The following is a 57,671-nucleotide window of genomic DNA, read 5'->3' as shown; positions in this document are numbered from 1 at the left end:
ATGATTTAATTCATAACTATAAAATTAAGCTAAACGACTTACAAGGATCTTTAAGAAGAGAAAAATTCACTATTACTGTTGGAGATGAATTGCCAGCAGGAATCTTGAAATTAGCTAAAATTTACATTGCTAAGAAACGTAAGTTGAAAGTAGGGGATAAAATGGCAGGACGTCACGGTAACAAAGGTATTGTTGCACGTATTGTTCGTCATGAAGATATGCCTTTCCTTGAAGACGGAACACCAGTAGATATTGTATTGAATCCACTTGGGGTACCTTCTCGTATGAACATTGGTCAGATTTATGAAACTGTTTTAGGTTGGGCTGGACAAAATTTAGGTAGAAAATTTGCTACTCCAATTTTTGATGGTGCTACTTTAGATCAAATTAATGAATTGACTGACGAAGCGGGAATACCAAGATTCGGTCATACTTATTTATATGATGGAGGAACCGGAGAGCGTTTCCACCAAAGAGCAACAGTGGGTGTAATTTACATGTTGAAATTAGGACACATGGTAGATGATAAGATGCACGCACGTTCTATAGGTCCTTACTCTTTAATTACTCAACAACCACTTGGAGGTAAAGCTCAATTTGGAGGGCAACGTTTTGGAGAGATGGAGGTTTGGGCACTTGAGGCTTATGGAGCATCAAGTACACTTAGAGAAATCTTGACTGTTAAATCTGATGATGTTATTGGTAGAGCTAAAACTTACGAGGCAATCGTAAAAGGTGAATCAATGCCAGAACCAGGATTACCTGAATCATTCAATGTATTGATGCATGAATTGAAAGGTCTTGGATTAGATATTAGATTAGAAGAATAAATAAAGTTTCAGTCGCAGTCTCAGCATTCAGTTCAATACTGAAAACTGAGACTGTAGCTGTTTACGAATATTAAAGTTTTTAGGATTTATACCCGTAACCCGTTCCGATTTTTTATTTAAACCTGATAGGTTTTATAATTAGCACTTCAAATTAAGTTGGAGTTTAGAGAAGTAACCCGAGGTAGTAGCTGAATGATTAACTCTTTTCATTAAGAGTAGATTATAAATCGAAAATCAATTTTTAATTGCAAATAAATCAATAGTAAAAACTATGATGAATAATAGAAATAATAATAATAAAGATAAAAATCCAGTAAAAAGATTTAATAAAATCTCTATTGGATTGGCTTCACCAGAATCTATCTTGAAAGAATCAAGAGGAGAGGTTTTAAAGCCAGAAACAATTAACTACAGAACGCACAAGCCAGAACGTGACGGACTTTTCTGCGAAAGAATCTTCGGACCTGTTAAGGATTTTGAGTGTGCTTGTGGTAAATACAAAAGAATTCGTTACAAAGGGATCATCTGTGACCGTTGTGGTGTTGAAGTTACTGAGAAAAAAGTACGTCGTGATAGAGTAGGACACATCAACCTTGTTGTGCCAATTGCTCACATTTGGTATTTCCGTTCTCTTCCTAATAAAATTGGTTATATCCTTGGACTTCCTTCTAAGAAATTAGATATGATTATTTACTACGAAAGATACGTAGTAATCCAAGCAGGTATTGCTAAAAATGCAGAAGGAGAATCTTTACAAAGATTAGACTTTTTAACTGAAGAAGAATATTTAAATATTTTAGACTCTCTTCCTCAGGATAACCAATATTTAGATGATTTTGATCCAAATAAATTTGTTGCCAAAATGGGAGCAGAGTGTATTATGGATTTATTGGCACGTATAGACTTAGATGAGTTATCTTACCAACTAAGACACAGTGCTAATAATGAAACGTCTAAACAACGTAAAACAGAAGCATTAAAAAGATTACAAGTAGTTGAGTCTTTCCGTGAGTCTAACTTAAACCGTGAAAATCGTCCAGAATGGATGATCATGAAAGTGGTTCCAGTTATTCCACCAGAATTACGTCCGCTTGTGCCACTTGATGGAGGTCGTTTTGCAACTTCAGATTTAAATGATTTATACCGTCGTGTAATTATACGTAACAACCGTTTGAAAAGATTAATGGAGATTAAAGCTCCAGAAGTTATCTTAAGAAACGAAAAACGTATGTTACAAGAATCTGTAGATTCATTATTTGATAATACACGTAAAGCTTCTGCTGTTAAAACAGAATCAAACAGACCATTAAAATCATTATCAGATTCATTAAAAGGTAAACAAGGGCGTTTCCGTCAAAACCTTTTAGGAAAACGTGTGGATTATTCTGCTCGTTCGGTAATTGTTGTTGGACCGGAATTAAAATTATTCGAATGTGGTATCCCTAAAGATATGGCATCTGAATTATACAAGCCTTTTGTTATCCGTAAATTGATAGAAAGAGGTATTGTTAAAACGGTAAAATCTGCTAAGAAAATTATAGACAAAAAAGAGCCAGTAGTTTGGGATATCCTTGAAAATGTAATTAAAGGTCACCCAATATTACTGAATCGTGCTCCTACTTTGCACAGATTAGGTATACAAGCATTCCAACCAAAATTAATTGAAGGAAAAGCAATCCAATTGCACCCTCTAGTTTGTACGGCATTTAATGCCGATTTTGATGGGGATCAAATGGCGGTACACTTACCATTAGGACCAGAGGCTATTTTGGAAGCTCAATTGTTAATGTTGGCTTCACACAATATCTTGAACCCTGCTAACGGTGCGCCAATTACTGTACCTTCTCAGGATATGGTCTTGGGTCTATATTATATGACCAAAGAACGTCTTACTACTCCAGAACTTACAATTTTAGGTGAAGGCTTAACTTTTTACTCTGCAGAAGAAGTAAATATTGCATTAAACGAAGGAAGATTAGAATTGAATGCTTCAGTGAAAATTAGAGCAAAAGATTTTAATGAAGCTGGAGAATTAGTGTACCAAATCATTAAAACTACCGCTGGTCGTGTATTGTTTAATGAAGTAGTACCTGAAGCTGCAGGATATATCAATGATGTATTGACTAAGAAAAACCTTAGAGATATTATTGGACACGTTTTAAGTGCTACCAATGTACCTACTACAGCTGCCTTCTTGGACAATATGAAAGATATGGGTTATAAATTTGCCTTTAGAGGAGGTTTATCATTCTCTCTTGGTGATATTAGAATTCCAGAACAAAAAACGAAGTTGATTGCAGATGCTAGAGAGCAAGTTGAAGGTATCTCAACAAACTATAACATGGGTCTTATTACCAATAACGAACGTTACAACCAAGTTATTGATGTTTGGACTTCTGCAAATGCTCAACTTACAGAGTTAGCAATGAAAAATATTAGAGAAGATCAACAAGGATTCAACTCTGTATATATGATGCTTGACTCTGGAGCAAGGGGATCTAAAGAACAGATTCGTCAGTTAACTGGTATGCGTGGTTTGATGGCTAAGCCTAAAAAATCTACTGCTGGTGGTGGTGAGATTATTGAAAACCCAATTCTTTCTAACTTTAAGGAAGGACTTTCGATCCTTGAGTACTTTATCTCTACTCACGGTGCTCGTAAAGGTCTTGCGGATACGGCTCTTAAAACTGCCGATGCTGGTTACTTAACAAGAAGATTACATGACGTTTCTCAAGATGTTATTGTTAACATTGAGGATTGTGGTACTCTTAGAGGTGTTGAAGTTTCTGCATTGAAAAAGAATGAGGAGATTGTTGAATCGTTAGGAGAAAGAATATTAGGACGTGTTGCATTGCAAGATGTAATTAATCCTTTAACAAGTGATTATTTAGTAAGATCTGGTGAGCAAATCACAGAGGTTATAATGAAAGCGATTGAGGCTTCTCCTGTTGAGAAAGTTGAAGTTCGTTCTCCATTAACTTGTGAGGCTGTTAAAGGAATCTGTGCTAAATGTTACGGTAGAAACTTAGCTACTGGTAAAATGACTCAAAGAGGAGAAGCAGTTGGAGTAATTGCAGCTCAATCTATTGGAGAACCAGGAACACAGTTAACATTGCGTACTTTCCACGTTGGAGGGGTTGCGGGTGGTATCTCTGAAGAATCTAGCATCGTTACAAGATTTGATGGTAAACTAGAAATTGAAGATTTAAAAACTGTTAAAGGTGAGGATAACGAAGGTAATGCAGTTGATATTGTAGTATCTCGTTCTACTGAATTAAAATTAATTGACGAAAGAACAGGTATCTTATTAAGTACAAATAATATTCCTTACGGTTCTAGTATCTTTGTAAAGGATGGACAATCGGTTGTTAAAGGAGATGTTATCTGTAAATGGGATCCATATAATGGGGTTATCGTTTCTGAGTTTACTGGTAAAATTGCTTACGAAGATTTAGAGCAAGGACAATCGTTCATGGTTGAAATTGATGAGCAAACTGGTTTCCAAGAAAAAGTAATTTCTGAATCAAGAGCTAAAAAATTAATTCCAACTTTATTAGTTTACGGTAAAGAAGGTGAATTGATTCGTTCTTATAACTTACCAGTTGGAGCCCACTTAATGGTTGAAAACGGTGAGAAAATTAAAGCAGGTAAAGTATTGGTGAAAATTCCACGTCGTTCTTCTAAATCAGGAGATATTACCGGAGGTTTACCAAGAATTACAGAGTTGTTAGAAGCTCGTAATCCTTCGAACCCAGCTGTAGTTTCTGAAATTGATGGAGTTGTTTCTTTTGGAAAAATCAAAAGAGGTAACCGTGAGATCGTTATCGAATCTAAATTTGGTGATGTTAGAAAATACTTGGTTAAATTATCAAGCCAAATTCTAGTTCAAGAGAATGACTTCGTTAGAGCAGGTGTACCATTGTCAGACGGTGCTATTACTCCAGACGATATTTTAAGAATTCAAGGTCCAGCAGCTGTTCAACAGTACTTGGTTAATGAAATTCAAGAGGTATACCGTTTACAAGGGGTGAAAATCAATGACAAACACTTCGAGGTTGTTATTCGTCAAATGATGCGTAAAGTAAGAGTACAAGATCCAGGTGATACTTTATTCTTAGAAGATCAATTGATTCATACTAAAGATTTTATCGTTCAAAACGATAAATTATACGGAATGAAAGTAGTTGAAGATGCTGGAGATTCTAGCGTATTAAAAGCGGGTCAGATTATTTCTCCTCGTGAATTACGTGATGAAAATTCATTATTGAAACGTACAGATAAAAATCTAGTAGTAGCTAGAGATGTAATTACTGCAACTGCAACGCCAGTTTTACAAGGTATTACAAGAGCTTCGCTACAAACTAAATCATTCATTTCGGCAGCTTCTTTCCAAGAAACAACGAAAGTACTTAACGAAGCTGCAGTAGCTGGTAAAGTAGATTATTTAGAAGGATTAAAAGAAAATGTAATTGTTGGACATAGAATTCCTGCAGGAACTGGTATGAGAGAATACGATAATACTATTGTAGGATCTAAAGACGATTACAATGAAATGATGGCTAATAAAGAAGAATATATTTATTAATTTAGGAAACTATGAGTAATTCGAACCAACAACAAGAGCAAATTAATATAGAATTAGATGAGAAAATCGCTGAAGGAATTTATTCTAACTTAGCAATTATTAATCATTCTTCTTCAGAGTTTGTTTTAGATTTTGTAAGTATTATGCCAGGTATTCCTAAAGCCAAGGTAAAGTCAAGAATTGTCTTGACACCACAACATGCTAAACGATTACTAAAAGCAATTGGAGAAAATATTCATCGTTTTGAAGTCGCTCATGGCGAAATCAAAGAAACTGAACAAGCTCCAATACCGCTTAACTTCGGTCCAGCAGGACAAGCATAATTAAATTAAAAAGCTCCAGAAATGGAGCTTTTTTTATGCAAAAAACCTTCTGTTTTCTTATAAAATAAAATACTTGTTGAACCTGTTTGTAGCGTAGCTTTCTTTGATTGCTACTGAAAAGTTTGCTACTTCTTTTTGCTGTGACGTTGTACGTACTTCCACATCTCTGGTAAATCGTACTGTAATATTCATAATTTCTATTTTTTGCGTTATTGATTTTGTTCTGATTTATAATTTGATTTATGCCTGTTTGATTATCTTTGGCAATTCCTGCACAGAAATAATTAGGAAAATTTTCGAAAAGTTCAAGGTTTTCTTTGGTTGTTTGATCGTTTTCGTCAATTATGATATAAGAAAAGTGCATTTGGAATTATTGAATTTAATTCCCGCAATTTATAGAAGCTATTTTTTTCGTTGGGTCGGAAAACTGCCTCATTTGTTAAAGGTTATTGTCGCTGTATCTGTATTTTATTTCTTCTTTATACTTTTGATGTAGAATTATCTTATATTCATTTAGTAAAAGAAATCAAGTGCACGTGTAAACCTTCAAAACTTCTTAAGTGAACATGAAAATCAACTTTTTATTTTTATTTATATTTCCATTTCTTTCTTGCTACAGTCAAGAATTGAATAAAATTTCTTTAGTAATCAACAATTCTGTTGAATATAATTTAAATACTAAAAATGAATACAAAAAAATTATAAATACAATTAAAGAATTTATGCAGACAAAAAATTCTTTGATTAAAAATAATCCAAATTGGATTAAAAATGACAATTTATTTTTTTCATACCCTTTTCTAGATTTGATTAACATTGAAAATTTAAATGATAGTTTTCAATATCAACCAACGTTATTAGCTATTACGCAAACTACAAAAAAAGATCAATTCATTGCAAAAATAGGTTGGTTTAAATTTGATGAAAACAAAGAAATCTCCTTACATATAATTTATAACGTTTTAGTGACGAAAATAGACAATAACTATTTACTTAAAAATATACTAGAGTACAACACAAATGATTGGAATGAAATTAAAGTTGGAAATATTAAATATTTGATTAACCCTTATCATAAATTTGAGCAAATAAAAGCCGAAGAATTTAATGAAATCAATGATGATCTTGCTGTTTATTTTGAATTTAGTAAAATTTCATTCACATATTTTTTATGTTCTTCAAATAAAGAATTAATGCAATCATTGGGGTATGATTTTGAAGACACCATGTATTTTTCAAATCAAAATGGGGCAGTTACTTATCCAAATGATAATTTAATTTTTTCAGGAAATAAATCCGAAATTAATAAGCATGAGTTAGTTCATCTATATACGTATCAAAAATTTAGAAATAAAAACAATATTATTGATGAGGGAATTGCAACTCTTTTAGGTGGCTCAAAAGGATTAGATTACAAGACTCATCTAACAAAACTTAAGACTTATTTAAAAAATAATCCTATCGATTTGCATGAAGAGCTTTTTAATAATAATTATGTTTTAGATGAAAGCACTTCATTAAGATATACTTTAGGTGCATTTTTATGTGAATTATCATTAAAAAAAGGTGGAAAAAAGTTGTTGTTTAAATTGCTTAATTCTGGTAGTTCGAATGATGAACTAATCAGTTTTTTAAAAACCACTTTTGATATTAAAGAAAAAAAATTAAATGAATTTATCTTTTATGAATTATATAAGTAATTTTTTAACCTTGTCCTTATTAAAAAAAGCGATGAAATTAAAAATTTAACTTCTGAGAAAGTCATTCCTTTCTTGTTAAGATAGATTACTAGTTATTCATCTTTTAAAAACAATTTTCTCAAAATCTTGATTGTTTTTCTTAAAGACTTTTAGCAGAGAGTCTTCCATGCCACCGACGCCTAAAAACGAAAGTTTTACTTTTTGTACAGTTGCAAAGCCTTCATCTTTTAGCATCTCATCATAAATCTTATTGATGCGTTCACGGATTTTATCCAATTTCTGGTTGGTGCTTAATGCTAGGCAGCTCTTACCCAATACACGCCCATGTTTTAGGGGGTCCGTCGATGGTAATCCGTCCCATAACAGGTACGTTACCGTTCTTTTTTGATTCATTTTTCTTCAAGTAAAGCAATAACTTAAAGATGGATTTTTTCAGTCTCTCCATAACTCAATTGTTTAATGTTTAAAATTAACTATCAATGAGTTACAAGGAACTTTGAAAAAAAATGTAAAAAAAATGAATTATAGCTTTTTATCACATTCAATACCAAGCTAAACTGGTAATGATTTAGTAACCTAACCTTGTCTTTTTAATACCAAAACCTATCGTACACCGACCTCCAATTTTGTACTATCATTTTATAAACCTCCGTATAATAACGGTTTTATCTGTTTTGCTTACTTTTTCCTTTTTACGAATCTTTTTATGCGAAAAATTTTCTATTTTCTTATAACATAAAGGGCTTGTTAAATTTGGTAAATGGAAAAATACACTTTATCCGATTTTTGACTCACTTTGCCGATTTAATTTTATTTTTAGAAGGTCTTTTTATAATTTGCAACTTCCTAAAAAAGGAATACCCATTTGAGGTTGTTTTTGTTAATTCACATATTCAAAAAAAGCGCTACTTTATATAAGTAGCGCTTTTTTTATAGGACATTTTTTTTTTTAAAATAATAGCTCAAGCTTTGTTTTGTGCATTAACATAATTTAACCACAATCTTGTTTTTTGAGAAATGAACAATTACATCTATATCGCTACACTTAGTGAATTTATTTCAAGAATCCTTTAAATGGAAAAATAAAATATGCAAATAATTGAAAGACGCTATATTTCTTTTTTATTGCGCGAATTTTCACTAAATTTGAGATAAGTGTTATTTTAATTATGTGCCAAAATAATGCTAGTTTTTCGTGTTTTTTATAATATCGAATCTATATTTTACTTCAAATAATTGCGCCCAATGGGTTAATCATAATAATTTAAGAAAATGGATACTTCGAAATTTTTTGACTTAAAAGGAAAAACCGCCATAATTACTGGTGGGGCAAATGGAATAGGAAAAGCTTGTTGTGAGATACTTGCTGCTTATGGAGCAAATGTGGTTGTTTCAGATTATAATCTGGAAGATGCCAAAAATACTTCAAAAGAAATAAATGATAATGGTGGTAAGGCTATTGCAATACATTGTGATGTTACAAAGGATGAAGCTTTAGTTAATCTTGTTGACCAAACTGTAAAAGAATTTGGAAGTATTGAAATCTTGGTTAATAATGTTGGAGGTGGAGGAGCAGGGAGAGAAAGCCCATACGATATTACTGTAGATCAATTTAAAAAGGTATACGATATGAATGTGTTTAGTATGTGGAGATTATGCCAATTAGTAGCACCAGAGATGAAAAAGGCTGGTTACGGAAGTATTATAAATATGTCTTCGATGGCTTCTATAAATACTAGTCCGGCTATTAGTGCTTATGCTTCTTCTAAAGCAGCGATTAACCATATGACCAGAAATCTAGCTTATGATTTTGGTCCTGATAATATTAGATTAAATGCTATTGGACCTGGCGCAACAAGAACGCGTGCATTGAGTACAGTTTTAACACCTGAAGTTGAAAAAGCAATGCTTAAACATACTCCGATTGGTAGATTGGGAGAAGCTATTGATATTGCAGGAGCGGTACTTTATTTTGCATCACCAATATCTAGTTGGACTAGTGGGCAAGTTATTTTTATTAATGGTGGTGGTGAACAAACCTTAGATATGTAGATTAAATAACAAATTATTTATATTTCCTTTCTTAGAATTAATTCTGAGATATGCTTAAATTTGTTCAATCAGATAAACTTTTTGACTATGCCAGTAATTGAACAATCGCATTATGATTTCCCTTCTATCATGAATAGAAATAGGCATTTTTCTACTATTTATGCTGCAATGTTTAAACGATTTCCTATTCCTGATTATAAGAGGGTCAAACAGGAATTGGTCGATGGAGATTTTATTAATATTGATTTCATTATCAATAGTTCCGATAAGGCTATTATTTTATGTCACGGACTTGAAGGCGATTCACGCAGGACTTATAATAATAGTTGTGCAGATTATTTTCAGAAGAAAGGGTTTTCTGTATTTGCATGGAATAACCGAACTTGTGGAGGAGAAATGAATCGTTTGCCAAGACTTTATCATCATGGTGCTGTTGATGATTTGGATGCTGTCGTTCAACATGTTTTACTAAGAGGATTTACTGAGGTTTATCTAATTGGATTTTCTATGGGAGGTGTTCAGCTCTTAAATTATTTTGGATGGTCAGAAATTGATAAGCGTGTTAAAGCTGGAGTTTCTATTTCTGTTCCAACTCATATTGCAACAAGTGCAGCGGTTCTTAAGCAAGGCTTCAATAAAGTATATTTAAAGAATTTTACCATAGATATTGTAAAAAAGCTGAGATATAAAGCAGCACAGTTTCCTGATTTTATAAACAAAGATCAGATTGATAAAATCACTTCTTTTGATGAAGTGGATCATTATTTTACTGCTCCCTTACATGGTTTTGCAAGTCGTGAGGAGTATTATCAACGTGTTTCTCCTGAATTTTCTTTACAAAAGATAACAACACCGATTTTGATTATTAATGCTTTGGATGATCCTTTCTTAAGTAAAAGATGTTATCCTAAAACGATTGTACAAGATAGTAGTTATGTTTATCTTGAAACTCCAAAATATGGTGGGCATTGTGCATTTCCTCTCAGAAATTCCACCTATTCTTATGCAGAGAAAAGAGCTTACGAATTTTTTAATTCTAGTTTTGATTTTCAAAATCGTTTGTAGTAGGTCTTACTTTTCTACCGCTGTTAAAATACCTTTTATTCAGATTGAAATTTATTTGAAATTTCAGAAATTTGTTTGTTTAGAATAGCCTTTGTAAAAGCTAAATTTGCCTTGGAAGAATCAGCAACTATATAAATAAAATAACTATTATTCTGAGAAATTTTTAGAAACTGATATTGATTAGTCAATGTTATAGTAATATCATCTATGCTCTGATTCGATTTTAGAAAATCATTAGCATTTAGTTGCGCTCTTATCATCTCTAATGCAAATTTTGAAGCGCCTTCGATGTTAAAGTTCTTGCTGTTTTTTTTTGAATAATAAATATTTCCACTTTTGATATCGATAACACTTAAAGCTACAAATCCAGGCATCTCCTTAGAAACATTCTCTCCAAATAATTTTAAAAAATCTGACATCATAAAAATTTAAGAAGCAAATTTAATTTTTTTCTTAATCATATACTACAAGAACCCTGTTTAATTCTTCTAAGTAATTATTTATTAATGTCTAAAAAAAAGATTCAATAAAAACTTAGATAATAAAATAAATTTACTGGATTAAATTGCATCTCTATTTTGCTAATAATGCTCTTAGTTAGGAAGTTAAATGTTGATTAATTAGATAAAAATATAACTGTATTGATCTATAAATTGCATTAATCTGATACTAGAAATAAAAATTAACTTTTACTAACGGATTATATATTAAACAATTAAAGAATGTAATTTGTTAAATTCTTACATTTTGTGTTTGAAGAAATAAATATGGGTTTTTTTTGCGTACTTTTGCAGCCCATAAACACCAGTGATTTCGGTAGAATACCGTATCTAAGATTAGCTATTCATTGAACAAAAAAACTTTATTTTTCACAATAAAATGTAAGATATTTTTTGTGTCAATAAAATGCTACAATAATAATACAGGATTTTAAAAAGCCCTCATAATTAATAAAATTCAATCAATGAAAAATCTAAAATTTTATTTTACACTAGTTCTTTTATTTCTTATTACCCCAATACTTTTTTCACAAGAAAATATTTTTGCTGGAATTGAAATTGGAAGTAAAGGAATAAAAATGTCAGTTATTGATGTTCACAATATCAAAAAAGGTAATATAGACGTTAAATCTTATTGGACGGAAAATGTTTCTATAGCAAAAGGGATTTCTATAGATGGAAACATGACTGAGGAAAATATAGATAGAGCTGTTATAATTATTAGTAATAATTATAATAAATTCAAGAATGAGATGAAAATCTCTGATGATAATATCTTTATAGTAGGTTCTTCTGGGGTTGCTATGGCGCAAAATACTCAAGTTCTTATTGATAAAGTAAAAGCAGCTACTGGAAAAGAAGTTGAGTTTATAGAAGCTCATATGGAGGGGAAAATGCTTTTAAAAGGTTGTATTCCTCCAGTTGATTATAAAAATTCAATAATCTTAGATATTGGAGGAGGAAATACAAAAGGAGGTTATGTTGATGTGGTTAACAATGATACTTTTGTTTTTTTTCCGTTAAGTCTAAACTATGGAAGTGTAACTCTTACAGAAACCATAATTAAAAAAACGAATAGTGACGATTTAGGAGAATATAATTCACGCTCATTTACATTTTTGCCTGTACTTAGAGAACAAGTAAATGCAATGTATAAATCAAAACCTCAGGCTTTAAACAAAGAAAAAATCTATATGTCTGGTGGAGCTGTTTGGGCTTTTTACACGTTGTATAAAGGCGTGACAAAAGAAGCATTTAATCAGTTTAAGTTAGAAGATGTTATTAACTACGATGCAATCTTAAAAAATAATTTTAAAAAGTTTGAAGATCTTGCAAAAACAGATCCAGAAATTGCAAAAGTATTAAAAACATATTCGCAAAAATATTTGATCTCTGGTAGTAATATTTTATTGGTTTGTTTAGAAGCTGTACCCGAGGTTGATAAGAAAAAACTATATTTTGCTAAAGAAGGTCAAATTGCATGGTTGGTATCTTACATTACAGATCGTTCTAAAAAAGTAAAGAAAATTTATTAAAACACGCATACACACAACTATTTATATTCGGCGAATTTTATTTAACAACCTATTATTCGTCAAAACCTAATTACTAAAAAAATAAATTTAAATTTTATGGATAAAAAATGTCCAACGCCAATTGATCAATCTGTTATATGGGATGTAACTCAAACTATTGTAAGTAAAGCTGATTTATACGGGAATATAGAATATGTAAATGATACTTTTTCTGAAGTTTCAGGATATGATGAATCGGAATTGGTAGGTAAGGCACATAACATTATCCGCCACCCAGATATGCCTAAAGTGATTTTTAAAGTCTTATGGGATCATATATCTAAAGGGAAAAAATTTCACGGTATCATAAAAAACTTAGCTAAATCTGGAAAGTATTACTGGGTAATTACAGATTTTGATTATATAGTAAGTGATGATGCAAAAATTTTAAAATATATCGCTCGTCGTAAAGCTATTTCTCCTGGAGTAATAGAAAAGGTGGAAGATTTATATAGAAAATTATCCAAAATTGAACAAGTAAGCGGTGTAGAAGGAAGCGAGAAATATTTAATCGGTTATCTTGAAGATCATAATCTTGATTATGTAGAATTGATTACAAAATTAATGATGGATGATTTGAATGAGCAAGTTGTAGTAGAATCTTCTACTGAAGAAATTGAAGAAACTAAAAAGAGCTTTTTTAGCAGGTTCTTTGGAAACTAATGCTTCTTTAAGTACTCAAAACAATACCTCTCAACTAAATATTTTTGAAAATGCTTAACCGTTATTTAGGGAATTTTAAGAATTTCCCAAAAGAAATATGGATTCTTGCCCTAATTACTTTAGTGAATAGAATCGGAGCAGTTGTTGTTCCTTTTTTGTCTAAATATTTTAAAGATGAATTAAATCTGAGCTATTCACAAATAGGTTGGGTTATGGTTTGTTTTGGTATTGGATCTTTATTTGGAACTTTCTTTAGCGGGAAATTATCAGATATTTTTGGAGCTTACAAGATTATGGTTTTTAGCTTGTTTTCTAGTGGTGTTATTCTTATTTCATTGCAATTTGTGAAAACTTTTGAGTTATTGTGCTTTTCAATTTTCCTTTTAACTGCTGTTGCTGATATGTATAGGCCTGCAATGATGGTTAGTCTTAATGATTATGTGAGTAGTGAATCAAGAGTACGTGCGCTATCATTATTAAGAATGGCAACCAATGTTGGACTTGTAGTAGGGCCTGTTTTAGGAGGATTATTAATTATAAATTCAGAATATAATACCCTGTTTATCGTAGATGGTTTGACATCGATTATTTCTGTATGCCTTTTTGTTGTTTTTGTTAAAGAGAAAAAACTACTCTATAAGCTTGAAATGAGTGCTGTAGGTCAGGACAAATTTGCACCCCTAAAAGATTTTCCTTTTGTAATGAATTGGATTATTGCTTTAATAACAGGATATCTCTATTTTCAGGTTTTTTCAATTGTACCTATTTATCATAAAGAAGCATATGATTTAACTGAATTTGATAGTGGAATGTTCTTAGGGTTCAGCGGGGTTGTGTTTATTTTATTTGAATTGGCTTTGGTGAATTTTGTCCAAAAAAATAAGATTACTGACTTAGTTGCGATTATGATAGGATTGCTACTAATAGGGAGTTCTTATCTTTTATTGTTTTTAGTTCATCAGCCTTGGGTATTTTGGATTTTTATGTTTTTGATGTCTTTCGGTAACATGTTGACATTTGCTTTTGCAAGTAGTTTTGTTATGAACAGAAGCCATAAAAACTTAGAAGGTGTATTTATGTCAACTTTTCAAATGAGTTATGGTTTTGCCCATGTTTTTAGCTCTAAAACAGGCTTGACTATTGTTCAAAATTTTGATTATAATACAAATTGGGTGTTTAATTATTCACTTGCATTTGGTACTGCTTTTTGTACTTATTTAATATTTTTAGTAGTTAAAAAAGAACAAAAAAAGGTAAAAGAAGATATTCTAGTTTCTTTCTTTAAGAAGTAAACATTTTATATATAAAAATAAATTATGGAGTTTAATTATCGAATTAACTCATCTAAAAAGTCTTGAATTATTTCAGGACTTTTTTTGTGAATTTAAATAGCTGAATTTTAAAATGACTGTTGAAAAAATCAAGTTTTTTTTAGAATTCCCACTGTATTTTTAGTCTGAATTAACTCTGATTTAATAGGGTTATTTGCTTTCGGGTACATATAAATACGTTTGAGGTTAAAAAATAGATTCTTCAGTAATTTTAAGACGAGTTTGAGCTGTTAATTGAGTAACTTTAGCTTTTAATCTATACATTTATGACTTCACCTCTTACTATTATAGCTACAACTAATTTTTCGGCTATAGCAAATAATGCAGTTACTTATGCAGCGGGACTTTCAAAAGCTACAGGAGCAAAGCTTGTTTTGTTTAATTCTTTTTCTTTGGGTCTGCATAGTTCTAATAGTCTTATTACAGCTGAATCTATGAAAAGACAAATAGAGAAAGCAACAGAAAAACTGGAGAATTTAGGAAAAGAAATTTCCGAACGTTACAATATTACGGTAAGTTGTTATTGCATATATTCCCTTTTAGAAGATCAACTTTCATCGATAATTAAAGAGACCAAAGCAGAATTAGTTGTAATGGGTATGGCAGAACGATCATTTGAACAGGATTTACTAGGCAACTCAACAACATCAGTAATTAAGAATTTAGATATTCCTGTATTGGCAGTACCTAAGAACGCTCAATTTCATAACGTAAATAAAATTCTATATGCTTGTGATACCCTAAATTTTTCTTTAATAAAAAGGTTTAGCTGGTTAAGAGATATCGTTAGAAAACTTGAAGCAGAAATAGAATTCTTTAGTGTAGATGAAAAAATAAACAATCTTAAGCAAGAACAAGGGCAACAATTACTAAATTCGTCCCTTGAAGAAGAGTTTAAAGAAGTTAAATATATTTATAAGACAGTTAAGTCGAATGCTGTAATTAATGAGATCCAAAAAGAGATCAAGAATTTTAAAGCAGACATTTTAGTAATGGTGCCACAACAATATGGTTTTTGGGATTCTTTAGTGCATAAAAGCAAAACTAGAATTATGGCTACAGGACAAGACATACCATTATTATCGTTTCCTAATTTCGGATGATATTTTAATATAATTAAGATTCATTAACTCCTCTTTTTAAAGGAAATAAAAACATAATCAAATAAAAATGAACGCAACAATTACAGCTATAGGCGGTTTTGTACCGAATTCTATACTTAGTAATGAGATAATTTCTGGTATGGTTGACACAACCGCAGAATGGATTGAAAAAAGAACTGGAATAAAAGAGCGTAGATTAGCTAATAGTGAAAACCAAGCGACTTCAGACCTTGCTTGTGGTGCAATTGAAAATTTATTGCAAAATTATAATGTAGACAGAAAAGAGATTGATTGTTTATTGTTGGCAACAGCAACTCCTGATCATCTTTTAACACCTACTGCCAGTAAGGTTTGTGAAATTAGCGGATTAAGCAATGCATTCGGATTAGATCTTAATGCGGCCTGTAGTGGGTTTTTATATGCCCTCGAAATGGCTACAGCCATAATAGAAAGTGGTCGTTATAAAAAAATTATTGTGGTTGGAGCCGATAAAATGAGCTCAATCGTAGATTACGAGGACCGCAATACTTGTATTCTTTTTGGAGATGGTGCTGGTGCAGTACTTTTAGAAAAAACAGAATCAGAATATGGTGTCATGAAAAGTATTTTGCGTACAGACGGAAGCGGAACTTCTGCATTACTTGTACCTGCAGGAGGTTCTAAGTTATCTGCTACAGATGAAACCATTTTACAGAGAAATCATTATATAAAACAAGAAGGAGCATTTGTATTTAAAAAAGCTGTTGAATCTATGAGTAGCGTTTCTCAAGATGTTCTTATCGCTAATAATTTAAGCGTAGAGGATATAGATTGGGTTGTGCCACATCAAGCTAATTTAAGAATTATTAATGCCGTAAGTGAAAGTTTAAAAATAGGAATAGAAAAGGTTAAAGTCAATATTGAAAAATATGGCAATACTACATCAGCAACTATTCCTTTATGTCTTTGGGATTTTGCCGCTGATTTTAAAGCAGGTCAAAACATATTAATAACCACTTTTGGAGCAGGTTTCTCATGGGGAGCAACTTGTATAAAATGGGGAGTTATGCGTGAATATCAGCCTGTAATTTAAAAACCAATAAAGGATTAAAGATTCTTTGATAAGCTAATAAAGAAACCAATTACTTTATTAGCTTATCGAATAACAGTTCTTATATTAGATTATGTACTCAAATCAACAAAACAAAACTAAGCGAAATTTTTTTTTCTATAAGTATTATAGAGTCATTGTAATACCAGTAGTTTTTCTTGTTTATTTATCATCTTATTTTGTTCTAAATCCTTATCGAAATATTGAAGAAGATTCTTTATTGACTGTAGGTTGGACTCTAGATATATTCTTGATTTTAGTATATTGTGCTATTCTAACTGAATTAAGTCTATTTGTTGGAAGAAGTTTGAATAATTGGATTAGCTGGGATCAAAAGCCCATTTTTAGAGCTATTGTGCAATTCTTGTTTCTTATAGTAGGTAACATTCTAATAAATTATTTGTTCTCCTTTTTATGGGAGTTTTTTTACCCATGGACACTATTAAAAGAGAGTGAGCTTTTAATAATATGGCAGTCTAATTTGATGGCAGCAATATTGTCGCTTTTCATTAGTTTTATTCATACCAGTATTTTTTTGCTTAATAGATGGCGTGTAACTTCTGATGAGGCTGCGGAATTAAAAGTTAGAGCGTCACAACTTCAAGAAGCTGTAACTCGATCAGAATTAGAGTCTTTAAAATTGCAATTAGATCCGCATTTTACCTTTAATAATTTTAGTACCCTTACAGAATTAATTCACGAAGACCCGCAGTCGGCCGCGTCATTTTTGGAGAATATTACAAAGGTTTACCGCTATATGATTTCTAATCTTAATAAAGATACCATTACGGTGGAAGAGGAAATTAAATTTTTAAATGCATATTTTTATCTTTTAAAAACGCGACTCGGAGAAAAGGTAGAATTGAAGTTACTAATTAATTCAAATTGTATGACGCTTCATTTACCTCCTCTAACATTGCAATTGTTAGTTGAAAATGCAGTTAAACATAATATAGCAACGTTGTCTAACCCACTTATTATTTCTATTTATTCGGATGTTGGAGACATCGTTGTAAGGAATAATTTGCAACCTACATCAGGTAAGAGTTTTTTTTCAACTGGTGTTGGAAATAAAAATATTGAATTTAGATATAAAATATTATCTGATCGAATGCCTGTTTTTTGTGAATCTAATGGTTACTATTGTGTACGCCTACCTTTAATATAACGATATGAAAATTTTAATTGTAGAAGATGAGAGCATCAATGCCAATCGTCTTAAGAGATTATTAGAAGAATTGGAGCCAGATTGTGAAATTTTGGATATTATTGATACAGTCCAAGGTACCATTTCTTGGTTAAATACTAATGAAATGCCTGATTTAATTACAATGGATATTCGTTTGGCAGATGGTATAAGTTTTTCAATTTTTGAAGAAGTTAAGATTACTTGCCCGATTATATTCACTACTGCTTATGATGAATACGCAGTTAGGGCTTTTAAGGTAAATAGTATTGATTATTTAATGAAACCTATTGATAAAAGTGAACTTGAGGATGCTCTAAATAAATTTAAGAACCTTTCAAACGCCAAGAATAACAGTGAGGATCTTGCAGGTATTTTAAAAAGATTTATCAGCAAACCTTCGTTTCGATTGCGTTTTTTAGTGACTTATCGCGATGGATATAAAAGTGTAGATGTTGCCGATATTGATTTTATATATTCGGAATTTAAAACGTCACACCTTTTTCTTAAAAATGGCACTATTATAGCCATTCCCCAAACAATGGAAGAACTCGAAGAAGAACTTAATCCAGATATTTTCTTCAGAGCAAATAGACAGTTTTTTATACAGGTTGAAAGTATAAAATCGATCTCTAATTACTTCAATGCCAAACTTAGAATACAACTTAATGGCGATTCAGAACGAGAAGTTATAATCAGCAGAGAAAAAGCTCCTTTTTTCAAGCAATGGATGGATCGTTAATACGTCGAAAAATAAATCGGTTAAGAGATTATATGAAACCGTGAAGGATTTATTTAGGTGTATTTTTAGTTGCTATTTTTTATTTCAAGAATTTACGGAATCAATTATGCTTTAGTTGTGAGTTGATTAATGCTTCTTGAGTTGGAAAATAAGCAACTTTTATTTTTTACATATTAGTTTTTTTGTTTGGTTAGCTACGTTTTCGGTTCGGTATTGAAAAATTACGGTTGAGTAATTTTCTACTAAAGAATAGCTGTTTTAAGATGTTATTTTGTCATCAAATTTGATGAATTCATTAAAATGAAATAAAATGACAAAACAGTTTTTACAGAATAATAAAACGCTTAACAGAATAATAATTTTATTTATTATCATTACTATCTCTTCATGTGGCAAGAGTGGATCTGAAAATCAAGGGTTAGGAGCACCTAAACCAGAAGTAGACTTTTTTTCTGCTAAGTCTATAACAGGAGAAGTAGAAAAAAAATATCCAGGAATTATTGAAGGTTCTGTTAATGTAGATATAAAGCCTCAAGTATCAGGATATCTTGAAGCTATTTATGTTAAAGAAGGTCAGTATGTAACTAAAGGCCAATCTCTTTTTAAAATTAAAGGGGATGTTTTTTTGGAAGAAGTTAATAATACTCGTGCAGCTTACAAGAGTGCATTAGCTAATCTAGCCAACGCTAAATTGGAAATTGAAAAGATTAAACCATTAGTTGAAGCAAAAGTGTATTCGGACATGCAATTAAAAACAGCCAACGCTAATTATGAGGCAGCAGTAGCACAAGTAGCACAAGCAAAAGCAACTTTGGGATCTTCGCAAATTAATGCAGATTTTTCATTGATTAAAGCTCCAGTAAGCGGCTATATTAGTCGTATTCCTAATCGAGTTGGTAACCTAGTTACTCCATCTGATGCTGTTCCGCTAACAATTCTTTCAGAGATTAATACTGTTTTTGTTTATTTCTCTTTAAGTGAATCGGATTATCTCTCTTTCTCAAAAGACACAAATTTGAATCAATCTGTAAGTCTGATTTTGGCTGATGATAGTTTATATGAACAGCAAGGAAAACTTGAAATTGCCAGCGGTAACATAGACCGTTCTACAGGAACAATTGCATTAAAAGCTATTTTTCAAAACCCAAAAAAACAATTGCGATCAGGAGGTTCTGCAAGAGTGGTATTGAAGAGCAGTTTGCCATCAGTAATTAGCGTTCCAATGGCTAGTGTAAAAGATATTCAGGATAAGTTTTTTGTTTATGTTTTAAAAGACGGTAATAAAGTAACAATGACTCCTATTGAAATTGCTGGTAGTACTGGTGCAAATTATTTTGTAAAAGCGGGTGTAAAATCTGGAGACAAGATTGCATTAAATTCTATCGATGCCCTTTATGATAGTATGGAAGTAGTTCCTAAAGTAACAGCAAAGGAAGCAAACAATAAATAATTTTTCGTTTTAATATAAAATAACATTTTCATGTTAAAAAAAATAATAGACAGGCCAGTATTGGCTACGGTTATTTCCATTGTATTGGTAATATTGGGGATCATTGGTCTTGCAAAATTATCAGTAACAAGATTCCCAGATATTTCACCACCAACAGTAATGGTAAGTGGTTCTTATCCTGGAGGAAATAGTGAAACAGTAATTCGTTCTGTGGTAACGCCACTAGAAGAACAAATAAATGGAGTTGAAAATATGCAGTATATAAAATCTACTGCAAGTAATGATGGAACATTTTCTATCAGCGTTATTTTTAAACAAGGTGTAGATCCAGATCAGGCTGCGGTAAATGTGCAAAATAGGGTTCAGCAAGCAACACCAAAATTACCACAAGAAGTGGTTAGAATGGGACTTACTACCTCTAAGCAACAAAACAGTATGATTGTTATTTTCAATCTTTACACAGATGATAATAATAAATATGATGAATTGTTCCTGCAAAATTATGCAAATATCAACTTGGTACCACAAATGAAACGTGTACCAGGAGTAGGGCAAGTTCAGATTTTTGGGATAAAAGATTACTCGATGAGAGTTTGGCTTGATCCACGAAAAATGGCTAATGCAGGTTTAGTTCCATCAGATATAACTCAGGCAATTGCAAATCAGAGTTTAGAATCTGCTCCAGGAAAATTAGGAGAAGAATCTAAGTCGGCTTTAGAATATGTTATTAGATATAAGGGTAAAAAAAATAAGCCAGAGCAATATGAAAATATTGTAGTTAAAACAGATGGTAATAATATTTTAAGACTTCGAGATGTGGCCAGAGTTGAATTTGGTGCTATCTCTTATAGTGGAGACAATATGTCGAGCGGAAAAAATGCTGTTACAATGGCAATATTGCAAACATCTGGTTCGAATGCAAATGATATTGAAATCGGGGTTAATAAAGAAGTAGAAAGACTATCTAAATCTTTTCCTCCTGGAATTAAATATGTTAATGTAATGAGTACCAAAGATAAGCTTGATGAAGCTACAGGACAAGTAAAATCTACTTTGTTAGAAGCTTTTATTTTAGTTTTCATAGTAGTATTTATTTTCCTTCAGGATATTCGTTCTACCATTATTCCTGCAATTGCAGTTCCGGTAGCTATTATAGGAACGTTTTTCTTTTTGTTGGTGTTTGGATTTACGATTAACATTCTAACGCTTTTTGCCTTAGTTTTAGCTATTGGTATTGTAGTAGATGATGCCATTGTAGTAGTAGAAGCGGTGCATAGTAAGATGGAGGAAGATTCAGAACTTTCTTCTAAAGAAGCTACACATAGCGCTATGGCAGAGATTACAGGAGCGGTTGTTTCAATTACGCTAGTAATGTCAGCGGTTTTTATTCCGATTGGTTTTATGACAGGATCGTCTGGAATTTTCTATAAACAATTTGCTTATACACTTGCTATAGCCATTATTATATCGGCTGTAAATGCTCTTACGCTGACTCCAGCGTTATGTGCGCTACTTTTAAAGAATAATCATAATGGTAAACATGAAAATGATTCTCCTAAAAGAGGTTTTAAAGAACGTTTTTTTATTGGATTTAACTCCGGTTTTGAAAACTTAACGGGGAAATACATCAAAGGAGTTCGTTTTCTTATTGGAAGAAAATGGTTAGCTGGTGGACTAGTTGTGGGAATAAGTGCTATTGCAATTATTATGATGGTTTCAACTCCAAAAAGTTTTGTGCCAATGGAAGATGATGGATTTATGCTTTACAGTTTATCGATGCCTCCTGGAACAGCATTGGATCGTACTACAGAAGTAGTTAAAAAGATTGAAAAAGAGCTTTCAACTGTAGAAGCAATAGATAATAATACCAGTATTACAGGTTTTAATATTCTTAGTAATAGTTCAAGCCCAGCTTATGGATTAGGATTTATAAAATTAAAGCCTAAGAAAGAACGTGGAGCGATTAAAGATATTGATGAAATCCTTAATACTATCAGTAGCAAGTTATCTGTTATAAAAGAAGGCTCAATTATGGTTCTTAGAACGCCTCCAGTAGAAGGATTTGGAGTAACAAGTGGTGCTGAGATAGTACTTCAGGACAGAACTGCCCGTACTCCAGCTTCATTAAAAGCAATGACCGATAAGGTAATTGGAGATATTATGAAACAACCAGGAGTTCAATATGCCTACACTACATTTAGAGCAGATTACCCACAGTTTGAACTTGAAGTTGATGAAGACAAAGCCATCCAAATGGGAGTTAATATGCGTGAGCTCTTAAATAATATCCAAACTTATTTTGCAGGAGACCAGTCTGCAGATTTTACAAGATTTGGAAAATTTTATAGAGTTAATGTAAAAGCCGATGGAATTTTTAGAACAGATCAGGAGGCTTTTAATGAAATATTTGTTAGAAATGCCAAAATGGAAATGGTACCCGTAAAATCACTTGTTAAGTTACATAAAGTATATGGGCCAGAAACAGTAGATCGTTACAACCTGTATAATTCGGTTAATATTACGGCTGTAGCATTACCAGGATTTAGTAATGGAGAAATCATGGGTAATCTAGAGACAGTTCTTGATAAACTTCCATCTGATTATAGTTATGAATGGACAGGATTGAGTCTTGAAGAGAAAGAAGGAGGTAGCCAAACTATTGCTATTTTTGGATTATGTCTACTGTTTGTATTCTTTTTATTGGCAGCACAGTATGAAAGTTATTTATTACCTCTTGCAGTATTACTGTCTATTCCAACAGGTATTTTGGGAGCCTTTCTTGGAGTTAAAGCCGTAGGTCTTGATAATAATATATATGTACAGGTTGGTTTAATCATGCTAGTTGGGCTTTTAGCTAAAAACGCTATTCTTATTGTAGAATTTGCATTGCAAAGACGTTATGCGGGTCTTTCTATTAAAGACGCGGCGATAGAAGGAGCAAGATCGAGATTAAGACCAATTATTATGACATCACTAGCCTTTATTGCGGGTATGATTCCATTAATGTTTGCCTCAGGAGGAACAGCAGTAGGAAACAGATCTATAAGTGTAAGTGCTGCTATAGGAATGTTTAGTGGAGTTGTCTTGGGAGTTTTTGTAATTCCGTTACTTTTTATAGTATTTCAATATTTACAAGAAAAAATTTCAGGTCAAAAGGGCATAACTAAAACGACAAAAGAATAATGAGAGTACTATATAATATTGGTTTTTGTTTATTTGCAGGTGTTTTACTAACATCTTGTGCAATTGATAAAAAATATACTCGTACAGATTTAAATGTACCCGAAAAATACCGTCAAGAGATTGCTTTAACAGGAGATACTATTTTGCATTCCTGGAAAAACTATTATAAAGATCCCTTGCTAGTTGATTTGATAGAAAAAGCATTGGTTAAAAATAATGATGTGCTTATTGCAATGAAAAGTATGGAACAACTTGACCTTACTTATAAGCAAGCAAAATTATTATTATTACCTACGCTGGATTTTGAAGCAAATGGAAGTCGTAGTTATCAGTCTAAAAATTCACTAAATGGCTCTTTGAGTGCGCAGTTTACTAATAAGAATTATATAGATGATTATAGTGCAAATCTTCGTTTGTCTTGGGAAGCCGACATATGGGGAAAAGCAGCAATGCAAAAAAGAGATGCCAAAGCGAGTTATTTTGCTCAGAAAGAGAATCTGTCTGCTTTAAAGACTCGCGTAATTGTTCAGGTAGCTCAATCCTATTATAATCTTTTAGGGCTAGATGAACAACTTAAAATTGCGCAGAAAAATATTGATTTAAGCAATAGTACATTAAGTATGATGCAATTGCAGTATAATTCGGGTGCGATTAGTTCTTTGGCGCTTTATCAAACTGAGGCTCAGAAAAAAACGGCAGAATTATTACTTCCTTTAGCAAAAGCTAATATAGCTGTTCAAGAAAATGCATTGCAAATTTTATGTGGAGAATTTCCAAATAACATTTTGCGATCAGGAAATCTTGACGATGCAGGTTTTAGTGAAGTATTGCCTGTTGGGATTCCTGCATCACTTTTGAGTAGAAGACCTGATGTTAAAGCGGCTGAATATGCTGTTATGTCTGCCTATGCTAAGACAGGATTGGCAAAAGCGACAATGTTCCCTACGCTAAGTTTGAGTCCAACAATAGGTGTTAATTCTTTTGAATTTGATAGTTGGTTTAATTTTCCAGGCTCAGTTACCAAGAATATAGCAGCTAATTTGGTACAACCGATCTTTAATAAAAGAGCTTTAAGAACAGCGTATGAAATTGCCATTTTAGAACAAGAAAAAGCAGTTGTTCAATTTAAGCAGTCATTTATTGTAGCTGTTGGAGAAGTTTCTGATGCAATGGCTCAGTCAAAATATGCCGATGAACGTATAGAACTCGCTACAGAAAAAGCAGTTTCTTTAAATAAAGCAATTTCAGATGCAACATTACTATATAAAAGCGGAATGGTAAGTTATCTGGATGTTATAGTTGCCCAAAATAGTGCTTTGCAGAATGATCTAGATGTTGTCTCAATAAAATTAGAAAAATTAAATGCCACAATAAACTTATATCGAGCAATAGGAGGTGGAGTGCAATAAAATTAATTGTACACCAATTCTGTAGCCAGAATTTTATAAGTTTAAAAACAACAAGAGGCTGTCCTAGGACAGCCTCTTGTTGTTTATGTGTTTAATTGAACTCTAATGGGGATTACTATTAAAAAAACAGTTGATTTCATTGCAATCAAAATTCGTTCTTTTAAGATTTATGTCTGATTTGATAGATATTAAAGCCTCCAATAGCAAATGTTATTTTTCGAACATTTCTCTTCTATGATTTAGACCCCAATCAACCAGAATCGAAATAACAGGTTTAACTTCCTTTCCATATTCAGTAATAGAGTATTGTACCGTAACAGGTTTAGTATCCATTATTTTTCTGTCCACAATTTTGTTTACTTCTAAAATCTTTAATTCTTTTGACAGCATTTTTGCAGATATGCCGACTATATCTTTTTCAATTTTTTTAAATGTATTTATATCTTTCTCTCTTAAAAATAGATAATGTACAATAAGTAGTCTCCATTTACCTCCCAGTATTTCAAGAGCATCTGTCATAGACTTAATATCACCGGTACATCCTTCAGGATCTGTTTTTGGTTTTTTAATCATTATAGTAATAACTTCTAGGTTACTAGTTACTCGCAGTTCACTCATAGTAAAGTTAGTAAATTATTTAATTAATTTTATGTCAGAGAAATTTAAACAATCCATCATTATGAAAGAGACTATATTGATAACGGGGGCAAATAGTTTTATTGCGAAGCATTTAGTTCCCATGTTGAATGAGAAATATAGCGTAAAATTATTGACAAGAGATCCTAAAGCCGCTAATGAGTATCAATGGGATTTGGACAATTGGACGATAGACGAAGGAGCCTTAGATGATGTTAGTCATATTGTACATCTTGCTGGTGCAAAATTAAATGACGGTCAGCCAATGACTGAAGAGAAAAGAAAGCGAGTATATGATTCTAGAATAGGGGCAGCAAATTTTTTAAGAGAAAAATTAAAAGAAAGAAAACAGAAATTGAGCTCTTTTGTTTCAGCTTCAGCAATTGGTTATTATGGATTTACAGATCAGAAAATAGAAATAGATGAAAATGGAGATAAAGGGATGGGTTTTGCCGCGACTTTGAGTGATGATTGGGAAAAAGCAGCGGATCAATTTAAAACAGATGGAATAGCAAAATATGTCTCTAAAATTAGAGTATCATTAGTTTTAGGCAAAGAGGGAGGGATTTTTCCAGTTTTTGCCAATATTGTAAAAAACAATCCAGATGTTGCAATAGCAGATGATTATGAATCATTTCCATGGAATCACGTAGAAGATATGGCAGGTATTTTTGCATTTGCAGTGGAGCATAATCTAGATGGAGTATTTAATTCAGTTGCTCCAGAACCAGTCTCTAAACAAGATGTTTTTAAGGTTATTGCTAATGAGGTTTTTGACACAAACTATGTATTAAAACCTTTTGAAGGGCAACATTTAATTGCTCATAAAATAATTGAGGCTGGGTACGCATTCCGATATCCAAATATTAAAGAAGCAGTAATAAATATTCTTGGCTCAACAATATAAGTTAGAAATTAAGATCAAATTTTAAAAAAGGGAAATCATGAAATATAGAGAAATAGAAAAAATACTAACTCCACAAAATTTTACTTGGGTAGGAGATGCTTTTTATACCACTTCATTTGTGGGAAAAGAAATTCCAAGAATCAGAATGTCACCATTTTTTGCCGTTGGATATAATGCTGATATAGATTTTGAAGCAAGAGAAATTCCAAGAGGAGTCGGTGCCCATCCGCATAAAGGATTCGAAACCGTAACAATTGCTTACAAAGGAAAAATTGAGCATAAAGACAGTAAAGGTAATCACGGTGTAATTGGAGAAGGTGATGTTCAATGGATGACAGCAGGATCAGGAATTTTACATCAGGAGTACCATGAACAAGAATTTGCAAGAAAAGGAGGTACCTTTCAAATGGTTCAAATGTGGGTTAATCTTCCAGCAAAAGACAAAGAAACTAATCCACAATATCAGGATCTGTTATTTGATAAAATGACAAAAGTTCCTGTGGGTAATGATGGTAGTTTTGTAAACGTAATCGCAGGTGATTATTTGGGACACAAAGGTAAAGCAACAACTTTTTCACCTATGAACTTGTATAATGCATATTTAAACAAAGGAGCAAAAGCTGATTTTAGTTTTTCTAAAAATTGGAATACAGCAATTCTAGTTATAGAAGGAGGTGTAAAAGTTAATAATGAAACTGAATTGAAGAAAGATAGTTTTGCAATGTTTGAAAACGATACGAGTGATAGTTTTAGTTTAGAAGGAATAAGTGATAATACTATCGTGCTTATAATGAGTGGGAAACCATTAAACGAACCAATTGCTCACTACGGACCATTTGTTATGAATACTCAAGAACAAATAACAAAAGCGATAGAAGATTTTCAAGCAGGCAAATTTGGAACTTTATAATGAGCACAAATAGAAAGTGCTGTCTTTTGGGACAGCACTAATTTTATTGTAGAAAACGGTATATCTAAGAGAAAGCGTTAGTCTCTCTAAATCGTTTTGCTCTTTGTAATTTTTTCTTTCTTTTTAGGGAACTCTTCAGGAGCAGGTTCACGATAAATTCCAGATGATATACTTTTTAAGAATGCTTCAAGATCTTGTAATTCTTGTTCAGTCAAATTTAATTTTTTCAATAAAGGCGAAGTCACAGGGAATAACTTGTCATTAACCTGATCTCCTTTAGGTTTTATATTAGGCATTCCAGCATTATATAAATTCAAAACCCCTCTTAACTGAGGAAATAATCCATTGTGCATATAAGGTCCCGTATGCGTAATTTCTCTTAATGAAGGTGTTCTAAATTTCCCAACATCTTCAGGATCTTTAGTTACATAATATCTACCTAAATCTTCGTATTTTCGTTTGTAATACGTCAAGCCAACATTATGAAATTGATTGTCTGAGAAATAAGAAGAATTATGGCAATTAAGGCATCTAGCTTTTGTTCTAAATAAATGCAAACCGTTAACTTCTTTATCAGAAAGTTGTGTGCTATCTCCTTCAATAAATTTATCAAAACGACTTTTTCGACTTACAATTGTACGTTCAAAAGTAGCAATAGCCTTCAGGATTTTTTCCTCTGTTACTTTTTCATCTCCATAAGCACTTTTAAAAAACTTTTTATATCCTTCTAATTTTTGAATATTCTTTACAGCAATATCCATGTGGTTGTTCATTTCTTTAACATCGGCTATAGGAAATTTAGCTTGCTCTTCTAAAGTTGCAGCACGACCATCCCAGAAAAAAATCTTAGAAAAAGCAACATTTATAATTGGCTTAGAATTTCGTGTACCCGGTGCTCTATCATGTCCATTAGAAACACGTTTTCCATCTCCCCAACCCAATTCAGGATCGTGGCACGAAGCGCAAGAAATTTGTTGTGAACCAGACAATCTTGGGTCAAAAAAAAGTATTTTACCTAATTCTCTTTTTTCAAGCGAATAAGGATTATCCTCAGGAAATACCACATTCGGAAGTACTCCTAAATCTTCAAAACCAACAACTGTGCTGTCAATAGTAGGCTTAGGCCACTTGCTGTGATCGCCACTGCTATATAGTTTTTTTAATTCTGCTATAGAATAATAGGTGTCATTATCAGTATTGTAATTTCTTACAGATACTAATGTTATACTAAGTAATAAAAGGAGTATTAGAACTGATTTTTTTTTCATTTTTGGGTAATATTGACTTTCAAATCAAAAGGAATGCAAAATTATAAATTATTATTTTTTGATTATCATAAAATTTAATAATTTATCGAAATTCCACCATTGAAATAAGTGCTTGCTTTCGTATTTAAATTGGCATAGTATTCTAAATATTTATTGTCTAATGCCGTTAATGTTTTATAATTTATAAAAAGTTGAAGTGTTTTTTTCTTAGGTAATTTGATATAATAATTAGCTACAATATTCGATTGTAATTTTGAAGTACTATCATAAGCATGATCCGGTATAATCACATTATCTGCAAAAGAAGTATTTGAAGAAGTCGGTATAAATACCAGACCTTCATTTAAAGCTACATAATAATTTACACCAAATTCGAGATTCAATTTGTTCTTCTCATTAACAAAAAGATCTCTGTTGAATACCGCCTGAATCTCTAAAGTGTTTAATTTTTTATTTGTGTTTCCTAATAAATCAATGTATTTATGTTTCGCATAAGCACCAATTAGCTCAAAATTATAAAGTACACGATCGTTTTCCTTTTTAATAATGCCGCTGCTAAGTTGCAAACGATCTAAATTCATTCTGTAGTTTTGTCCATTTTCTGCTACCGAAAAATTATCTCCTTGACCAGCACTATATTCTAGTTGTAGCTTATAATCTTTAAACTCTCCGTCGTGATAATAATTCAATTTTGCAGTATTCGAATAATAACGATAGCGGTACTGTCTTAAATCTTTTTGGATGTAAATATTACTATTAGCATCTTTTCTGTATAAATCCTCCATAGCTTTATTAAATCGATAAGTCACACCCAAGCTATTTCTATCATTCTGAAATTGATATCCTAAACCAAAATTTTTATCAATCGTATTGTAGATGTATTTATTATAAGACGAATTAAAAACGACACGACCATATCCTGAAGAAAAAGTCGTGAATGTCTCTGGATAGGCAGGTGCATTTTGAGTATCATCAACATAATCGATGTCACCAGTCTCTGTTTTTTTTGACATTCCTACAGAACCAAACACGCGATGATCCTTATAAACATAACCACCATGTAATTCTCCTCCGTATTTACTTAGTGCGATTTGAGGACGCGGATCAATTTTTCTATAATTTTTGCTATTGATGTAAAAAACAGTTGCCCCCAACAAGATATTATTCTCTAATTGATAGGATGCACCTCCATTTAAATTATAATTTTGAATCTCCCAGTTTCCTTTCTTTGGAGCGAAATAATAATTAGGAGAAAGTACATTTTGATTTTCGGTACGTTCTGTTGTAAGGTTATATCCTAAACCATCTTCATGTATTTGATTGTATATAAAATTTCCAAAAAGACGTAATCGCGGTTTTATATTGAAAATCCCATGAGTAGAAAAAGCATATTTAGTAGATTTTTCAGCAGTTTGTACACGTTTAAAAGGCGTTAACTTTTGCTCAAAATCAATTTGAGTTTGAGTAAAATCACTTAAATCTTGAGTTGTAAAAAAGAGGGGAGTTTCATATAATCGAACCTCAATATCGTTATAGAAAGAGTTTTGTCTGACCAATAAACTATCAGTAAGTTGCGCTTGTGCAGCACAACTCAGTAGTAGTAAAAAAAATAGTATTGCTTTTTTTGAAATCATTTTTAAGATTCTAACTTGTTTGAAAAATAAAACTAACACGTTGTCATTTTATTCCTTTCTTGATAATTTAGTTTGTAAAACCTCTAGGATTTGCCATAGGCAATTTCACAAAATCATTAGCCGAATTATTACTGTCTTCTAAAATTCTACGCCCGTTAACAATGCTTTTAGTCTTTCTAATAACAGATTGCGAGTTAAATGCAGCATCACAATTAGTAAAAGAAGCATCTATTTCAGAAGGTAACATTTTTGGTCTTTGAGAACTAGGATTGAAATTCTGTAAATCAACACCATCAATAATATCTTTTGTCGGTATTTGGACAAAGAATTTAGTTTTACTATCTATTACAGCTATAGATGGATCAGAGTAATCCGGAAATTTATTTAAATCGTCAGTACGGAAAATAATAAAACTATCTCTACCAGGATTATCTATTAAAAAATCCTGATTACCGCTATCGTATCCAGCACGACCCCAATAACCAATCTCCATATCTTTAACTGCAGGGTTTTGAATATCATAACGAAAAACATCTTTACCTTTTGATAAAAGATAATCACCTAAATACACTTCAAAATCAGCACCGCTTAAATCAATAGTCAAATCTGGGTTTTTAACACTCACAGGAATACCAGTATTATCTACTAAAGGTGATTTGTGGTTAATTGCTGTTTGAGCGATAACAATGCTTTCGCCAGCTTTTATAGGGTATTGTGTTCCAGTACCCGGAATCCTAATCACATAATCAGCATAAACATTTTTAGTATTTGCATCAGCTCCAGATGTCATTCCAATTGATTTACTCCAGTCGTACTGACCGTTTGCCAAAGTAAAAGAGCTTTGAGTAGTATTATTTTTACCATAAAGCTGACCAATATACAAACCATCTGCATATATCACCTCGTTAGAGTTATTATAAATTTCGATAAATTGATCACGATATGATGCGCCTTGTGATGCGTGAGAACCAGCATAATAGATTTGCTTTATAACTAAATCTCCAATCCTAGCAGCCTTCAATTCAATATTGGTTGAAGTAATATTAGCGTTAACAGTTACATTTTCTTGTACCCCATTAAACGTTATCGTTTCGGTCGAAGGAGTAAATTGAAACAATTCAAAAAATTCTTGACTTGTTAGGACTTTCGTTGCTGTTATGTTATAAGTCCCTGGAAGGATATTTGCAAAACTAGCAATTCCATTAGCTGTTGAAGTAGCTTTATAAATGTCTCCAGTATTCGTATTCGTTAAAACGACATTTCCAGCATTAACCACTAGACCATTATATTGATCCTTATCGTATTTTAAATTTACAGTAAAAGAAACAGGTTGTAAGTTAGTACCACCTCCAAATTCATCATTGATAGAGCAAGAAAAAAAGGTAACTGCAATAGCAAATAATAGGATTATATTTTTCATAAAATTGAAGTTGTATTAAAATTTAAAATTGATATTCGATCTTGGTTCCAAATGATAGTTGAACCATGTCGGGTTTTATACGCTGTACATAAGCACCATTAACAAGGTTAATTTCTGTTTGTTTAAGATCTAGGAAATTATTAGCATAGAAAGAAAATCGAAATCCATTAAGGAAATCTTTCGAAACTCGCAGATTGAAGTTGTGATATACTTTTTGAAGCTCTCTGTCATAAGCAGATTTTGTTTTCATAATATGTCCGTAAAGAGCCGTGTTGTTCTGGTCTTCTTTAGGAATTAAAACCTTGTTTAGGTTTTGGTCTAAATAAGCATATAATTCGTTGTCTTTAGTGTAATTATTATCGTTTATAATAAAATGTTCACTTCTAACCGCGATCACCATACCAATTTTAGGTAAATGGTAACTTATATTTCCGGATAAATTAAAACCTTTATAATTCTCATCATAAGGTTTGTATAAGCCATATTTTTCAGGTGTTTTAGCATCGGTAGAACGATAATAACTATCAACATCATTGCGATTTGTAGTTTGTACATAACTTCCGTTAAAGTCAAAAGAGATGTTTTTAATAAAAGTTTTATCAAAATTCATAAAAAACTCGATACCTTTATCCTTCGATACATACTTGTTCACCAACTGCGTTTGTAAATAGTAAAAAGGCGAATATCCTGTAATGGTATAAGTAGGAGTTTGATTTCCATTATAGTTAATTTGCAGATCAGCAACCTGACGTGTTGTAGGGAGTTGTTGACTTGTAATTCCGTCATATAAATTATTATAAAAACCAGTAACGTTTACGGTAGCAAAAGGGAGTTTATAATCAAAACCAATTTCGGAACGCAAACTTTTTGAAGGTTTTAAATTTTCATTATTAGGGTAATCGATAAAAGTCTGAACGATTCCTAAATTATAATAACCCGGTAATCTGTAGTCACCTAAAACAGCATCATAATAGCGAGGTCCAGTATAAACCTGATTTAAAGAAGGAGCTTTAGAGGTTAAACCAAATCCACCACGAATCTTAAAATTATCCTGTGCATAAGAAGTGTTAATACGTGGTGCTAAAAAGGAATAACCGTATTGATTATCGTAGCGTAAACCAGCATCAATAGTTAAAGCACTTCGATCCCAATTTTTCACCATATTGTCTTCAGCGTAAAGTGAAAATTGGTATTCAGCCAAAACATTATCAGCATAATTATAAGGACGGAAAGCCTGTCCTGAACCACCATTACCATTTGTAAAAGCACTGTTCATAGTTTCGGGGCTTCCTAAGCGTCCACGGCCTTTATTATCGCTCATTCTAATAGCAGTACCATAAGATATATTATGTATCCAGCTATCAGAAGAGATAGACTTATGTAAATCAGCAGATAAAAAAGAAGAAATAGGAATACCTTCAACTGCTTTTATACTTGTGTAGCTAGGAAGAGTATAGCTTCCTTCATAAACTCCTTCAGCAGTGCTAGTACCTACTATAGTTCCACCAACATTTACTACTTTCGATTCAAAAGTATTTTGTTCACCATATGAAAAATTGAAATTCACATCTAAATTATCAAAATAGCTATCAGAAAAATTCATTTTAAAGCGATTAGAAATCGAAAGATCTGTCTTCTTATTTTTAACTATCTTATCATCTGTCCCTTCAGCCTCATAATTAACATTGTCATTATTAAAACCATAGTCTACAGAAAACGAATTACGAATATTTTTATTAGCCCAACTCCACATCAAGCTTGTATTAACACGATCATATTTCGTATAAGAAACACGCGGTTCTGAGTTGGATTTAGTATAATTTAAACTAGCATTTAAAAAACCAAAATCATCACTGATTTTAAACCCCTTAGAAAAACCATATTCGCTAGTTCCATCTCTCAATGATGCATAAATTCTAAAAGGAGATTGTCCAGCTTTTTGTTCAATTTTAATTAATCCTGAAGTCAAATCACCATATTTAGCAGATGGAATACCTTGAACAACTTCAATTTTTTCAATATTTCCTGTTGAAATCTGTCTTAGATCGGCCCCAAAATTCGCATTAGAAAAATAACCGTTAAAATCATTGGCAGAAGGATCACCAAAACCAAGTAAGTTTGGCGAAAATGGACCTGTGCCATTTGCCCCATAGTTCCCTACATAGGATTGCATATTTTCATTATTCGAAATAGGAATTCCATCAACTACGATCGCAGTTCCAAAAGATTTGTTACCATAGGCACTATTGCTAATTGTATTAGGTTTTACAGTCCTAAAAGCAATAGTCTTAAACTCATTCATGTCAAAATTAGTAGTAGCCTGACCAGGTAATTGTTCTAAAACATCGCTAAGAGAAAAAGCCTGAACTTGATTAATAGCTTGTTTTCCCATGATAATTTCTGAGAAGTTTTTTCCTTTTCGAGCAGTAACAATAATTTCTTTTAACCTTAAATCGTCATTTTCTAACGTTACAACTATAGGTTTTAAAACTTGTTCTTTAGTGTAAACGATATTTTTTTCTTGTTTTCCTAATAAATGGAAATTCAAGTTAAATTGTTTAGTATCGTTTAATTTGATTTCAAAATATCCCTTTTCGTCAGTTATTGTCCATTTGTTCGATTCTACATCTAAAACAGTAACGCTTTGTAAAGGTTTTTGAGTTATACTTTCAATAACATGTCCTTTTACTAAGAGTTGCTGAGCTGAAATAGCAGTAGTGATAAAGAAGAATAAAATAACGAAATATTTCAATTTAAAAGAGTTTTTAAAATTTTTGCAAATATAAAACATTTAAATTTATTTAGACTTAGACCAAATAGCTTTGTTTGGTTCTTTTGTCTTTTTCATGGTTTAATTAACTGTAAAACGATCGATTGTAAAAATTTTCAGATATAAAAAATGATAGTTTACTAAAGAGTAAAAAGGAGCTTCTTTTGTAGTTTATTTTTCAGCCAGTTTTTTTACTTCTTCAATCATTGCTTCGAATCCTCGTCTTGTATTATCATTAAGCATTTTTTTGAAGATTGGTACAAGAATGCCTGTGAAATTTTCGTATTGTACAAGAGTAGTTGTGCCGTTTCCGTTGTCAGTAAGTTCGAAATTATGTTCTCCGTCAAAAACGCCTCGTATTATAAATATACCCAGCCAACTTATTTTTTTGTTGACATCAAAAGCAGTAACTGTTGGTTTGAATATGGTTACTTTTGCTTCCGGTGGGGCTATTCTGACCATGATTTTTTTACCTACTTCAAAATCACCCGTTAATAGTGTTATAAACGGATTCCAATTAGGGTAGTTTTTAAAGTCGGTAAGTATTGCCCAAACTTTATTAGGAGTTGCATTAATTACGATTTCGGTGCTTAATAAAAATGGCATAGTTGCTGTTTTGTTTGTTATCGTTTTCTGTATAACAAAGGTCTTGCGTAAAACTGATTTTACTCTTGATAAAAATCAAGAATTTAAGTCGATAGCTTTTTTCTAATTCTGCTAAAAGTCTCTGGAGTCATCCCAAGCATCGAAGCTATATATTGAAGCGGAACCTGATTAAATAATGCCTTGTTGTTTTCAAAAAAATGAAGATATCTTTCCTCTGCCGACATAGATAAATGATTATGAATCCGATCCTCCATCATTGTTAGGCATCTAATCAAGAACGTTCTTTCGAGTTCAGTCCAGTTAGGAACAAGGCTTTCTATTTTAGTATAATCTTCTTTAGTAATAATAAACAGTTCAGTATTCTCCAAAGCTTGAATTGTCCAACGTGAAGGACTGCCAAAAAAGAAGCTTGAAAAATCCGTACCAAAATATCCCCTTGTTGCTATCCATTGCGTAACTTCAATTCCGTTAGGGATTGCAAAGACTCTTAAGAAACCAGATTTGATAAAGCAAAATTTGTCACATAACTTTCCTTCCGTTAAGAGGCAGTTGCTTTTTTTTAAAGTTACCTGATTAAAAAGAGAGCTTACCGCAGTCAATTCGCTGGGCTGAATTATCTCAAAATGAGAATTTATATATTGTTCAAGTTCAGTCATAAGTTATAGAGATGCTAGAAATAGTGATGCTAACGTCGAAACATGGCGCTCAGTAGATAATCAGGAAGGAGAGTTTGCTGAATACCTTTATCAAAGATAGCAGAAGTTCTACTTATATAAGCGAAATTGGTTTTAAGTAAAATGAGATATGAATTCTTGATTAACGCTATTTGTCAATTTTAAAAAGGTATAATATATATGTAGAAGTTTATACCATATATAGGAGTGATTTTTATCAGGAGCTTTTACCTGCTATGCGCTTCAATCTTGTCCTTTTTAAAGAAAAAAGGGCAAGGATTTCCGCTTCTATCAGGGCTAGTAGGGGTAAAATACAGGATATGCTACCTATTTAACGACAATATAATAAGCTTTCTGTCTTTGCGTCTTCGCGAGAACCCCAGTAAAAGAGAGTGAAAACAAGGAAAGAGAATGCTGTCCCGCAGAAAAACCTCATAAAACTCAAAAACAACCAAATCGTAAAGATAGTGTTATCAATACATTAAGAAATAAACGCAAAATAAAGGTAAAAACACAAGCGGAAAGTATTGTTTATCTAGAAAAAGGTGGTAGTTTTGCACCCGCAACAAACAAGACGTTCACTGAAATACTGACAAGTAAACAATCAAAATTAGAAACGAAAGTTTTAAAAATAAAGATTAAAAAAAGCTTGTGAGTTTGGAAAACGAAAGTTACATTTGCACCCCGCAAAAGAAGCGAAGTTCCTTGAAATACTGCTAAGATAAGAAGAAAATTAGAAATAAAAATTTCTAAAAAAAACTTCAAAAATATCTTGCCAGTTAAAAAGGAGTTCATTACTTTTGCACCCGCTTTGAGAAACAAGCGACACAAAAATAAAGAGAAAGTTCTTAGATATATTGAATTGACAGCCGTTTCGAAAGAGATTTCGAAACAAATAATAAAGAGTAATAGAATCGCAAGATTTGAATATAACCGATAGAATCTGAGTCGCAATATAATATAAAAAATATACGATGAAGAGTTTGATCCTGGCTCAGGATGAACGCTAGCGGCAGGCTTAACACATGCAAGTCGAGGGGTATGCTTCTTCGGGAGCAGAGACCGGCGCACGGGTGCGTAACGCGTATGCAATCTACCTTTTACAGAGGGATAGCCCAGAGAAATTTGGATTAATACCTCATAGCATTGCAGAATGGCATCATTCAGCAATTAAAGTCACAACGGTAAAAGATGAGCATGCGTCCCATTAGCTAGTTGGTAAGGTAACGGCTTACCAAGGCTACGATGGGTAGGGGTCCTGAGAGGGAGATCCCCCACACTGGTACTGAGACACGGACCAGACTCCTACGGGAGGCAGCAGTGAGGAATATTGGACAATGGGCGCAAGCCTGATCCAGCCATGCCGCGTGCAGGATGACGGTCCTATGGATTGTAAACTGCTTTTATACAGGAAGAAACCCTGGTTCGTGAACCAGCTTGACGGTACTGTAAGAATAAGGATCGGCTAACTCCGTGCCAGCAGCCGCGGTAATACGGAGGATCCAAGCGTTATCCGGAATCATTGGGTTTAAAGGGTCCGTAGGCGGTTTAGTAAGTCAGTGGTGAAAGCCCATCGCTCAACGGTGGAACGGCCATTGATACTGCTAAACTTGAATTATTAGGAAGTAACTAGAATATGTAGTGTAGCGGTGAAATGCTTAGAGATTACATGGAATACCAATTGCGAAGGCAGGTTACTACTAATTGATTGACGCTGATGGACGAAAGCGTGGGTAGCGAACAGGATTAGATACCCTGGTAGTCCACGCCGTAAACGATGGATACTAGCTGTTGGGAGCAATCTCAGTGGCTAAGCGAAAGTGATAAGTATCCCACCTGGGGAGTACGTTCGCAAGAATGAAACTCAAAGGAATTGACGGGGGCCCGCACAAGCGGTGGAGCATGTGGTTTAATTCGATGATACGCGAGGAACCTTACCAAGGCTTAAATGTAGTTTGACCGATTTGGAAACAGATTTTTCGCAAGACAAATTACAAGGTGCTGCATGGTTGTCGTCAGCTCGTGCCGTGAGGTGTCAGGTTAAGTCCTATAACGAGCGCAACCCCTGTTGTTAGTTGCCAGCGAGTCATGTCGGGAACTCTAACAAGACTGCCAGTGCAAACTGTGAGGAAGGTGGGGATGACGTCAAATCATCACGGCCCTTACGCCTTGGGCTACACACGTGCTACAATGGCCGGTACAGAGAGCAGCCACTGGGCGACCAGGAGCGAATCTATAAAACCGGTCACAGTTCGGATCGGAGTCTGCAACTCGACTCCGTGAAGCTGGAATCGCTAGTAATCGGATATCAGCCATGATCCGGTGAATACGTTCCCGGGCCTTGTACACACCGCCCGTCAAGCCATGGAAGCTGGGGGTGCCTGAAGTCGGTGACCGCAAGGAGCTGCCTAGGGTAAAACTGGTAACTAGGGCTAAGTCGTAACAAGGTAGCCGTACCGGAAGGTGCGGCTGGAACACCTCCTTTCTAGAGCCTTAGTGTTAGCTATATGCACGCTAGGGAAAGAAGACGAAAGATACTAAAGGTTCATCTCTAAAGATTATATTACTCTGCTGTTAGTTCAAATAATAAATTTAAGTAAAACAGAGTCTCGTAGCTCAGCTGGTTAGAGTACTACACTGATAATGTAGGGGTCGGCAGTTCGAGTCTGCCCGGGACTACTATTTAAAACTTAAATAAAAGGAAATTTTAGAAGTTGAGCATTTATGAGTGAATTCATAACTCATAATTCATCATCATTTTAAAAATGGGGGATTAGCTCAGCTGGCTAGAGCGCCTGCCTTGCACGCAGGAGGTCAACGGTTCGACTCCGTTATTCTCCACTATCTTTAAGAAGATAGAATATAGAAAAAAAGAATATAGATTAAGTCTATACTCTAATCTCTATTTTCTTAATCTAAAAAGAAAAAGTTCATTGACATATTGAGATAAGAAAATAATAAAAAGTAGAAAGCGTTTTTATTGAGTAGCAATACAAAATATAAAAACAAAAAAAAACGGTCATATTAAATTATGATTGGTACAATAAGCAAAATAAGGGCGTATGGGGGATGCCTTGGCTCTCAGAGGCGATGAAAGGCGTGATAAGCTGCGAAAAGCTACGGGGATCGGCACACACGAATTGATCCGTAGATACCTGAATGGGGCAACCCACTATGTTGAAGACATAGTACACCGATAGGTGGGCAAACCCGCTGAACTGAAACATCTAAGTAGGCGGAGGAGAAGAAAACAAAAGTGATTCCGTAAGTAGTGGCGAGCGAACGCGGATTAGCCCAAACCAACCATGTTACGGCATGATTGGGGTTGTAGGACCACGAGATTTCTTGCACAAAGAATTAGAATCTACTGGAAAGTAGAACCATAGAGGGTGATAGTCCCGTATAGGTAATGAGTGTAAAGGATAGTGGTATCCTGAGTAGGGCGGGGCACGTGAAACCCTGTCTGAATTTGGCGGGACCATCCGCTAAGGCTAAATACTCCTGAGAGACCGATAGTGAACCAGTACCGTGAGGGAAAGGTGAAAAGAACCGTGAATAACGGAGTGAAATAGATCCTGAAACCATACGCTTACAAGCGGTCGGAGCCCTTTCGTGGGGTGACGGCGTGCCTTTTGCATAATGAGCCTACGAGTTAACGTTGCTGGCAAGGATAAGTGGTTAAGCCACGGATCCGTAGCGAAAGCGAGTCTGAATAGGGCGCTTTAGTCAGTAGTGTTAGACGCGAAACCGTGTGATCTACCCATGGGCAGGTTGAAGCTGTGGTAACACACAGTGGAGGACCGAACCGGTTGACGTTGAAAAGTCTTCGGATGACCTGTGGGTAGGGGTGAAAGGCCAATCAAACTCGGAAATAGCTCGTACTCCCCGAAATGCATTTAGGTGCAGCGTTGTGCATAAAGTTATATAGAGGTAGAGCTACTGATTGGATGCGGGGGCTTCACCGCCTACCAATTCCTGACAAACTCCGAATGCTATATAATGTTTCACAACAGTGAGGGCTTGGGTGCTAAGGTCCAAGTCCGAGAGGGAAAGAACCCAGACCATCAGCTAAGGTCCCCAAATATATGTTAAGTTGAAAGAACGAGGTTTGTCTGCCCAGACAGCTAGGATGTTGGCTTGGAAGCAGCCATTCATTTAAAGAGTGCGTAACAGCTCACTAGTCGAGCGGACGAGCATGGATAATAATCGGGCATAAACATATTACCGAAGCTATGGATTTACAGTTTACTGTAAGTGGTAGGGGAGCATTCTAACAGGGTTGAAGGTGTATCGTAAGGTATGCTGGACTGGTTAGAAAAGAAAATGTAGGCATAAGTAACGATAATGCGGGCGAGAAACCCGCACACCGAAAAACTAAGGTTTCCACAGCTATGCTAATCAGCTGTGGGTTAGTCTGGTCCTAAGGCGAACCCGAAAGGGACAGTCGATGGCTAACGGGTTAATATTCCCGTACTACTAATTACTGTGATGGGGTGACGGAGTGATGAAAGCGCCGCGAACTGACGGAATAGTTCGTTGAAGTACCTACCTATAAGCTGTGCAGGCAAATCCACACGGCTTGGGGAAATACGATAGTACTCGGAGACTTCGGTTGAAGAGATAGTGCGCCTAAGGGCTTCCAAGAAAAACCTCTAAACTTCAGGTAATTAGTACCAGTACCGTAAACCGACACAGGTAGTTGAGGAGAGAATCCTAAGGTGCTCGAGAGATTCATGGCTAAGGAATTAGGCAAAATAGACCTGTAACTTCGGGAGAAAGGTCGCCAGCAGCAATGCTGGCCGCAGTGAAGAGGTCCAGGCGACTGTTTATCAAAAACACAGGGCTCTGCAAAATCGTAAGATGAAGTATAGGGCCTGACACCTGCCCGGTGCTGGAAGGTTAAGAGGAGATGTTATCTTCGGAGAAGCATTGAATTGAAGCCCCAGTAAACGGCGGCCGTAACTATAACGGTCCTAAGGTAGCGAAATTCCTTGTCGGGTAAGTTCCGACCTGCACGAATGGTGTAACGATCTGGACACTGTCTCAGCCATGAGCTCGGTGAAATTGTAGTAGCGGTGAAGATGCCGCTTACCCGCAGTGGGACGAAAAGACCCTGTGCACCTTTACTATAGCTTAGTATTGACCTTGGATAAATGATGTGTAGGATAGGTTGGAGACTGTGAAGTGGCGTCGCTAGGCGTTGTGGAGTCATTGTTGAAATACAACCCTTTGTTTATCTGAGGCCTAACCCCGTGATTGCGGGGGACATTGCTTGGTGGGTAGTTTGACTGGGGTGGTCGCCTCCAAAAGAGTAACGGAGGCTTCTAAAGGTTCCCTCAGTACGCTTGGTAACCGTGCGTAGAGTGCAATGGCATAAGGGAGCTTGACTGAGAGACATACAGGTCGATCAGGTACGAAAGTAGAGCATAGTGATCCGGTGGTTCCGCATGGAAGGGCCATCGCTCAAAGGATAAAAGGTACGCCGGGGATAACAGGCTGATCTCCCCCAAGAGCTCATATCGACGGGGGGGTTTGGCACCTCGATGTCGGCTCGTCACATCCTGGGGCTGGAGAAGGTCCCAAGGGTTGGGCTGTTCGCCCATTAAAGTGGCACGCGAGCTGGGTTCAGAACGTCGTGAGACAGTTCGGTCTCTATCTACTGTGGGCGCAAGAAATTTGAGTGGATCTGATTCTAGTACGAGAGGACCGAATTGGACAAACCTCTAGTGTATCTGTTGTTCCGCCAGGAGCACCGCAGAGTAGCTACGTTTGGAAGGGATAAGCGCTGAAAGCATATAAGCGCGAAACCCACCACAAGATGAGATTTCTTTTAAGGATCGTGGGAGATGACCACGTTGATAGGCTATAGATGTAAAGGCAGTAATGTCATAGTCGAGTAGTACTAATAATCCGTAAGCTTATGTACACCTTTTCCCCACACTACGGTGTGGGGGAGAAACTTTCTAAATAAATTATATTTTTTTTTATCTCAGTGTGTTAAGATATTGTTCACTTGATAATTAATAATCAACAATTAATAATTAACAATTGATAAGTTGTCCAAAGCAACTAACGACCTTAAGGTGGTTATTGCGGCGGGGCTCACCTCTTCCCATCCCGAACAGAGTAGTTAAGCCCGCCTGCGCAGATGGTACTGCAGTTATGTGGGAGAGTATGTCGTCGCCTTTCTTTAAAACCCTGTTTCTAACGAAACAGGGTTTTTTTTTTGACTAATTTTGTCCTTCTGAGGGATGAAGAACCTCCGCAAGAAATTATAATATGTTTTAATTAAAACAGAGCTTGTTTTGGTTTTTGAGTTGTTTAGATAGGTACTGTAATATTGCTATGCACCTACCGTAAAAAAAAAGTATTATGAATTTAAATGATTTCAATAGGTTGGACGAAGTTATCTCTAAAAACGATTTTCATCTTCTTTTAGGTCAAGTGTTTTTACATAAAGATAATTTATCAAAGGATATATTAATAGATTGTATAAATATTTTAGGAGATAAATTTTCTAAGTTTTACGATTATAATGAGCTAAAGAATAAGGAAAGATTTGAACTATCTAATACGTTAATTGGAATAACGGATTTTACGGATTTTGATAGTATAGAACAATTAATCGGAATTATGTTTTGTTTTCGTTTAAATGATTATTGTTTGTATTTAAAGTGTAACTTATTAAATATTTATTCAGATGTAATTATTAAGGAAATCCAAGCTGCGATAATAGAATATGAAACATTATTATAAATAATGCTTACAATACAATATGTTAAAAGATTTTAATTCTGATTGGTGTAGTTTAAGAGTTTATTAGTTTTCAAAATATACTCGGCTCGAGGTTTATCGTTTCAGTCTTAGAGCTCATGTGTTAACTCTTATTTAATGAGATTATATTAATTTATTATTTTAAATAATGTGCTTTTGTGATTTAGATGTATAAAAAAAGCCTGCTCATTGAGCAGGCTTTGGTTGTATTTTAAAAGAAATTATTTTCTTTTGATTACTCTTTCTACAGCTTCAACAATCGCTTGATTGTTTAGTTTGTATTTTTCCATTAATTGCTCAGGAGTACCAGATTCTCCGAAACTATCATTAACAGCTACAAACTCTTGCGGAGCTGGATTGTTTAATGCTAATACTCTAGAAACGCTTTCTCCAAGACCTCCAAGGATATTGTGTTCTTCGGCGGTAACAACACATTTTGTTTTAGATAAAGATTTCAATATTGCTTCTTCATCAAGAGGTTTGATTGTGTGAATATTGATTACTTCAGCAGAGATACCTTTAGCTTCTAATGCTTCTGCAGCAATAAGTGCTTCCCAAACTAAGTGTCCAGTTGCAATAATTGTTACATCTGTACCTTCATTTAATAAAATTGCTTTTCCGATTACGAAAGGCTCGTCTGCAGGTGTGAAATTAGGCACAACTGGACGTCCAAAACGTAAATATGCTGGGCCGTGGTGGTCAGCTAATGCAAGTGTTGCAGCTTTAGTTTGATTGTAATCGCAAGTATTGATTACTGTCATTCCTGGTAACATTTTCATTAAACCAATATCTTCTAAGATTTGGTGTGTAGCACCATCTTCACCAAGTGTTAATCCTGCGTGAGATGCACAGATTTTTACATTTTTATCTGAATAAGCTACAGATTGACGAATTTGGTCGTAAACTCTTCCTGTTGAGAAGTTAGCGAAAGTTCCTGTAAATGGAATTTTACCTCCAATTGTTAAACCTGCTGCAATTCCAATCATGTTTGCTTCTGCAATTCCGATTTGGAAAAAACGCTCTGGGTGATTTTTTTTGAAGTCATCAAATTTTAATGAACCAATTAAATCAGCACATAGAGCAACAACATTTTCGTTTTTTTGACCTAGTTCAGTCATTCCCGCTCCGAAACCTGAACGAGTATCTTTACTTCCTGTATTTGTGTATTTTTTCATTTTTTTGTTGCTATAAGCAATAGGCTTTACTGTTAATAAGCTTTCAATCTTATTATGTAAAGACATGATGCTTTTTTAATAATCTGCTAAAGTTGATGTGTTTTGATTTAAGGCATTTTCTAATTGCTCGTTATTTGGAGCTTTACCATGCCATGCATGAGTATGCATCATAAAATCTACACCATTACCCATTTCAGTATGTAATAAAACACAAACAGGTTTACCTTTTCCAGTTTTTGATTTAGCATCTGCCATACCAGCTAGAATAGCATCGATATTGTTTCCTTCTTTAATGTCAATAACATCCCAATCAAAAGCTTCAAATTTAGCACGGATACTTCCCATTGCTAAAACTTCATCTGTAGTTCCGTCAATTTGCTTTCCGTTTAAGTCGATAGTTGCAATAAGGTTATCAACTTTCTTTGCAGAAGCATACATGATAGCTTCCCAGTTTTGACCTTCTTGTAATTCTCCATCACCATGTAATGTGTATACAATATGATTGTCTCCATTTAGTTTTTTAGCTTGAGCAGCTCCAAGTGCTACAGATAATCCTTGTCCTAAAGAACCTGAAGCAATACGTACTCCTGGTAATCCTTCGTGAGTTGTAGGGTGACCTTGTAAACGTGAGTTTAATAATCTAAAAGTTGCTAATTCTGAAACTGGAAAATAACCACTTCTTGCTAAAACGCTATAAAATACTGGAGAAATATGACCATTTGAAAGGAAGAAAAGATCTTCTCCAATCCCGTCCATATCAAAACCTTCTTTGCGGTCCATTATATTTTGGTATAAAGACACCAAAAATTCAGTACAACCTAATGACCCACCTGGGTGTCCTGAGTTGACAGCATGTACCATTCGAAGAATATCTCTTCTTACTTGGATAGTTAAATCGCTTAATTGTTGTGTGTTGGGCTTCATTTTGTGTGTAAAAGTTAAACTAAGGCAAATATAATTTTTATTTGGGGTTAAGACAAATGATTTTAAAGGAAATGTACTTTTTGAATTATTATGGGTTTCGTTTTTTACGAGGTGGTGTTTTTGTGTTTAATGGGTTAATTTGGAGCTTGGTCTAAAGTTTTGGATAACTGAAATTACATAACTTGTTGTATTTCTCTCCATGTTATTAATTGAATGTTATTGTTTTTTAATTTAGACTTACATGTTTCGCTTGTGAAGTAGTCTAAGTCAATTTGTCTCCATTTTGAGCCGAAATTTGGATGATTTTTTGTGACTGCTTGCATTTCATTATCATCGTATGCTGGATGTAGTAAGAAAACATTAAATCCGGGTTTAATATTGTCTAAAGCTTCTTCATAAGATTTTTTGAGCTCACCTTTTTCGAAGTCAGTATAGTTTCCGATTAGGAGATTGTCTGCCAAAAGGGTGTTTTCGAAGTCGTATTTTTCGGTGGATAGACTCACTGACTCTACAAATTGTTTGTTTATGAAAACAGGTAGATTATATTCTTTTCCTAGTGCTTTGTATGTATCCAAGAATTCTGGTGATACACCGACACTGCACATGTGAGAATCAAGATGTGTTGGTTTTAATCCGAAGTGTAATGCTTTTTCGATTTGGGCACGAAGTTCTTTTTCAACTTCATCTGATTTTGCATTATTCATGAATTCGGTTCTATTTTTATAAAAATAGCCGTTTATATCTACTAATGATGGAACTTCGGTAATAGGTAGTACTGGTCCGAATTTATAATTTTCCCACTCGCAGGTGAGTGTTAAATGGATTCCATTATCAATATGGGGATTGTCTTTGGCGAAGTTTGCTATTTCATAAAACCATGGACAAGGTACCATAATACTGTATGAATTAATCATTCCGTTTTGAAGCGCTTGTATTGTGGCTCTGTTTTCAGAATGTGATAATCCTGCATCATCAGCATGAATGATTAATAATTTACTGTCTTTGTGATATCCTAGTTTCTGTGCTAAGTTCATTTTGGTTGATTTGTGTTTAATGCATTTGATTCAAATTTAGGCGTTTTTTTTGCATAAGGGATAGTAGCGACATCCTTTTATGTAATGAATATGGAGTAAAAGATATAGCGAATAGCCCGACCCGAAGGGAGATGCGCAAATTAATTCATAAAACATATTTAAATTTTTTAGTTATCTAATTATCTAAATTTCAAATTAGACTATCTTTGCCGACTGAAAAACGTGTATATGAAGTTTGATTTATTACAAAAAGATCCGCAATCAAAAGCTAGAGCGGGAAGTATTACTACTGATCACGGAGTTATTGAAACTCCTATTTTTATGCCTGTTGGTACTGTTGCTTCTGTTAAAGGTGTGCATCAGAGGGAATTAAAAGAAGATATAAACCCGGATATTATTCTTGGGAATACATATCATTTGTATTTGCGTCCAAAGACAGAAATTCTTGAAAAAGCTGGAGGATTGCATAAGTTCATGAACTGGGACAGAAATATATTGACTGATTCTGGTGGATATCAAGTGTATTCATTGTCTTCGAATAGAAAAATTAAAGAAGAAGGAGTTAAGTTTAAATCTCATATTGATGGTTCTTATCATTTCTTTACTCCAGAGAATGTAATGGAAATTCAGCGTACTATTGGTGCTGATATTATCATGGCTTTTGATGAATGTACGCCGTATCCTTGTGATTATCGTTATGCGCAACGTTCTATGCATATGACGCACCGTTGGTTGGATCGTTGTATCGGTCATTTAGATAAATTACCATTTAAATATGGATACGAACAAACATTTTTTCCTATTGTTCAGGGAAGTACTTATAAAGATTTGCGTCGCCAGTCGGCTGAATATATTGCTAATGCTGGACAGCAAGGAAATGCTATTGGTGGATTATCGGTAGGGGAGCCTGCTGAAGAAATGTATGCAATGACAGAAGTTGTTTGTGAAATTTTACCAGAAGACAAACCTCGTTATTTAATGGGTGTTGGAACTCCAATTAATATCTTAGAGAATATTGCTTTAGGGATTGATATGTTTGATTGCGTTATGCCTACTCGTAATGCGAGAAATGGAATGTTGTTTACAGCAAATGGATCTATAAATATCAAGAATAAAAAGTGGGAGGCAGATTTTTCTCCAATTGATGAAATGGGAATTACTTTTGTGGATACAGAATATTCAAAAGCGTATTTACGTCACTTATTTGCTGCTAATGAGTATTTAGGAAAACAAATCGCTACGATTCATAATCTTGGTTTTTATATGTGGTTGGTTCGTGAAGCAAGAAAACATATCTTAGCAGGAGATTTTAGACCATGGAAAGAAATGATGGTTAAAAATATGAGCCAAAGACTCTAAAAAGTTAAAGTTTTTTTAGTTTCAAGTTTCAAATTTACTGAGGTAAGATGAAATTTGAAATATGAAACATAAAAGATATATGCTGACAATAATAGACAAATACATCTTAAAGCGATATTTAGCAACTTTTACAGTAATGTTGTTGCTATTTATTCCGATTGGGATTGTAATTGATGTTTCGGAGAAGATTAATAAAATGCTAGAGAACAAGATTCCGTTTTTGGATATTGTTGTTTACTACTATAATTTTACTATTTATTTTGCTAATTCTCTGTTTCCGATATTTTTGTTTTTATCGGTAATTTGGTTTACTTCAAAATTGGCTAATAATACGGAGGTTATTGCAATACTTAGTTCTGGGATATCTTTTTCGCGGTTTTTGAGACCTTATGTTATTGGAGCTTCAATTGTTTCGGTATTTGTGTTGTTAATGGGGTTTTATATTGTTCCTGCTGCAAGCGAAGGCTTTAATAATTTTAGGTACACGTATCTTAAAGGTGGTGGAAAAGAAGCCATGCACGGGAATAATACAAATGTATATAGACAAATAAATGATAATGAATTTATCTATGTAAATAGCTTTAATGATGTCTCTAAAACTGCTTTTAATTTTACGTTAGAGAAGTTTAAAGGAGAAAAGCTGGTTTCAAAAATCACAGCAAGCCGTATCCAGTGGAATCCTAAAGATAGCACGTATACGATGTATGATTATACAAAAAGAACGTTAGGGGAACTAGATGATAAAATTGAAAAAGCCCCAGAAAAGAAAGCGGTATTTACATTTGATTTAGAGGACTTAACTCCTGTGGTTTATATTGCTGAAACGTTGAGTATTGGTAAGTTATATAATTTTATAGAAAAAGAAAAAAAACGTGGTTCTGGTGACATAAATGTGTACTTGGTCGTTTTGTATAAAAAAATAAGTGTTCCGGTTTCGGCATTTATTTTAACCATTATTGCAGTTGCAGTTTCCTCGATGAAACGTCGTGGCGGAATGGGAACGAATTTAGCTATAGGAATTGCACTTGCTTTTGCTTTTGTGTTCTTTGATAAAATATTTGGAACATTAGCTGAAAAATCAACTTTCTCACCATTATTTGCTGTTTGGTTCCCGAATATTGCTTTTGGAGTTCTAGCAGTTTACTTATTACGTAATGCAAAACGATAAATTAAAAAGTTATTTAAGTCTTCATTTTATAGTTTTTATATGGGGGTTTACAGCAATTTTAGGAGCATTAATTACTATTAATGCTGAAGCTTTAGTTTGGTATCGAATGCTTTTGGCAGGTATTTTTTTAGGAACATTTATTGTTTTTAAAAAAGAATCTTTTCGAGTTCCTGTAAAAGCTTTTTTTAAGCTGACTTTTGTTGGATTACTAATTGCTTTACATTGGATATTTTTTTTCAGAGCGATTCATGTATCTAACGTTTCGATAACACTTTCGATATTTTCATTGGGTGCTTTTTTTGCCTCTTTATTAGAACCGATTTTTTTTGGAAGAAAAGTGTTATGGTATGAAGTATTCTTTGGGCTCATTATTATTGCTGGTTTAGCTTTGATAATGCAAGTCGAAATTCAGTACTTAAACGGAATGTATTATGCTTTGGCTTCTATAATTTTAGGTGTCTTGTTTACATTAATGAATGGGAAATTAATAGCCGATCATGAACCATCAGTCATTACTTTTTATGAATTTGGAGCAGGTGTTTTTTTTATATCTATTTACTTTTTATTTCAAGGTAAATTTGCAGCTGAATTTTTTACATTATCAATGAATAACTGGCTGTTAATACTGCTTTTGGCTTCGGTATGTACTGCTTATGCATTTACTGCTTCGGTAAAAGTAATGAGGAAATTGACACCTTATACAGTTATGCTTACAACTAATTTAGAGCCCGTTTACGGAATTATTTTAGCCTATTTTATACTTGGTGGAAAAGAGAAGATGAGTACTGAGTTTTACATTGGTGCAATAATAATTGTAATCACAGTTATATTAAATGGTGTTTTTAAACACTATAAAAAAGATGATAAAGGTTAATTATTTAACTTTTTCACTCTTTATTTTTTTATACTTTAATACTAAATAAACACGCCAAACAATATAATATTTTTATATTTGCGGTTCGATTTAAAAACAAAAATTCAAAAAATCCTATGGAATATTTAGATTTTGAACTTCCAATCAAAGAATTAGAAGAGCAGTTAGAAAAGTGTGTTATCATTGGGAAAGAATCAGATGTTGATGTAACGCCAACGTGCAAACAGATTAATAAGAAATTAGAAGAAACTAAAAGAAGTATATATAAAAACTTAACTGCTTGGCAGCGTGTGCAATTGTCAAGACATCCAAACAGACCTTATACATTAGATTATATTAAAGCTATGTGTGGAGATACTTTTTTAGAACTTCATGGAGACAGAGGTTTTAAAGATGACAAAGCAATGGTTGGTGGTTTAGGTAAAATTGATGGGCAGTCATTTATGATTGTTGGTCAACAAAAAGGTTACAATACTAAAACACGTCAATACCGTAATTTTGGTATGGCAAATCCAGAAGGATACCGTAAAGCGTTGCGTTTAATGAAAATGGCTGAAAAGTTTGGTATTCCTGTTTTAACTTTAGTAGATACTCCAGGTGCATATCCAGGTCTTGAAGCGGAAGAAAGAGGACAAGGAGAAGCTATTGCTAGAAATATTTTTGAAATGGTTCGTTTAAAAGTGCCTATTATCACCATTATCGTTGGAGAGGGTGCATCAGGAGGAGCTTTAGGAATTGGAGTAGGAGATAAAGTGTATATGCTTGAAAATACTTGGTATTCAGTAATTTCTCCAGAGTCTTGTTCTTCAATCTTATGGAAAAGCTGGGAGTATAAAGAGAAAGCTGCAGAAGCATTAAAATTGACTTCTTCAGACATGAAAAAACAAAAATTAGTTGATGATGTTATTCCAGAACCATTAGGTGGAGCTCATTATGACAGAGAAACAACATTTACTACTGTTATACAATACATCACTAAAGGATATAAAGAATTAAAAGATTTATCAACAGCCGACTTAATTGCCCAAAGAATGGACAAATACAGTAAGATGGGCGAATTTAAAGAATAAATTCTTACAAATTTATAAAAAATCCGAAGCCTTATCGTTTCGGATTTTTTTTTGGTTTTAAACAATATACATTAACTTATAAACAATTAATCGTAACAACTAGATGACTTTTCTCTTCTAAATTTTGTTACATTCGCTATATGGAAAACTTCAAAAATATAAACCCAATTAAGGTTGATAAAACCGCAATTATTAATTTAGAAAAAGGGAAACTTCCCCCGCAGGTACTGGAGTTAGAAGAGGCTGTACTTGGAGCAATGATGATTGATAAAAAGGGTGTTGATGATGTAATTGATATTTTACAAGCAGATGCTTTTTATAAGGAGGCGCATAAATATATTTTTGAAGCAATTGTGCAACTTTTTACTGAGACGCAGCCAATCGATTTATTGACTGTTTCTGCTCAACTTAAAAAAAATGGGAAGTTAGATTTAGCAGGAGGCGATTTTTATTTAATTCAGCTCACCCAAAAAGTGGCATCTTCTGCCCATATTGAATTTCACTCGCGAATTATACTTCAAAAATTTATTCAGCGTAGTTTAATTCGAATTTCATCTGAAATCATTGAAGCATCGTATGATGAGACTACAGATGTTTTTAATCTATTAGACCAAGCTGAATCAAAATTATACGAGGTTACGCAAGGAAATATTAAACGTAGTTCTGAAACAGCTCAGAGTTTGGTATTACAAGCAAAAAAGAAAATTGAAGAAATTTCTAAACAAGAAGGATTAAGTGGTGTTGAAACTGGTTTTACTAATCTTGATAAACTTACTTCTGGATGGCAACCAAGTGATTTAATTATCATCGCGGCAAGACCTGCGATGGGAAAAACGGCGTTTATTCTTTCGATGGCGAGAAATATTGCAATCGATTTTGGACATCCAGTGGCTTTGTTTTCTCTAGAGATGGCATCAGTACAGCTTATTACGCGTTTGATTTCTTCTGAAACTGGATTATCATCAGAAAAATTACGTACGGGTAAATTAGAGCCTCATGAATGGACAATGTTGAGTACCAAAGTAAAGAACTTAGAGAAAGCACCTTTGTTTATTGATGATACACCATCACTTTCGATTTTCGATTTAAGAGCAAAATGTCGTCGTCTTGCTTCTCAACACGGAATTAAAATTATCATTATTGATTATTTGCAGTTAATGACTGCTGGAGGAAATAATAAAGGAGGAGGAAATCGTGAGCAGGAAATCTCGACAATTTCCCGAAACTTAAAAGCTTTGGCAAAAGAACTTAACGTTCCTGTTATTGCACTTTCTCAGTTATCGCGTGCTGTTGAGACCCGTGGATCTAGTAAGCGTCCTTTGCTATCCGATCTTCGTGAATCTGGAGCAATTGAGCAGGATGCTGATATCGTTTCGTTTTTGTACCGACCAGAATATTACAAAATTGAAGAATGGGATGATGATGAAGCTTCGCCAACAACTGGTCAGGCAGAAATTATGATCGCTAAACACCGTAATGGTGGTATCGAAAATGTTCGTTTGAAATTTATAGGACACCTTGGGAAATTTGATAACCTGGATGATTTTTCAGGTAATTATGACGATTTACCTTCTAAGATGAATGTTGATGATAATAATCCATTTGTAACTAAAAATCTTCCTTCTCCAAATGAAGCTTTTGGTAGTAACTTTAATGACGACGATGATGATGATAGTGATGTGCCATTTTAATACATTAAAATGATATAAATATAAAAACGAAAAAGGAGAAACTATCAGATTGATGGTTTCTCCTTTTTTTATGCTAATTATTACATTTAACTAAGACGCTTTCACCAAGTAAAAATTGAATGTTGATGTAATTGTATTTACTTGTTCTTTATTAATAGGGCGATATTCAGGTTTGTATCCTGGATTATACTGCCATTGATCACTATGAACATTGCATCCATTTTTAGTAACGTAAAGATTTCCATTATAAGGTTTGTATCCTGGTGCGTTAATCTCAAAATTTAATTTTTCAGATATTTTTCCAGAATTTGTAAAACCTGTATAAATAGAATATTCTCCATTTAAAGCATTTAGAGAATTATTTTTGGAATAAAAACGATTCCTTTTTGCACTTATCTTTATATCAGTATTAATGGGAAGATTTGTTTTGGCATCTAAGACTAAACCTTTAATTATTATTGTTTTTCCTATTGCAAGTGCTGGTATCAAATTTACGTTAGTAACATTTTTTTGAGTTGTTGTAGCTGTCGTTGCTAATATAGAATCTGTTGATAATATTAAAATACCAGAAGTTAATAGACTTGTTTTCTTTACAAATAATCTTCTTTCCATATAGTTTTTTTTTGGATAGTATTAATGAAATTGAGTCACAATGACGTTTACCCTCTTGTACATATTAGTGGGTAATTAATTAAAAGGGGACGTTTTAATATCCCCTTTTATGGCTTATTTTTTTAGTATTAGTTTATAAGTAGCTGGTTTGTTGCCTTTCATTTCACGAATGAAATATATACCATCACTTAAGTTTTCCACATTAATAGTGTTTGTATTATCAGCAGTTACTTTAGCAGTTTTTACAACTTGCCCTGATTGATTGATAATGCTTACATCTGTGTCATGATCTGATTTTATGTTTACAATACCTTGACTTGGATTAGGATAAATCATGAACTTAGATTTTTCTTCAAAGTCTACAGTTGCTAGGCTAGTTACATTTACACATGGAGCAAGAACGGTACAGCCATTTAAAGTTATAGCAACACCATAAGATCCATTTGCTGTTGGTGTAAATGATTGACCAACTTCTCCGATAATATCAGTACCAGGACAAGTGAACCATTGATAAGTTGCACCAGCTTGATCTGCAGTTAGAATATTGCCAGAACGGGTAATGGATAAAATACTTGCTGTAGGTTCTATAATGATGAAATTTTGAGTTGTAGTACAATAGTTACTATCTGTTACAGTTACAGTGTAAGCTCCTTGTGTAAGACCAGTTGCTTCATTAGCATTTCCTCCAGTAGGAGACCAAGAATAAGTATAACCACCAGTACCACCAGATGCAGTTACTGTAGCTATTCCATCAGAGCCTCCATTGCACGAAACATCAGTTTGTGATGCAGATGTTGTAATTTGCGAAGCTGAGGTAATAGTGAAACTCTGGTCTTTCGAACAACCATTAGCATCTGTTACATTTACCGAGTAGTCTCCAGGAGTAAGCCCAGTTGCAGTTGCATCTGTTCCACCAGAAGGAGACCATGAATAGGTGTAACTTCCAGCACCTCCGGATACGCTTACAGTAGCCGTTCCGTTTGGATTTCCAATACAAGAAGGGGTCTGTGAAGGAGTAATTACGATTTCTGTAGCAGGTTGAATAGTTACAATTTGTTGTTTACTACAACCATTACCATCTGTTACTGTCACCGTATAAGGCCCAGCAACAAGTCCTGATGCCATTGCAGCTGTTCCACCAGAAGGAGACCAAGAATAAGTATATGTTCCAGAACCTCCGGATGCTATTACTGTAGCCGTTCCGTTAGATCCCCCATTACATGATACATTGCTTTGATTTGTTACTCCTGTTGTAATTTCCGTAGAAGACACAATAGTGAAACTCTGTTGTTTGGTGCAAAGATTTGCATCTGTTACAGTTACCGTGTAGGTTCCAGGAGCTAATCCAGATACTCCAGCAGTTGTTTCTGCTGAATGAGACCAAGTGTAAGTGAAATTTCCAGCACCTCCAGATACGCTTACAGATGCTGTTCCGTTAGAAGTTCCAATACAAGAAGGAGTTTGTGTAGGAGTGATAACTATTGGTATTCCTGTTTCAGTAATAGTAAAGGTTTTTGTAGTCTCACATCCTATCTGATCTCTAACGGTAACTATATGTGTTCCTACCGCTAGGTTCGAAGCAATTGCTCCAGTTCCACCAGAAGGAGACCAACTGTAGGTATAGTTTCCAATTCCTCCAGTTGGAAAAACAGAAGCCCTACCAGTAGCGGTACCGGGACAAGCAATATTATCTTGAGCACCAGTTAAGGTTATGTTAGAAACATTTAATGTAGCAAAATTTGAGTTTGCAAAACATGTAGGTACTCCATTAATAGCTACAGCTCTATATCTGTATCCTGTCATTGCTCCCGTTGCTCCCGTTATAGTTAATGTAGTAGTAGTAGCTCCAGAATAAACACCTCCGTTTGTAATATCAGTATAAGTTCCTAATCCAGTTTGATCTACTTGCCATTTTGTAGCAGTAGCTCCAGTCGCAACTATTGAAAAATTAGTATTGTTGCCGTTACATATAGATCTGTTTGGTGGGTTAGTAGTTACTACAGGTGAAGTACAAGCAGGCGTTTCAAACAAACGGAAGTTATCTATAGCAAACTCTTGTGTTTGTCCTCCATTTGCAAAAGCATTTAAACGTATTTGTAAAGTTGTACCAGTCCCTGGGATATTTGCAGTGAACTCACCAAAATTATAACTTAATGCAGTTCCATCTCCGATTAAATCTCCTGTAGTTTCTAGTTTTAACGACTGACTCTCATCAGCTGCGCTAGCATAAAAAGCCAATAGTTTTGTCCAAGCGCCACCATCAATTTGATATTCTACTATGACATAGTCTTGTTGATCTCCACTATCAGGTCCTTGCCACATGTTTTGGTCATTTGCTGCAAAAAAACCTTTAAAAGATATTCCGCTTTTTCCAGCAATGCTAATGTTTGGCCATGTAACTTGTTGATTAGCAGGTGCAGATGCATTAGTACATGATGTGCCCCTATCAAGATCTTCTCCAGCCCATATTTTATTACCTTGAAAGTTTGTGTAGCTTGTGTTGGGGGCTATAAGGCTATTAAGAACAATTCCTGCAGGAGTAGTTCTAAAAAAATAAGCTGTAGCAGGTACACCACAAGAAAATTCAATTGATGGGACTCTTACACCAGAGCTTGGAGCTCCAGTATCTTCAAATGTGTCGGACCAAAATTGCGTTTGCGTATTCCCCTTAGTGTAGAAGAGGCAAAGCATTATCGTAAAAATTAAAGTAAAGTTCTTTTTCATAATTCAATTGTTTTAAATTAGTGGGGGTATAATAATTAGTTTAATTTTAGGGTTAATAATGGTTTTAATAATTTGTATTGTTTGGCTGTCATTATACCTGCGTCTGTACTAAGTATTTTTATAGCAATTTGTTTATTGTCTTGACAGGCTACATCTATTGTTTTTTTTATAGAAATAATTGTCCCAGGTACTTCTTTATGAGGTTTATCTAGTAATTTTGCTGCAATTATTTTTACTTGCTCATCCATTAAAGTAGCGTCGGCACCTGAATTCCATGGGTTACATGCGTTAATTAAGCTTATAATTTCTTCAGCACTCTTACGTTTCCAATTTATGTAAGTATCAGCTAGTTCCGGTTTTTCATAATAATACGCTAAGGTTGCATCTTGAGTCTGGTTAGGAATATTATTTGCAAATTGTAGCATATTTGCCATATTTAATGCAATTTGAGACAGGCGGTCACTTAATCTCATTGTGAGGCTTCCATATGTATCATTTTTTTTAATTTTTATAGTGTCATTAAAAATTATATTTCCTTCGTCAAATTTTTCATTCATGAAATGAGCACAGATTGCTGTTTCTGTTTCTTGATTTTTCAATACTTCAAAAATTGGCATCGGCCCACGATACTGTGGTAATGGAGCAGGATGAAAATTGATGAATTTGTTAGTGCCATATGATAAAACAGACTCAGGAATTAAAAATGGAAATGAAATACAAAATATATAATCAGGTTTAATACTATCAATCCAGTCTCTCATTTCTTCCATATTTTTTTTTGATGGAAAAGATTTAAAACCTAAATTATTGTTTTGGGCTTCACTTTCTAAAGCATCTATTATTGAATTATTACTTTTTCCTATCCCAATTGCGCATATAAAGTTTTCATATGCTAGTAATTGTAATGTTTTAAATGCGAATTTCCCTCCACATAATACCATTATCTTTTTCTGTATTTCCATATATCAGATGCAGATGTAACTGTTATGCCAAGCTGATGTAGCTTGATCTAATTCTTGATTTACTAACTTTTTGTAATATTCATTTACGTCTATTGCCTCACCTTCTAATTGTAATTCACATTTTCCATCTAGATCTGCAATAACTGTTGCTTTGTATAAAGGAGCGATAGTAGTATTCGTCTTTGGATCAAAATAAATTCGTCCCCTTGGACTTATAAATGAGAATGAGTGAAGTTCTTTAACGATATCTACTATATTATTTTTATGCTTTTTAGATAGTTCCAGTATTTTTGATACAATAAATGCGCTTTCCCAACTCAGTAATGAGAAGAGATTAGGTGTTCTACCTAATTCTCTTATTGTTTCAATAAACATTTCATTTTCGGGTGTCTTTATTTTTTTAGACCAAGCAGCAATGCCTTTTACATTTTTACCTGGATAAATTGAATTACCCAACGTTGTTTCTTCTAAGCCAAAAGGAGTTAAATAAATCGGTATATTTTTTCCTTCAAAAGTGTTTTTAATCTGTTTAAAATACCATTCAATGTAGTCTCCACTAAAAATGCTTAATAATGCACTATCTGGATAATTATTTAAATGTTCTTTTAAAGGTTCCATTGTAAAATCATTGGACTGGTAACCAGTTACATGATTAAATAATATTGTTCCTCCAGTATCTTGAAATGTTTTAGAGATGCTATATGTATGTAAATATCCTCCATCATAATATCCAGTGACCATTCCAGCATTTTTATATCCATCATTTGTTGCTTCTTTCGCGGCAAGCGAAGCTCCTAAAGAATTATGCAAAGAATGATAGATAATATTTGGGCAAGATGGCCATTCATTTGGCATATTTGCACCAGCATCTAAAACAATCAATATTTTATTTGCTGCAAGAAAAAGAGGGCGTAAGAGTTGTGCTGTCCGATGTCCTATATAAGCAATTACAATTGATGCATTTTCTTCAAGTAAAAGCTTTTCAGCACTACGGTAGCATTGTTGTTTATCAGCTCCAAATCCTATATTTTCAGTAACAATTTTAATTTCATTTAGCCCCAAATAATTTAATCCAGAGCGGAGACCTTCATATAAATCAAAACTTATATTTTGATAGTAGGTAGATCGTGCTAGCAAAATTCCTATAGTTTGCATATGTCTTAAATAGTAAAAGAGGAAATTCCCTTTATGATAATTCCCTCTTTATAATTAGTTTCTACTTGGGAAAATACCATGTATAGCAATAGAGTAATTTATCGTTAAATAAGGATTAGATATGTCTAAAGGTATGCCCGAACCTGTTATGTCTGTGTTTCCTGTAATTGCGGTTCCTCCAGTGAAAACATTATTAGTAGCTCCATTTCCAGAATAAGTTGATGCTTTTGTGGTGGCGGGGAAGTTTCCTTCGGCAGAAGATTCATCAGCGTTAGCAGAAGATGCTTTAATTTTTACAGCTACATTATTCAGAGTGTGAATATGTGGAGGAATGTTTGATGTTAATATTGAAAGAGCTGTATTACCTCCTGATTGTCCCATTACAAAGCTTCCTCCCAAAGAGCTTTGTCCTTGCCCAATTGGCATACGACCTTGTAAATTAGGAAGCGCAAAAGTTGTTTGTCCATTTCCCCCATAGTAAGTGCCTATGAGTGAGAATAATGCTGTGTTTTGTTGAATACCGATAGTTTGACCTTGA

The 57,671-nt window shown here is 33.8% G+C and carries 42 protein-coding genes, 2 tRNA genes and 3 rRNA genes (2 of these 47 cut by a window edge); 29 read left to right on the top strand and 18 right to left on the bottom strand.

The genetic code is table 11. From position 1 onward, the window contains the following. The 3 genes from rpoB to QWY99_RS15420 all read left to right on the top strand — a co-directional run. Nucleotides 1-830 carry the end of a DNA-directed RNA polymerase subunit beta gene (rpoB, locus tag QWY99_RS15430; protein ID WP_290266492.1) on the top strand. Its footprint begins 2,983 nt before the window's first position, so 830 of the gene's 3,813 nt are visible here — the last part of the coding sequence; its start codon lies beyond the left edge, outside the window; its stop codon occupies nucleotides 828-830. A gap of 271 nt (nucleotides 831-1,101) precedes the next feature. Next, complete coding sequence (gene rpoC, locus QWY99_RS15425; protein ID WP_290266491.1) at nucleotides 1,102-5,415, top strand: DNA-directed RNA polymerase subunit beta'; 4,314 nt, start codon at nucleotides 1,102-1,104, stop codon at nucleotides 5,413-5,415. A gap of 11 nt (nucleotides 5,416-5,426) precedes the next feature. Then, a complete protein-coding gene (locus QWY99_RS15420; protein ID WP_129537468.1) occupies nucleotides 5,427-5,738 on the top strand; it encodes a DUF3467 domain-containing protein in 312 nt (103 codons plus the stop codon). A 57-nt stretch (nucleotides 5,739-5,795) separates the two neighbouring features. On the opposite strand, the gene QWY99_RS15415 is transcribed toward QWY99_RS15420, so the two are convergent. Further along, nucleotides 5,796-5,930, bottom strand: a complete 135-nt coding sequence (locus QWY99_RS15415; RefSeq protein WP_290266490.1) for a single stranded DNA-binding domain-containing protein — start codon at nucleotides 5,928-5,930, stop codon at nucleotides 5,796-5,798. A 374-nt stretch (nucleotides 5,931-6,304) separates the two neighbouring features. On the opposite strand from QWY99_RS15415, the gene QWY99_RS15410 reads away from it, so the two are divergent. Continuing rightward, nucleotides 6,305-7,438, top strand: coding sequence for a hypothetical protein (locus QWY99_RS15410; RefSeq protein WP_290266489.1), 1,134 nt, complete (start codon nucleotides 6,305-6,307; stop codon nucleotides 7,436-7,438). A 96-nt stretch (nucleotides 7,439-7,534) separates the two neighbouring features. Here the strand turns inward: QWY99_RS15410 and QWY99_RS15405 are convergent, their stop codons facing one another. After that, nucleotides 7,535-7,831, bottom strand: coding sequence for a hypothetical protein (locus QWY99_RS15405; protein ID WP_379690446.1), 297 nt, complete (start codon nucleotides 7,829-7,831; stop codon nucleotides 7,535-7,537). An 879-nt stretch (nucleotides 7,832-8,710) separates the two neighbouring features. On the opposite strand from QWY99_RS15405, the gene QWY99_RS15400 reads away from it, so the two are divergent. Both QWY99_RS15400 and QWY99_RS15395 read left to right on the top strand, forming a co-directional pair. Beyond that, on the top strand, nucleotides 8,711-9,490 hold the full coding sequence (locus QWY99_RS15400; RefSeq protein ID WP_290266488.1) for a glucose 1-dehydrogenase: 780 nt from the start codon (nucleotides 8,711-8,713) through the stop codon (nucleotides 9,488-9,490). Nucleotides 9,491-9,577: 87 nt separating this feature from the next. After that, nucleotides 9,578-10,555, top strand: coding sequence for a YheT family hydrolase (locus tag QWY99_RS15395; protein ID WP_290266487.1), 978 nt, complete (start codon nucleotides 9,578-9,580; stop codon nucleotides 10,553-10,555). Between the two features lie 35 nt (nucleotides 10,556-10,590). Here the strand turns inward: QWY99_RS15395 and QWY99_RS15390 are convergent, their stop codons facing one another. Beyond that, nucleotides 10,591-10,974, bottom strand: coding sequence for a hypothetical protein (locus QWY99_RS15390; protein WP_290266486.1), 384 nt, complete (start codon nucleotides 10,972-10,974; stop codon nucleotides 10,591-10,593). 545 nt (nucleotides 10,975-11,519) lie between these two features. Here QWY99_RS15390 and QWY99_RS15385 point away from each other — a divergent pair. From QWY99_RS15385 to QWY99_RS15340, 10 genes are all read left to right on the top strand, one after another. Then, nucleotides 11,520-12,590 carry a Ppx/GppA phosphatase family protein gene (locus QWY99_RS15385; RefSeq protein WP_290266484.1) on the top strand — a complete coding sequence of 357 codons (1,071 nt, stop codon included), beginning with the start codon at nucleotides 11,520-11,522 and terminating at the stop codon, nucleotides 12,588-12,590. 96 nt (nucleotides 12,591-12,686) lie between these two features. Next, nucleotides 12,687-13,292, top strand: a complete 606-nt coding sequence (locus tag QWY99_RS15380; protein ID WP_290266483.1) for a PAS domain-containing protein — start codon at nucleotides 12,687-12,689, stop codon at nucleotides 13,290-13,292. A gap of 50 nt (nucleotides 13,293-13,342) precedes the next feature. Next, a complete protein-coding gene (locus tag QWY99_RS15375) occupies nucleotides 13,343-14,584 on the top strand; it encodes an MFS transporter (protein ID WP_290266481.1) in 1,242 nt (413 codons plus the stop codon). 305 nt (nucleotides 14,585-14,889) lie between these two features. After that, nucleotides 14,890-15,726, top strand: a complete 837-nt coding sequence (locus QWY99_RS15370; RefSeq protein WP_290266480.1) for a universal stress protein — start codon at nucleotides 14,890-14,892, stop codon at nucleotides 15,724-15,726. Between the two features lie 67 nt (nucleotides 15,727-15,793). Beyond that, nucleotides 15,794-16,798, top strand: coding sequence for a beta-ketoacyl-ACP synthase III (locus QWY99_RS15365; RefSeq protein WP_290266479.1), 1,005 nt, complete (start codon nucleotides 15,794-15,796; stop codon nucleotides 16,796-16,798). Between the two features lie 91 nt (nucleotides 16,799-16,889). Next, nucleotides 16,890-17,984: a sensor histidine kinase gene (locus QWY99_RS15360; RefSeq protein ID WP_290266478.1), complete on the top strand. Its 1,095-nt coding sequence runs from the start codon at nucleotides 16,890-16,892 to the stop codon at nucleotides 17,982-17,984. A 4-nt stretch (nucleotides 17,985-17,988) separates the two neighbouring features. Next, the gene (locus tag QWY99_RS15355; RefSeq protein WP_290266477.1) at nucleotides 17,989-18,744 is read left to right on the top strand and encodes a LytR/AlgR family response regulator transcription factor; all 756 of its coding nucleotides are present in this window, start codon (nucleotides 17,989-17,991) and stop codon (nucleotides 18,742-18,744) included. Nucleotides 18,745-19,054: 310 nt separating this feature from the next. Then, nucleotides 19,055-20,194, top strand: coding sequence for an efflux RND transporter periplasmic adaptor subunit (locus QWY99_RS15350; RefSeq protein WP_290266476.1), 1,140 nt, complete (start codon nucleotides 19,055-19,057; stop codon nucleotides 20,192-20,194). Nucleotides 20,195-20,224: 30 nt separating this feature from the next. After that, nucleotides 20,225-23,377, top strand: a complete 3,153-nt coding sequence (locus QWY99_RS15345) for an efflux RND transporter permease subunit (RefSeq protein WP_290266475.1) — start codon at nucleotides 20,225-20,227, stop codon at nucleotides 23,375-23,377. Beyond that, entirely contained in the window at nucleotides 23,377-24,786 is a 1,410-nt protein-coding gene (locus QWY99_RS15340) for an efflux transporter outer membrane subunit (RefSeq protein ID WP_290266474.1), read from the top strand. The genes QWY99_RS15345 and QWY99_RS15340 overlap by 1 nt, the downstream gene beginning before the upstream one ends. A 210-nt stretch (nucleotides 24,787-24,996) precedes the next feature. Here the strand turns inward: QWY99_RS15340 and QWY99_RS15335 are convergent, their stop codons facing one another. Next, entirely contained in the window at nucleotides 24,997-25,404 is a 408-nt protein-coding gene (locus QWY99_RS15335; RefSeq protein ID WP_290266473.1) for a winged helix-turn-helix transcriptional regulator, read from the bottom strand. 61 nt (nucleotides 25,405-25,465) lie between these two features. Between QWY99_RS15335 and QWY99_RS15330 the strand changes: the two genes are divergently transcribed. Together QWY99_RS15330 and QWY99_RS15325 are read left to right on the top strand one after the other, a co-directional pair. Continuing rightward, complete coding sequence (locus QWY99_RS15330; protein WP_290266472.1) at nucleotides 25,466-26,329, top strand: NAD-dependent epimerase/dehydratase family protein; 864 nt, start codon at nucleotides 25,466-25,468, stop codon at nucleotides 26,327-26,329. 37 nt (nucleotides 26,330-26,366) lie between these two features. After that, complete coding sequence (locus QWY99_RS15325) at nucleotides 26,367-27,239, top strand: pirin family protein (RefSeq protein WP_290266471.1); 873 nt, start codon at nucleotides 26,367-26,369, stop codon at nucleotides 27,237-27,239. Nucleotides 27,240-27,325: 86 nt separating this feature from the next. On the opposite strand, the gene QWY99_RS15320 is transcribed toward QWY99_RS15325, so the two are convergent. From QWY99_RS15320 to QWY99_RS15295, 6 genes are all read right to left on the bottom strand, one after another. Then, entirely contained in the window at nucleotides 27,326-28,507 is a 1,182-nt protein-coding gene (locus QWY99_RS15320; RefSeq protein WP_290266470.1) for a cytochrome-c peroxidase, read from the bottom strand. A 74-nt stretch (nucleotides 28,508-28,581) separates the two neighbouring features. Then, nucleotides 28,582-30,141 (bottom strand): DUF6850 family outer membrane beta-barrel protein, encoded by a 1,560-nt coding sequence (locus QWY99_RS15315; protein WP_290266469.1) that lies wholly within the window; start codon nucleotides 30,139-30,141, stop codon nucleotides 28,582-28,584. Nucleotides 30,142-30,208: 67 nt separating this feature from the next. Beyond that, a complete protein-coding gene (locus QWY99_RS15310) occupies nucleotides 30,209-31,561 on the bottom strand; it encodes a DUF4876 domain-containing protein (protein WP_290266468.1) in 1,353 nt (450 codons plus the stop codon). Nucleotides 31,562-31,583: 22 nt separating this feature from the next. Then, nucleotides 31,584-34,313, bottom strand: a complete 2,730-nt coding sequence (locus tag QWY99_RS15305) for a TonB-dependent receptor (RefSeq protein ID WP_290266466.1) — start codon at nucleotides 34,311-34,313, stop codon at nucleotides 31,584-31,586. Between the two features lie 189 nt (nucleotides 34,314-34,502). Further along, on the bottom strand, nucleotides 34,503-34,937 hold the full coding sequence (locus QWY99_RS15300) for an SRPBCC domain-containing protein (protein ID WP_290266465.1): 435 nt from the start codon (nucleotides 34,935-34,937) through the stop codon (nucleotides 34,503-34,505). Nucleotides 34,938-35,020: 83 nt separating this feature from the next. After that, nucleotides 35,021-35,593, bottom strand: coding sequence for a Crp/Fnr family transcriptional regulator (locus QWY99_RS15295; protein ID WP_290266464.1), 573 nt, complete (start codon nucleotides 35,591-35,593; stop codon nucleotides 35,021-35,023). 989 nt (nucleotides 35,594-36,582) lie between these two features. Between QWY99_RS15295 and QWY99_RS15290 the strand changes: the two genes are divergently transcribed. From QWY99_RS15290 to QWY99_RS15265, 6 genes are all read left to right on the top strand, one after another. Continuing rightward, nucleotides 36,583-38,096 (top strand): 16S ribosomal RNA (locus QWY99_RS15290). A 120-nt stretch (nucleotides 38,097-38,216) separates the two neighbouring features. After that, nucleotides 38,217-38,290 (top strand) — tRNA-Ile (locus QWY99_RS15285). 88 nt (nucleotides 38,291-38,378) lie between these two features. Continuing rightward, nucleotides 38,379-38,452, top strand: a tRNA-Ala gene (locus tag QWY99_RS15280). A gap of 200 nt (nucleotides 38,453-38,652) precedes the next feature. Then, a 23S ribosomal RNA gene (locus tag QWY99_RS15275) occupies nucleotides 38,653-41,537 on the top strand. A 153-nt stretch (nucleotides 41,538-41,690) separates the two neighbouring features. Next, a 5S ribosomal RNA gene (rrf, locus tag QWY99_RS15270) occupies nucleotides 41,691-41,800 on the top strand. The 16S, 23S and 5S rRNA genes sit together here with 2 tRNA genes alongside, the layout of an rRNA operon. 183 nt (nucleotides 41,801-41,983) lie before the next feature. Then, on the top strand, nucleotides 41,984-42,367 hold the full coding sequence (locus QWY99_RS15265) for a hypothetical protein (protein WP_290266463.1): 384 nt from the start codon (nucleotides 41,984-41,986) through the stop codon (nucleotides 42,365-42,367). A 239-nt stretch (nucleotides 42,368-42,606) separates the two neighbouring features. Here the strand turns inward: QWY99_RS15265 and QWY99_RS15260 are convergent, their stop codons facing one another. The 3 genes from QWY99_RS15260 to QWY99_RS15250 form a co-directional block, all read right to left on the bottom strand. Further along, complete coding sequence (locus QWY99_RS15260) at nucleotides 42,607-43,560, bottom strand: transketolase family protein (protein ID WP_290268238.1); 954 nt, start codon at nucleotides 43,558-43,560, stop codon at nucleotides 42,607-42,609. Between the two features lie 75 nt (nucleotides 43,561-43,635). Further along, the gene (locus QWY99_RS15255) at nucleotides 43,636-44,484 is read right to left on the bottom strand and encodes a transketolase (RefSeq protein WP_290266462.1); all 849 of its coding nucleotides are present in this window, start codon (nucleotides 44,482-44,484) and stop codon (nucleotides 43,636-43,638) included. 173 nt (nucleotides 44,485-44,657) lie between these two features. Continuing rightward, the gene (locus QWY99_RS15250) at nucleotides 44,658-45,518 is read right to left on the bottom strand and encodes a polysaccharide deacetylase family protein (protein ID WP_290266461.1); all 861 of its coding nucleotides are present in this window, start codon (nucleotides 45,516-45,518) and stop codon (nucleotides 44,658-44,660) included. A 228-nt stretch (nucleotides 45,519-45,746) separates the two neighbouring features. Between QWY99_RS15250 and tgt the strand changes: the two genes are divergently transcribed. From tgt to dnaB, 5 genes are all read left to right on the top strand, one after another. Beyond that, complete coding sequence (gene tgt, locus QWY99_RS15245) at nucleotides 45,747-46,877, top strand: tRNA guanosine(34) transglycosylase Tgt (RefSeq protein WP_290266460.1); 1,131 nt, start codon at nucleotides 45,747-45,749, stop codon at nucleotides 46,875-46,877. 79 nt (nucleotides 46,878-46,956) lie between these two features. Then, nucleotides 46,957-48,045, top strand: a complete 1,089-nt coding sequence (locus QWY99_RS15240) for an LptF/LptG family permease (RefSeq protein ID WP_290268237.1) — start codon at nucleotides 46,957-46,959, stop codon at nucleotides 48,043-48,045. Further along, nucleotides 48,032-48,919: a DMT family transporter gene (locus tag QWY99_RS15235; protein ID WP_290266459.1), complete on the top strand. Its 888-nt coding sequence runs from the start codon at nucleotides 48,032-48,034 to the stop codon at nucleotides 48,917-48,919. The genes QWY99_RS15240 and QWY99_RS15235 overlap by 14 nt, the downstream gene beginning before the upstream one ends. Before the next feature lie 116 nt (nucleotides 48,920-49,035). Then, on the top strand, nucleotides 49,036-49,989 hold the full coding sequence (locus QWY99_RS15230) for an acetyl-CoA carboxylase carboxyltransferase subunit alpha (protein ID WP_290266458.1): 954 nt from the start codon (nucleotides 49,036-49,038) through the stop codon (nucleotides 49,987-49,989). A gap of 140 nt (nucleotides 49,990-50,129) precedes the next feature. Then, complete coding sequence (dnaB, locus tag QWY99_RS15225; protein ID WP_290266456.1) at nucleotides 50,130-51,680, top strand: replicative DNA helicase; 1,551 nt, start codon at nucleotides 50,130-50,132, stop codon at nucleotides 51,678-51,680. Between the two features lie 90 nt (nucleotides 51,681-51,770). Here dnaB and QWY99_RS15220 read toward each other — a convergent pair whose 3' ends face one another. From QWY99_RS15220 to QWY99_RS15200, 5 genes are all read right to left on the bottom strand, one after another. Continuing rightward, the gene (locus tag QWY99_RS15220; protein ID WP_290266454.1) at nucleotides 51,771-52,292 is read right to left on the bottom strand and encodes a hypothetical protein; all 522 of its coding nucleotides are present in this window, start codon (nucleotides 52,290-52,292) and stop codon (nucleotides 51,771-51,773) included. Nucleotides 52,293-52,406: 114 nt separating this feature from the next. Then, a complete protein-coding gene (locus QWY99_RS15215; protein WP_290266452.1) occupies nucleotides 52,407-55,016 on the bottom strand; it encodes a T9SS type A sorting domain-containing protein in 2,610 nt (869 codons plus the stop codon). Between the two features lie 35 nt (nucleotides 55,017-55,051). Next, entirely contained in the window at nucleotides 55,052-55,978 is a 927-nt protein-coding gene (locus QWY99_RS15210) for a methionyl-tRNA formyltransferase (protein ID WP_290266451.1), read from the bottom strand. A gap of 3 nt (nucleotides 55,979-55,981) precedes the next feature. Next, entirely contained in the window at nucleotides 55,982-57,133 is a 1,152-nt protein-coding gene (locus QWY99_RS15205) for an ABC transporter substrate-binding protein (protein ID WP_290266449.1), read from the bottom strand. Nucleotides 57,134-57,187: 54 nt separating this feature from the next. Further along, a protein-coding gene (locus tag QWY99_RS15200; protein WP_290266447.1) for a phage tail protein crosses the window boundary here: on the bottom strand, nucleotides 57,188-57,671 show its 3' portion. Its footprint extends 74 nt past the window's final position; only the last 484 of its 558 coding nucleotides appear in the window; its start codon lies beyond the right edge, outside the window; the stop codon is at nucleotides 57,188-57,190.

The organism is Flavobacterium branchiarum (genome assembly GCF_030409845.1).
GTDB lineage: Bacteria > Bacteroidota > Bacteroidia > Flavobacteriales > Flavobacteriaceae > Flavobacterium > Flavobacterium branchiarum.
Note: the sequence above shows the minus strand (reverse complement) of the source record. Positions and strands in the feature narration are given on the sequence as shown.

Excerpts from the sequence above, each read along its gene's own strand:
- QWY99_RS15310 (WP_290266468.1), bottom strand. The coding sequence starts at position 31,561 with ATGAAAAATATAATCCTATTATTTGCTATTGCAGTTACCTTTTTTTCT.
- rpoC (WP_290266491.1), top strand. The coding sequence starts at position 1,102 with ATGATGAATAATAGAAATAATAATAATAAAGATAAAAATCCAGTAAAA.
- QWY99_RS15240 (WP_290268237.1), top strand. The coding sequence starts at position 46,957 with ATGCTGACAATAATAGACAAATACATCTTAAAGCGATATTTAGCAACT.
- QWY99_RS15415 (WP_290266490.1), bottom strand. The coding sequence starts at position 5,930 with ATGAATATTACAGTACGATTTACCAGAGATGTGGAAGTACGTACAACG.
- QWY99_RS15250 (WP_290266461.1), bottom strand. The coding sequence starts at position 45,518 with ATGAACTTAGCACAGAAACTAGGATATCACAAAGACAGTAAATTATTA.
- QWY99_RS15350 (WP_290266476.1), top strand. The coding sequence starts at position 19,055 with ATGACAAAACAGTTTTTACAGAATAATAAAACGCTTAACAGAATAATA.
- QWY99_RS15385 (WP_290266484.1), top strand. The coding sequence starts at position 11,520 with ATGAAAAATCTAAAATTTTATTTTACACTAGTTCTTTTATTTCTTATT.
- QWY99_RS15295 (WP_290266464.1), bottom strand. The coding sequence starts at position 35,593 with ATGACTGAACTTGAACAATATATAAATTCTCATTTTGAGATAATTCAG.
- QWY99_RS15335 (WP_290266473.1), bottom strand. The coding sequence starts at position 25,404 with ATGAGTGAACTGCGAGTAACTAGTAACCTAGAAGTTATTACTATAATG.
- QWY99_RS15215 (WP_290266452.1), bottom strand. The coding sequence starts at position 55,016 with ATGAAAAAGAACTTTACTTTAATTTTTACGATAATGCTTTGCCTCTTC.
- QWY99_RS15400 (WP_290266488.1), top strand. The coding sequence starts at position 8,711 with ATGGATACTTCGAAATTTTTTGACTTAAAAGGAAAAACCGCCATAATT.
- QWY99_RS15220 (WP_290266454.1), bottom strand. The coding sequence starts at position 52,292 with ATGGAAAGAAGATTATTTGTAAAGAAAACAAGTCTATTAACTTCTGGT.
- QWY99_RS15205 (WP_290266449.1), bottom strand. The coding sequence starts at position 57,133 with ATGCAAACTATAGGAATTTTGCTAGCACGATCTACCTACTATCAAAAT.
- QWY99_RS15300 (WP_290266465.1), bottom strand. The coding sequence starts at position 34,937 with ATGCCATTTTTATTAAGCACCGAAATCGTAATTAATGCAACTCCTAAT.
- QWY99_RS15265 (WP_290266463.1), top strand. The coding sequence starts at position 41,984 with ATGAATTTAAATGATTTCAATAGGTTGGACGAAGTTATCTCTAAAAAC.
- dnaB (WP_290266456.1), top strand. The coding sequence starts at position 50,130 with ATGGAAAACTTCAAAAATATAAACCCAATTAAGGTTGATAAAACCGCA.
- QWY99_RS15410 (WP_290266489.1), top strand. The coding sequence starts at position 6,305 with ATGAAAATCAACTTTTTATTTTTATTTATATTTCCATTTCTTTCTTGC.
- QWY99_RS15375 (WP_290266481.1), top strand. The coding sequence starts at position 13,343 with ATGCTTAACCGTTATTTAGGGAATTTTAAGAATTTCCCAAAAGAAATA.
- QWY99_RS15255 (WP_290266462.1), bottom strand. The coding sequence starts at position 44,484 with ATGAAGCCCAACACACAACAATTAAGCGATTTAACTATCCAAGTAAGA.
- QWY99_RS15330 (WP_290266472.1), top strand. The coding sequence starts at position 25,466 with ATGAAAGAGACTATATTGATAACGGGGGCAAATAGTTTTATTGCGAAG.
- QWY99_RS15355 (WP_290266477.1), top strand. The coding sequence starts at position 17,989 with ATGAAAATTTTAATTGTAGAAGATGAGAGCATCAATGCCAATCGTCTT.
- QWY99_RS15260 (WP_290268238.1), bottom strand. The coding sequence starts at position 43,560 with ATGAAAAAATACACAAATACAGGAAGTAAAGATACTCGTTCAGGTTTC.
- QWY99_RS15390 (WP_290266486.1), bottom strand. The coding sequence starts at position 10,974 with ATGTCAGATTTTTTAAAATTATTTGGAGAGAATGTTTCTAAGGAGATG.
- QWY99_RS15315 (WP_290266469.1), bottom strand. The coding sequence starts at position 30,141 with ATGATTTCAAAAAAAGCAATACTATTTTTTTTACTACTACTGAGTTGT.
- QWY99_RS15365 (WP_290266479.1), top strand. The coding sequence starts at position 15,794 with ATGAACGCAACAATTACAGCTATAGGCGGTTTTGTACCGAATTCTATA.
- QWY99_RS15325 (WP_290266471.1), top strand. The coding sequence starts at position 26,367 with ATGAAATATAGAGAAATAGAAAAAATACTAACTCCACAAAATTTTACT.
- QWY99_RS15345 (WP_290266475.1), top strand. The coding sequence starts at position 20,225 with ATGTTAAAAAAAATAATAGACAGGCCAGTATTGGCTACGGTTATTTCC.
- QWY99_RS15235 (WP_290266459.1), top strand. The coding sequence starts at position 48,032 with ATGCAAAACGATAAATTAAAAAGTTATTTAAGTCTTCATTTTATAGTT.
- QWY99_RS15230 (WP_290266458.1), top strand. The coding sequence starts at position 49,036 with ATGGAATATTTAGATTTTGAACTTCCAATCAAAGAATTAGAAGAGCAG.
- tgt (WP_290266460.1), top strand. The coding sequence starts at position 45,747 with ATGAAGTTTGATTTATTACAAAAAGATCCGCAATCAAAAGCTAGAGCG.
- QWY99_RS15320 (WP_290266470.1), bottom strand. The coding sequence starts at position 28,507 with ATGAAAAAAAAATCAGTTCTAATACTCCTTTTATTACTTAGTATAACA.
- QWY99_RS15210 (WP_290266451.1), bottom strand. The coding sequence starts at position 55,978 with ATGGAAATACAGAAAAAGATAATGGTATTATGTGGAGGGAAATTCGCA.
- QWY99_RS15395 (WP_290266487.1), top strand. The coding sequence starts at position 9,578 with ATGCCAGTAATTGAACAATCGCATTATGATTTCCCTTCTATCATGAAT.
- QWY99_RS15420 (WP_129537468.1), top strand. The coding sequence starts at position 5,427 with ATGAGTAATTCGAACCAACAACAAGAGCAAATTAATATAGAATTAGAT.
- QWY99_RS15360 (WP_290266478.1), top strand. The coding sequence starts at position 16,890 with ATGTACTCAAATCAACAAAACAAAACTAAGCGAAATTTTTTTTTCTAT.
- QWY99_RS15370 (WP_290266480.1), top strand. The coding sequence starts at position 14,890 with ATGACTTCACCTCTTACTATTATAGCTACAACTAATTTTTCGGCTATA.
- QWY99_RS15340 (WP_290266474.1), top strand. The coding sequence starts at position 23,377 with ATGAGAGTACTATATAATATTGGTTTTTGTTTATTTGCAGGTGTTTTA.
- QWY99_RS15405 (WP_379690446.1), bottom strand. The coding sequence starts at position 7,831 with ATGAATCAAAAAAGAACGGTAACGTACCTGTTATGGGACGGATTACCA.
- QWY99_RS15380 (WP_290266483.1), top strand. The coding sequence starts at position 12,687 with ATGGATAAAAAATGTCCAACGCCAATTGATCAATCTGTTATATGGGAT.